The organism is Alkaliphilus hydrothermalis (assembly GCF_016908555.1).
Classification (GTDB): Bacteria; Bacillota; Clostridia; order Peptostreptococcales; family Natronincolaceae; genus Alkaliphilus; species Alkaliphilus hydrothermalis.
Map to the genome: position 1 here is coordinate 57672 of NZ_JAFBEE010000007.1, position 57671 is coordinate 115342.

53 protein-coding genes, 2 tRNA genes and 1 riboswitch (2 of these 56 cut by a window edge) are annotated in these 57671 nt (G+C 37.1%); of the genes, 19 read left to right on the forward strand and 36 right to left on the reverse strand.

The annotated features are described in order from the left end of the window. The 3 genes from JOC73_RS06770 to JOC73_RS06780 form a co-directional block, all read right to left on the reverse strand. A protein-coding gene (locus JOC73_RS06770; protein ID WP_204401464.1) for a hypothetical protein crosses the window boundary here: on the reverse strand, window positions 1-51 show its 5' portion. Its footprint begins 141 nt before the window's first position; the window shows 51 of its 192 coding nt (coding positions 1-51); its start codon is at window positions 49-51; the stop codon falls past the left edge of the window. A gap of 69 nt (window positions 52-120) precedes the next feature. Then, window positions 121-1875 carry an aldehyde ferredoxin oxidoreductase N-terminal domain-containing protein gene (locus tag JOC73_RS06775; RefSeq protein WP_204401467.1) on the reverse strand — a complete coding sequence of 585 codons (1755 nt, stop codon included), beginning with the start codon at window positions 1873-1875 and terminating at the stop codon, window positions 121-123. Then, entirely contained in the window at window positions 1859-2302 is a 444-nt protein-coding gene (locus JOC73_RS06780) for a 4Fe-4S dicluster domain-containing protein (protein ID WP_204401469.1), read from the reverse strand. The genes JOC73_RS06775 and JOC73_RS06780 overlap by 17 nt, the downstream gene beginning before the upstream one ends. A gap of 180 nt (window positions 2303-2482) precedes the next feature. On the opposite strand from JOC73_RS06780, the gene JOC73_RS06785 reads away from it, so the two are divergent. From JOC73_RS06785 to JOC73_RS06805, 5 genes are all read left to right on the forward strand, one after another. Further along, window positions 2483-4234 carry an ABC transporter ATP-binding protein gene (locus JOC73_RS06785; protein ID WP_204401471.1) on the forward strand — a complete coding sequence of 584 codons (1752 nt, stop codon included), beginning with the start codon at window positions 2483-2485 and terminating at the stop codon, window positions 4232-4234. A gap of 13 nt (window positions 4235-4247) precedes the next feature. After that, complete coding sequence (locus tag JOC73_RS06790) at window positions 4248-6317, forward strand: ABC transporter ATP-binding protein (RefSeq protein ID WP_204401473.1); 2070 nt, start codon at window positions 4248-4250, stop codon at window positions 6315-6317. A gap of 597 nt (window positions 6318-6914) precedes the next feature. Then, window positions 6915-8135 (forward strand): FprA family A-type flavoprotein, encoded by a 1221-nt coding sequence (locus JOC73_RS06795; RefSeq protein ID WP_204401475.1) that lies wholly within the window; start codon window positions 6915-6917, stop codon window positions 8133-8135. A 28-nt stretch (window positions 8136-8163) separates the two neighbouring features. Continuing rightward, window positions 8164-9381 (forward strand): arginine deiminase, encoded by a 1218-nt coding sequence (gene arcA, locus JOC73_RS06800; RefSeq protein WP_204401477.1) that lies wholly within the window; start codon window positions 8164-8166, stop codon window positions 9379-9381. Window positions 9382-9469: 88 nt separating this feature from the next. Further along, window positions 9470-10279 (forward strand): histidinol-phosphatase HisJ family protein, encoded by an 810-nt coding sequence (locus tag JOC73_RS06805; protein ID WP_204401479.1) that lies wholly within the window; start codon window positions 9470-9472, stop codon window positions 10277-10279. Between the two features lie 81 nt (window positions 10280-10360). On the opposite strand, the gene JOC73_RS06810 is transcribed toward JOC73_RS06805, so the two are convergent. The 3 genes from JOC73_RS06810 to JOC73_RS06820 all read right to left on the reverse strand — a co-directional run bounded on the left by JOC73_RS06810 (window position 10361) and on the right by JOC73_RS06820 (window position 12295). Beyond that, window positions 10361-10603: a hypothetical protein gene (locus tag JOC73_RS06810; protein ID WP_204401481.1), complete on the reverse strand. Its 243-nt coding sequence runs from the start codon at window positions 10601-10603 to the stop codon at window positions 10361-10363. Window positions 10604-10614: 11 nt separating this feature from the next. Then, window positions 10615-10800 (reverse strand): type Z 30S ribosomal protein S14, encoded by a 186-nt coding sequence (locus tag JOC73_RS06815; RefSeq protein WP_204401483.1) that lies wholly within the window; start codon window positions 10798-10800, stop codon window positions 10615-10617. Window positions 10801-10927: 127 nt separating this feature from the next. Then, window positions 10928-12295 (reverse strand): aminotransferase-like domain-containing protein, encoded by a 1368-nt coding sequence (locus JOC73_RS06820; protein ID WP_204401485.1) that lies wholly within the window; start codon window positions 12293-12295, stop codon window positions 10928-10930. Window positions 12296-12413: 118 nt separating this feature from the next. Here JOC73_RS06820 and JOC73_RS06825 point away from each other — a divergent pair, with 118 nt between their 5' ends. Together JOC73_RS06825 and JOC73_RS06830 are read left to right on the forward strand one after the other, a co-directional pair. Beyond that, window positions 12414-13619, forward strand: a complete 1206-nt coding sequence (locus JOC73_RS06825; RefSeq protein WP_204401487.1) for an aminotransferase class III-fold pyridoxal phosphate-dependent enzyme — start codon at window positions 12414-12416, stop codon at window positions 13617-13619. Between the two features lie 62 nt (window positions 13620-13681). After that, window positions 13682-14098 (forward strand): GNAT family N-acetyltransferase, encoded by a 417-nt coding sequence (locus tag JOC73_RS06830; protein WP_204401490.1) that lies wholly within the window; start codon window positions 13682-13684, stop codon window positions 14096-14098. An 80-nt stretch (window positions 14099-14178) separates the two neighbouring features. Here JOC73_RS06830 and JOC73_RS06835 read toward each other — a convergent pair whose 3' ends face one another. Together JOC73_RS06835 and JOC73_RS06840 are read right to left on the reverse strand one after the other, a co-directional pair. Beyond that, complete coding sequence (locus JOC73_RS06835; protein WP_204401492.1) at window positions 14179-14655, reverse strand: peroxiredoxin; 477 nt, start codon at window positions 14653-14655, stop codon at window positions 14179-14181. 66 nt (window positions 14656-14721) lie between these two features. Continuing rightward, window positions 14722-15348, reverse strand: a complete 627-nt coding sequence (locus JOC73_RS06840) for a GGDEF domain-containing protein (protein WP_204401494.1) — start codon at window positions 15346-15348, stop codon at window positions 14722-14724. Between the two features lie 217 nt (window positions 15349-15565). On the opposite strand from JOC73_RS06840, the gene JOC73_RS06845 reads away from it, so the two are divergent. Continuing rightward, window positions 15566-17107 (forward strand): putative polysaccharide biosynthesis protein, encoded by a 1542-nt coding sequence (locus JOC73_RS06845; RefSeq protein ID WP_243427880.1) that lies wholly within the window; start codon window positions 15566-15568, stop codon window positions 17105-17107. Between the two features lie 143 nt (window positions 17108-17250). Here JOC73_RS06845 and polX read toward each other — a convergent pair whose 3' ends face one another. The 9 genes from polX to JOC73_RS06890 form a co-directional block, all read right to left on the reverse strand. Further along, window positions 17251-19011, reverse strand: a complete 1761-nt coding sequence (gene polX / locus JOC73_RS06850) for a DNA polymerase/3'-5' exonuclease PolX (protein WP_204401496.1) — start codon at window positions 19009-19011, stop codon at window positions 17251-17253. A gap of 122 nt (window positions 19012-19133) precedes the next feature. Then, entirely contained in the window at window positions 19134-20360 is a 1227-nt protein-coding gene (locus JOC73_RS06855; RefSeq protein WP_204401497.1) for an EAL domain-containing protein, read from the reverse strand. Between the two features lie 160 nt (window positions 20361-20520). Beyond that, entirely contained in the window at window positions 20521-20955 is a 435-nt protein-coding gene (locus tag JOC73_RS06860; protein ID WP_204401499.1) for an MOSC domain-containing protein, read from the reverse strand. A 13-nt stretch (window positions 20956-20968) separates the two neighbouring features. Further along, entirely contained in the window at window positions 20969-22888 is a 1920-nt protein-coding gene (locus tag JOC73_RS06865; RefSeq protein WP_204401501.1) for a molybdopterin biosynthesis protein, read from the reverse strand. A gap of 51 nt (window positions 22889-22939) precedes the next feature. Further along, window positions 22940-24166 (reverse strand): molybdopterin molybdotransferase MoeA, encoded by a 1227-nt coding sequence (locus JOC73_RS06870; RefSeq protein WP_204401503.1) that lies wholly within the window; start codon window positions 24164-24166, stop codon window positions 22940-22942. 267 nt (window positions 24167-24433) lie between these two features. Then, entirely contained in the window at window positions 24434-26023 is a 1590-nt protein-coding gene (gene pckA / locus JOC73_RS06875; protein WP_207755066.1) for a phosphoenolpyruvate carboxykinase (ATP), read from the reverse strand. 353 nt (window positions 26024-26376) lie between these two features. Continuing rightward, entirely contained in the window at window positions 26377-28173 is a 1797-nt protein-coding gene (locus JOC73_RS06880) for an ATP-dependent metallopeptidase FtsH/Yme1/Tma family protein (protein ID WP_204401505.1), read from the reverse strand. Between the two features lie 119 nt (window positions 28174-28292). Next, window positions 28293-28463 carry a hypothetical protein gene (locus JOC73_RS06885; RefSeq protein WP_204401507.1) on the reverse strand — a complete coding sequence of 57 codons (171 nt, stop codon included), beginning with the start codon at window positions 28461-28463 and terminating at the stop codon, window positions 28293-28295. Between the two features lie 266 nt (window positions 28464-28729). Then, window positions 28730-30100 (reverse strand): MATE family efflux transporter, encoded by a 1371-nt coding sequence (locus JOC73_RS06890; protein WP_204401509.1) that lies wholly within the window; start codon window positions 30098-30100, stop codon window positions 28730-28732. A gap of 169 nt (window positions 30101-30269) precedes the next feature. On the opposite strand from JOC73_RS06890, the gene JOC73_RS06895 reads away from it, so the two are divergent. Further along, a tRNA-Ala gene (locus JOC73_RS06895) sits at window positions 30270-30345 on the forward strand. A gap of 106 nt (window positions 30346-30451) precedes the next feature. On the opposite strand, the gene JOC73_RS06900 is transcribed toward JOC73_RS06895, so the two are convergent. Beyond that, complete coding sequence (locus JOC73_RS06900; RefSeq protein ID WP_204401511.1) at window positions 30452-30844, reverse strand: VOC family protein; 393 nt, start codon at window positions 30842-30844, stop codon at window positions 30452-30454. A 235-nt stretch (window positions 30845-31079) separates the two neighbouring features. Here JOC73_RS06900 and JOC73_RS06905 point away from each other — a divergent pair, with 235 nt between their 5' ends. Next, window positions 31080-31994: an AEC family transporter gene (locus JOC73_RS06905; RefSeq protein ID WP_243427881.1), complete on the forward strand. Its 915-nt coding sequence runs from the start codon at window positions 31080-31082 to the stop codon at window positions 31992-31994. Window positions 31995-32214: 220 nt separating this feature from the next. On the opposite strand, the gene JOC73_RS06910 is transcribed toward JOC73_RS06905, so the two are convergent. From JOC73_RS06910 to JOC73_RS06925, 4 genes are all read right to left on the reverse strand, one after another. Continuing rightward, window positions 32215-32661 (reverse strand): GNAT family N-acetyltransferase, encoded by a 447-nt coding sequence (locus JOC73_RS06910; protein ID WP_204401515.1) that lies wholly within the window; start codon window positions 32659-32661, stop codon window positions 32215-32217. Window positions 32662-32741: 80 nt separating this feature from the next. Further along, the gene (locus JOC73_RS06915) at window positions 32742-33206 is read right to left on the reverse strand and encodes a GNAT family N-acetyltransferase (RefSeq protein WP_204401517.1); all 465 of its coding nucleotides are present in this window, start codon (window positions 33204-33206) and stop codon (window positions 32742-32744) included. Between the two features lie 159 nt (window positions 33207-33365). Next, window positions 33366-33644: a CD3324 family protein gene (locus JOC73_RS06920; RefSeq protein ID WP_204401519.1), complete on the reverse strand. Its 279-nt coding sequence runs from the start codon at window positions 33642-33644 to the stop codon at window positions 33366-33368. Window positions 33645-34162: 518 nt separating this feature from the next. Continuing rightward, complete coding sequence (locus tag JOC73_RS06925) at window positions 34163-35098, reverse strand: RluA family pseudouridine synthase (RefSeq protein WP_204401521.1); 936 nt, start codon at window positions 35096-35098, stop codon at window positions 34163-34165. Window positions 35099-35362: 264 nt separating this feature from the next. Here JOC73_RS06925 and JOC73_RS06930 point away from each other — a divergent pair, with 264 nt between their 5' ends. Continuing rightward, entirely contained in the window at window positions 35363-36175 is an 813-nt protein-coding gene (locus tag JOC73_RS06930) for an NAD(+)/NADH kinase (protein WP_204401523.1), read from the forward strand. A 149-nt stretch (window positions 36176-36324) separates the two neighbouring features. Here the strand turns inward: JOC73_RS06930 and JOC73_RS06935 are convergent, their stop codons facing one another. Continuing rightward, window positions 36325-36963, reverse strand: coding sequence for a hypothetical protein (locus JOC73_RS06935; RefSeq protein ID WP_204401525.1), 639 nt, complete (start codon window positions 36961-36963; stop codon window positions 36325-36327). Between the two features lie 225 nt (window positions 36964-37188). Between JOC73_RS06935 and JOC73_RS06940 the strand changes: the two genes are divergently transcribed. Beyond that, window positions 37189-37665 (forward strand): NUDIX domain-containing protein, encoded by a 477-nt coding sequence (locus tag JOC73_RS06940; RefSeq protein ID WP_204401527.1) that lies wholly within the window; start codon window positions 37189-37191, stop codon window positions 37663-37665. Window positions 37666-38024: 359 nt separating this feature from the next. On the opposite strand, the gene JOC73_RS06945 is transcribed toward JOC73_RS06940, so the two are convergent. Further along, window positions 38025-39173 carry a dicarboxylate/amino acid:cation symporter gene (locus JOC73_RS06945; protein WP_204401529.1) on the reverse strand — a complete coding sequence of 383 codons (1149 nt, stop codon included), beginning with the start codon at window positions 39171-39173 and terminating at the stop codon, window positions 38025-38027. A gap of 358 nt (window positions 39174-39531) precedes the next feature. Here JOC73_RS06945 and JOC73_RS06950 point away from each other — a divergent pair, with 358 nt between their 5' ends. Next, window positions 39532-40794 carry a [Fe-Fe] hydrogenase large subunit C-terminal domain-containing protein gene (locus JOC73_RS06950; RefSeq protein ID WP_204401531.1) on the forward strand — a complete coding sequence of 421 codons (1263 nt, stop codon included), beginning with the start codon at window positions 39532-39534 and terminating at the stop codon, window positions 40792-40794. A 104-nt stretch (window positions 40795-40898) separates the two neighbouring features. Here JOC73_RS06950 and JOC73_RS06955 read toward each other — a convergent pair. Further along, window positions 40899-40974: transfer RNA gene (locus tag JOC73_RS06955), tRNA-Val, on the reverse strand. Window positions 40975-41226: 252 nt separating this feature from the next. On the opposite strand from JOC73_RS06955, the gene JOC73_RS06960 reads away from it, so the two are divergent. The 5 genes from JOC73_RS06960 to JOC73_RS06980 are packed head-to-tail and all read left to right on the forward strand — an operon-like array spanning window position 41227 to window position 45127. After that, window positions 41227-42171, forward strand: coding sequence for an RnfABCDGE type electron transport complex subunit D (locus JOC73_RS06960; RefSeq protein WP_204401533.1), 945 nt, complete (start codon window positions 41227-41229; stop codon window positions 42169-42171). After that, the gene (locus JOC73_RS06965; RefSeq protein WP_204401535.1) at window positions 42168-42779 is read left to right on the forward strand and encodes an FMN-binding protein; all 612 of its coding nucleotides are present in this window, start codon (window positions 42168-42170) and stop codon (window positions 42777-42779) included. Before JOC73_RS06960 ends, JOC73_RS06965 begins: the two co-directional genes overlap by 4 nt. Next, entirely contained in the window at window positions 42776-43408 is a 633-nt protein-coding gene (locus tag JOC73_RS06970) for an NADH:ubiquinone reductase (Na(+)-transporting) subunit D (RefSeq protein WP_204401537.1), read from the forward strand. Before JOC73_RS06965 ends, JOC73_RS06970 begins: the two co-directional genes overlap by 4 nt. Continuing rightward, the gene (locus JOC73_RS06975; RefSeq protein ID WP_204401539.1) at window positions 43408-43998 is read left to right on the forward strand and encodes an NADH:ubiquinone reductase (Na(+)-transporting) subunit E; all 591 of its coding nucleotides are present in this window, start codon (window positions 43408-43410) and stop codon (window positions 43996-43998) included. The genes JOC73_RS06970 and JOC73_RS06975 overlap by 1 nt, the downstream gene beginning before the upstream one ends. A 19-nt stretch (window positions 43999-44017) precedes the next feature. Beyond that, entirely contained in the window at window positions 44018-45127 is a 1110-nt protein-coding gene (locus JOC73_RS06980) for an NADH:ubiquinone reductase (Na(+)-transporting) subunit F (RefSeq protein WP_204401541.1), read from the forward strand. A gap of 108 nt (window positions 45128-45235) precedes the next feature. On the opposite strand, the gene JOC73_RS06985 is transcribed toward JOC73_RS06980, so the two are convergent. From JOC73_RS06985 to JOC73_RS07020, 8 genes are all read right to left on the reverse strand, one after another. Then, the gene (locus tag JOC73_RS06985) at window positions 45236-46120 is read right to left on the reverse strand and encodes a YitT family protein (RefSeq protein WP_204401542.1); all 885 of its coding nucleotides are present in this window, start codon (window positions 46118-46120) and stop codon (window positions 45236-45238) included. Window positions 46121-46514: 394 nt separating this feature from the next. Then, entirely contained in the window at window positions 46515-47183 is a 669-nt protein-coding gene (locus JOC73_RS06990) for a hydrolase (protein WP_204401545.1), read from the reverse strand. Between the two features lie 205 nt (window positions 47184-47388). Further along, entirely contained in the window at window positions 47389-48570 is a 1182-nt protein-coding gene (locus JOC73_RS06995) for an aspartate aminotransferase family protein (protein WP_204401547.1), read from the reverse strand. A gap of 2 nt (window positions 48571-48572) precedes the next feature. After that, window positions 48573-49787 (reverse strand): aspartate kinase, encoded by a 1215-nt coding sequence (locus JOC73_RS07000; RefSeq protein WP_204401549.1) that lies wholly within the window; start codon window positions 49785-49787, stop codon window positions 48573-48575. A 4-nt stretch (window positions 49788-49791) separates the two neighbouring features. Next, window positions 49792-50505, reverse strand: a complete 714-nt coding sequence (dapD, locus tag JOC73_RS07005) for a 2,3,4,5-tetrahydropyridine-2,6-dicarboxylate N-acetyltransferase (RefSeq protein ID WP_204401551.1) — start codon at window positions 50503-50505, stop codon at window positions 49792-49794. A 45-nt stretch (window positions 50506-50550) separates the two neighbouring features. Beyond that, entirely contained in the window at window positions 50551-51270 is a 720-nt protein-coding gene (dapB, locus tag JOC73_RS07010; protein WP_204401552.1) for a 4-hydroxy-tetrahydrodipicolinate reductase, read from the reverse strand. Window positions 51271-51282: 12 nt separating this feature from the next. Next, window positions 51283-52155 (reverse strand): 4-hydroxy-tetrahydrodipicolinate synthase, encoded by an 873-nt coding sequence (gene dapA, locus JOC73_RS07015; protein WP_204401554.1) that lies wholly within the window; start codon window positions 52153-52155, stop codon window positions 51283-51285. A 19-nt stretch (window positions 52156-52174) separates the two neighbouring features. After that, the gene (locus JOC73_RS07020; protein ID WP_204401556.1) at window positions 52175-53170 is read right to left on the reverse strand and encodes an aspartate-semialdehyde dehydrogenase; all 996 of its coding nucleotides are present in this window, start codon (window positions 53168-53170) and stop codon (window positions 52175-52177) included. Window positions 53171-53546: 376 nt separating this feature from the next. Beyond that, a riboswitch (Lysine riboswitch) is annotated at window positions 53547-53735 on the reverse strand. Window positions 53736-53914: 179 nt separating this feature from the next. Between JOC73_RS07020 and JOC73_RS07025 the strand changes: the two genes are divergently transcribed. Further along, a complete protein-coding gene (locus JOC73_RS07025; RefSeq protein WP_204401558.1) occupies window positions 53915-55240 on the forward strand; it encodes a bifunctional folylpolyglutamate synthase/dihydrofolate synthase in 1326 nt (441 codons plus the stop codon). A 155-nt stretch (window positions 55241-55395) separates the two neighbouring features. Here the strand turns inward: JOC73_RS07025 and JOC73_RS07030 are convergent, their stop codons facing one another. The 3 genes from JOC73_RS07030 to JOC73_RS07040 all read right to left on the reverse strand — a co-directional run. After that, on the reverse strand, window positions 55396-56304 hold the full coding sequence (locus JOC73_RS07030) for a cell wall hydrolase (RefSeq protein WP_204401560.1): 909 nt from the start codon (window positions 56302-56304) through the stop codon (window positions 55396-55398). 230 nt (window positions 56305-56534) lie between these two features. Further along, on the reverse strand, window positions 56535-57551 hold the full coding sequence (locus tag JOC73_RS07035) for an alpha-hydroxy-acid oxidizing protein (protein ID WP_204401562.1): 1017 nt from the start codon (window positions 57549-57551) through the stop codon (window positions 56535-56537). An 80-nt stretch (window positions 57552-57631) separates the two neighbouring features. After that, window positions 57632-57671 carry the end of a carbon-nitrogen hydrolase family protein gene (locus JOC73_RS07040; RefSeq protein WP_204401564.1) on the reverse strand. 788 nt of this gene lie beyond the right edge of the window, so the window shows 40 of its 828 coding nt (coding positions 789-828); its start codon lies beyond the right edge, outside the window — the gene reads right to left on this strand; it ends in the stop codon at window positions 57632-57634.

The window sequence follows — 57671 nt, forward strand, 5'->3', positions numbered from 1 at the left end:
TTGTGCATCTAAAAGCTTCTTTGTAATCATATCTCTTGGGGTTAAATTCATAAGTATCCCACCTCCTTTAATTATATTTTTCCTAAAGGAGTTGCAATTATGTATTCCCTTTTTTTCATTTTAGCTTGTATGGAGGCTTGATTCCTTCAAGTCTTGTATTTTACTAATATATAAGGCTAACAAATCCTTCATTTCATCCATTTGTAGTTTCTTTCCAGATGCTTTTGTATCAAAGAATCTTTTTGGAAAATAGCTATCTGCATAGGAATAACCCATTTCCTCTTTTAGTTTTACTTTTTCAATAAATATTTTTTTAGCCAAAGATTTCAATTGCTCCTCCGTCACTTCATATCCAATGGCTTTAAGTGCATCTATTACTGTGACTTCATCATACACCTTGCGGGCAAAAAGACATATCACTAAACTATTCAATAGATTGCGGTCAATTTCCTCTTGGAGTAGCTGATTCACTAATTTCTCCTTATCCAGTTCCTCCATGGATTGGTCAAAGGAGTATCCTCCATTATCTAAATGGGAATGTCTGGCTCCTACTGTATGTCCTAAAATATTACCGTAACCTGTATGATATCCTGCGATTTCATTTTTTCCTAAGACCATTGCAAAATCCCGCCCCCCATACTTTTTAGCTAAAGCATCGGTACCCTTTGCGGCTACCCTATAAAAATCATTGGGCTGTTCAACAATGTATTTCATCATCCTACAATAGTCATCGACATTGCCAAATTTAGGTCTACATAGGGTTTCCTCTTCTTTAATAATATCTTTATCAAAGGCCTCCGTTACCCATGCCAACAAAACACCCATCGTAATGGCATCCACTCCTATTAGCTCCACCATCTCTATTAACTGTAATAATTTTTGAGGATCACCTACCCCCAGCATCGTTCCCAAAGAATAAATTAACTCATAATCGTAGGCTAGGGCTGAGGATTCATATTCATGGGATTCGCCAAATTTTTTCCTCAATAGTGCAATATGGATGCATCCAATGGTACAACCGCTACAGGCTACTTTTTTGATTAAATGCTTTTCAGCAAAGTTTTCACCACTGATTTCATTTGCCAACTCAAAATGATTATCTTGAAAATTTCTGGTTGGTAGGCCCTTCAAGTCATTGAGGGAGTTAACGTTAATAGAAGTTCCAATACCATGATATTTTTCCATTAAATCCGTGTTATTAACCTTCTCATAAATATCTTTGTAGACCCTTCTGTACTCCTTTGGGTTTGGAATCGGTTGCGAAGTATCTCCCTCAACAACAATCGCCTTTACCTTCTTACTACCCATTACTGCCCCTAGACCTAAGCGTCCAAAGTGTCGATAAGTATCCACCGTCACACAGGAGTAGGCAACCTCTTTTTCTCCTGCCTCTCCGATTACTAGAATCGACCTAAGTCCTCTCCTACCAGTATCATCATGTAATAGTCTTGTTGTCTCATCCGTATCAAGTCCCCATAGGGGATTTGCATTTTTAAACTCCACATGTTCATTATTAATATGAAGTGCAACTGGCCCCTTCGCTTTTCCTTTAATGACAATACCGTCAAGCCCTGCCATTCCCATTGCCATTGATAGCCTTGCACCAGCATAGCTTTCCCCAAGTTCACCCGTCAAAGGAGATTTAAAGAGGCTACAGGTCTTCGTCACCACTGGATAAATGGTATTCATAGGCCCTTTAGAGAAAATCATCGGTTGTTCCTCTGAAAGTGGTTCTCCTTTAGGATTTCCATACTCCTTTAATAACTGTACACCTATTCCCACACCCCCTATATAAGGCGCTAAATCTTCTCTTTCTATTACTTCTGTCCTTTTATCAGTTAAGTCCAACACCATGATTTTAGGACTCTTTCCCATAGGAACTCACCTCCATCTCTAAAACATTGTGGGGACAAACCTTAACGCAGCTTCCACACTGAATACAGACAATTGGTTTTTTTTCTTCTTTATCAAATTTTATTGCTTTGGCTATACAGGCCATGATACATTTTCCACACCCTGTACATTGTTGTGGGTGAAACTGTATGCCACCACCAGCCCTAGGAGTCAAGGCCCCAAATCCACACTCCGATACACAGGCAGGCTCTATACAGCCTCGACATATATTAACCACCATTCTACCCTGATATCCCCCACTGGTTTTGATGGCTATTGCACTCTTTGTCAAAGAAAAATCCTTATGAACAATAGACCCACAGGCCAACATGCACGAATAGCACCCAATACACTGTCCTAAATCCCTTACCTTTAGAATAGTTGGCTGCTTTACCTGCTGAGTTTTCATGAAATTAAACCTCCTGACACGTAACATTTTCCCTTAATCCTTTAACATTAGGAATCTGCTGTATTATTTTCCTTATATGGTGATATTATACCTAGGAAGATATTTAATGGATTTTGAAGGAATGTTGATTTTAATATAGAATATTTAGGGTAACAAAAGAAAAAAGTTTGGAGGGTTTTTATGGGTCACTTTGCATCATTAAAATATTTTTTTAAGAAAAATAAGTGGTATTACTTTTGGGGGATTTTTTGGCTTATCCTAGTGGACTTAGCCCAGCTACTAGTACCCGAAGTCCTTAGAAGATTCACAGATCAACTACAAGCCAAAACCTTAACCACCAGAGATATTTATCTCTACGGAATCTATATTCTACTAATTGGGTTTGCCATCTTCCTGTTCAGATTTCTTTGGAGGATATTCATTATGGGAGCCTCTAGAAGACTAGAGTATGAGCTTAGAAATAAGCTATTTTCCCATTTGCTAAAGCTATCGACAAATTATTATACCCACCATAAGACGGGGGATTTAATGGCCCATGCAACGAATGATATTAATGCAGTTCGGATGGCTTTAGGTATGGGGATCGTTATGTTGACGGATGCCACCTTCATCACTGTAGTGGCTATTACTATGATGGCCCGCACCACCGACTATAGACTTACCCTATTGGCATTACTTCCCCTCCCTGTACTAGCATTAGCCATTGGTCGTTTTGGCAAGGTCATTCATAAAAGATTTAAAGATGTACAAGAGGCCTTTGCCTCCATGACCGACACAGTTCAAGAAAATTTTTCAGGTATTCGAGTTGTAAAGTCCTTCGTTCAAGAAGAAGAGGAAATCAGTAAGTTCGATGCTAAGAATGAGAATTTATTTGAAAAAAATATGAAACTAGTTAAGCTCTACGGCCTTTTTCACCCATTTATTCAATATGTATCGGCCCTCAGCTTTATTATTGTCATCGGTTACGGGGGAATGTTGGTCATTTATGGAGATATTTCACTGGGGGATTTCATCGCCTTCAACTCCTATCTATCACTATTAGTATGGCCAATCATGGCAGTGGGGTGGTTAATTAATGTGATGCAACGGGGAACCGCCTCTATGGCACGTCTTAACAAAATTTTCGACGAAGCACCAGAAATTACCGAGGCAGATGCCCCCATAAAATTAGATTATTTCCAAGGAAATATTGAGTTTCAACAAATTTCCTTTAAATACCCCAACAGCTCCGTCAATGCTTTAGAAGATTTTTCTGTAAAAATTTCAGCAGGAAAAAGTCTTGGAGTAATCGGAAAAACAGGAAGTGGAAAAACCACCATTGCCACCCTATTGCTCCGTTTATATGATGTAGACACAGGACAAATACTATTGGATGGGAAACCAATTAAGAACTTAGAATTGGAAGACCTTCGGAGAAATATTGGTTATGTTGACCAAGATAGTTTCTTATTTTCCACCACCCTTGCCGAAAATATTGCCTTTGGCGTCGACAGCTTCCAACAGTGGGAAGTTGAAAGGGTGGCTAAAATGGCAGAGGTTCATGACAATATTATGAGTTTCCCCGAACAATACAAAACCTTTGTGGGGGAACGGGGGGTTACCCTATCTGGGGGACAAAAACAAAGAACCTCCATTGCCAGAGCAATAATGAAGAACCCTCAAGTCCTTATATTGGACGATTCCCTATCGGCTGTAGATACTGATACGGAGGAACGAATCCTTAACAATCTTAAGACTGAAATGAAGGGTAAAACCAGCATCATCATAGCCCACAGGATTTCCACCATCAAGGAATGTGATGAGATTATTGTATTAGAGAATGGTCAAATAATTGAACAGGGTACCCACGATGCCCTACTACAAAATCAAAAGAGCTATTATGAGCTGTATCAAAAACAGCTACTGGAAGATAAAATAGCCAATGAAGAATAGGGGGAACACATGGATGAGTAATTTACATCAAGAAGAAACTTTGGGTAAGGCCTACGATTCGAAACTAATGGGTCGTCTCCTACAGTATGCAAAGCCCTATTGGAAATGGCTAACCCTTTGTATATTTTTATTAATCATCATCTCAGTAATCGATTTAGCACAACCCTATATAATAAAGATCGCTATCGATGATTACATAAATGTTTATGAGGAACCCATTTACTACTATCAAGAAGCACCTTCCTCCAATAAAGCTTTTTCCTTCGAAGGCAGGTATTATTTAAAAGAAAAGCACCTTAGTGACGACTCCAACTACGAGGGATTTATTCAACTGATTCAAGATGAGGGTAATGTTTATCTAGTGGGAGGAAATCAATTATTAAAGAATGAAGATTATGAGGTTATAGACGATGGACAGAGGGCTAATGTAAAGATAAATAATCAAATCTATTCCGCAAGGCTATTGACCAAGGAAGAAGTCAAAAATTTTAGACAAAATGATATTACTTCTTTAAGAAACCTAAGTCTCGTTTTTTTCCTAATTATATCCTTTGGCCTGGTCCTCAACTTTATTCAGGTTTATATTTTAAACTATGCTGGTAACACAATCGTCTACCAGATTCGACATCAACTCTTCAGTCATCTACAGGGAATGTCCCTCAGTTTTTTCGACAACAATCCAGTTGGTCGTCTAGTAACAAGGGTAACCAATGATACTGAAACCCTCTACGAGATGTACACCAGTGTCGTGGTCAATCTTTTTAAGGATGTATTTTTATTATTAGGAATCATTGTGATTATGCTAAGATTAAACGTCAAACTAGCTCTAATCTCTCTTTTAGTCCTGCCTCTCATTTTAATATCAGCTGCCATTTTTAGAAGATATATTCGAGAAGCCTATCGGGAGGTTCGGGTAAAGCTAGCTAGTATCAACTCTTTCCTCAACGAAAACTTTACGGGTATGAAAACAATCCATACCTTTAAACGTGAAAAACAGCAATTTGAAAAGTTTGATCAAAGCAACAATGAGCTATTGAAGGCAAATCAAAGGGAAATTTTAGTTTTTGCCATTTTCCGTCCCTTTATGGAGGTATTAAGATCCCTAGGTATCAGTTTAATTATTTGGTATGGTGGTGGTCAAGTGCTTCAACAGACCATTGAATTTGGGGTTCTATTCGCTTTTATCAACTACATCAAGCAATTCTTCCAGCCTATCAATAACTTGACGGAAAAGTATAACATCCTTCAATCAGCAATGGCATCCTCTGAAAGAATTTTTGCCCTATTGGACAAGGAAACTTCCATAGTTGATCCTGAAGAACCCATTGTTCCAAAGGAATTTAAAGGAGAAATTGAATTCAAAAATGTTTGGTTCGCCTATAATGATGAAGATTGGGTGTTAAAAGATATCAGCTTTAAGATTAACCCCGGTGAATCCATCGCCTTTGTTGGGGCAACCGGTGCTGGAAAGTCCTCCATCATCAATCTAATTGGTCGATTTTATGATATTCAAAGGGGGGAGATTTTGATAGATGGTGTCAATATCAAAGACCTCCCTATGAAAGAACTCCGTAATAGTATTGGTATTGTTCTTCAAGATGTATTTATGTTCTCCGGTACTATAAAGGAAAATATTCTTTTGAATAATCGCCACGTGTCCGATGAAAAGATTAGAGAGATTACCGAATATGTAAATCTCCACTCCTTCATCGAAAAACTCCCAAACCAATATGATGAGGTGGTCATGGAGCGGGGTGCAAATTTCTCTACAGGTCAAAGACAGCTTTTGGCCTTTGCTAGAGCTCTATTGTTTGACCCGAATGTACTTATCCTCGATGAGGCAACCTCCAACATCGATACAGAAACGGAGACCCTTATTCAAGATGCCATTGTTAAATTAATTAAAGGCAGAACATCTATTGCCATCGCCCACCGTCTTTCTACCATTCAGAACTGTGATAAAATCATCGTTCTTCACAGGGGCGAACTAAGAGAAATGGGTAATCACCAGGAGTTGTTAAAGATGGAAGGAATCTATTATAAACTATATCAGCTTCAATACAAGGAAAGTTTGTCAAATTAAATAGAATAAACGATATTTTTGCAAGATGAAGGATTTGTTCCTTCATCTTTTTATCTTTTTTTATAACGAATAGGAAAGTTCTCCATTAATTTAATATAAAAGAGAACTTTTTCATAAATGAATTTCAACATAAAAAAATCCCCCTATGTTTCAAGGAAGATTTTCACTTTAACATTTGAATCTTATAATTAACCCTCTTGCATATATTTCCTTTCAAACATCTCGCAGTCATCTAAGGAACATGTATTGATAACAAGATGAATACATGTGCAAACTCCGCATTCTCTAACCTCTTTAACTTTATCTAACTCTTTGCTGTTTTTTACCATAACACGATCCCCTTTCGTCGTAATTTGTAATTTAATTATATCGCAAATTCATTTATCTGTCAATTGCAATTTAATTATTTATATTATTCATTTTATTCATGTCCACGGTTTTTTATTCCATATTTTATTTTTTTCTTTTAATAATTGTCTCTACATGGATTAAGAGCATTTTTTTTAGCCATAATATTATTGAAACAGATGGTTACAAAATAGATTGCTTGATTATTCAACTGCTACATATAGATAGCCTTAGAAAGGACGTGTTTAAATGCCCACAGTACCAATTAAAATTAAGGAAGATCTACATTGGATTGGCATGATTGATAAAGACTTAAGAATCTTTGATGTTATTATGAAAACTGAATATGGTACAGGCTATAATTCTTACCTTCTCAAAGGTAGTGAGAAGGTAGCTATTTTTGAAAATGTTAAATATAAGTATTTCTCTGATTATCTATCAATGATTAAAACCCTAACACCTATAGAAAAAATTGATTATGTAGTGGTTAACCATACAGAGCCAGACCACTCTGGGTCATTACAAGAATTATTAAAATTAAACCCTAATATTACTGTAGTTGGGACTAAACCTGCTTTAAGGTTCTTACATCAGATTATCAACTTCCCTTTTAGGGAAATGGAGGTTAAGGAGGGAGATTCCATCTCTTTAGGTAACAAGACCGTTAGATTTATCGAGGCTCCCTTCCTCCACTGGCCTGACTCCATGTATTCCTATGTAGAGGAGGACAATACTCTGATTAGCTGTGATTCCTTTGGGTGCCACTATGCCAGCCATGAAATATTTAATGACCAACTGGAAAAGGATCCATTAAAGTATGCTGACCTACAGAGTGCCTATGAATACTATTATGAAATGATTATGGGTCCCTTTAGACCATATGTGCTTAAAGCCCTTGACAAGATTGAACCCCTAAAAATAGATGTTGTATGCCCTGGTCACGGTCCAATTCTAAGGGAAAACATTGATTATTACTTGAATTTATACCGTCAATGGAGTAGAGCTACAAAGATTGAGGATGGATTAAAGCGAGTTACCATTTCCTATGTATCCGCCTATGGTTATACACAGCAGATTGCAGAGGAAATTGAAAAGGGAATAAAGTCTTTAGGTGACTTTGAAGTATACATATACGATATCCTGCATTCTAGAGACGAAGATATCTTGGGAAAAATCTTCTATTCCGATGGACTGTTGTTTGGCTCCCCCACCATCGCTGCCGACGCCCTAAAACCAGTTTACGATATTCTTAGTCAAGTTAATCCCCTAGTACATGGTGGCAAAACCGCCGCTGCCTTTGGTAGCTATGGTTGGAGTGGTGAAGCTACTAAAAATATTGAAGGACGTCTCCAACAATTAAGGATGAAGATTGAACCTGCTCTAAAAATTAATTTTAAGCCCTCCGATGGCCAATTAGCCGAAGCTTATCAATATGGTGTTGAATTTGGCAAGAAGCTTCTTCAAAACTAGTCACAGGGGGTAAGGAAGGAGTCATATTATGAAGAACGGCATACAAATATATAGCGAAATTGGTCAATTAAAAAGCGTTTTACTCCATAGCCCTGGTGAGGAAGTGGAAAACATTGTCCCCGACTATTTGACTAGACTACTCTTTGATGAAATTGTTTTTATGCAACAGGCAAGAAAAGAACATCAGCAGTTTGCTGATTTGCTGACTAATGAGGGGGTTGAAGTATTATATTTAGTAGATTTAATGGCAGATATCCTTCAAGACCCTAATGTCCGCCATCAGTTTTTAGAGGACTTCATGGCGGAGGCTAAGATTGTCACCGAAGGTCTACGGGAGAGTTTAAGGGAATTTTTTGCTCCTATGACCCCTTTAGAGATGATTAGAAAATGTATCGCTGGAGTAAGGACAAGCGAGATCAATGAAATTAAGAAAAAAAGACTTGCAGATATGGTTAAAAATCCGTACCCCTTCTATCTAGATCCTATTCCTAATATGTATTTCCAAAGAGACCCCTTTGCTTCTATAGGAAAAGGAGCCACCATCAACGTCATGGCCTCCGTCACTAGAAATAGAGAAACCTTGTTTGCCAAGTATCTATTTGACCATCATCCTCGATTCAAAAATGTACCCCGATGGTACAATCGAGATAAAGCACACCCTCTCGAGGGTGGAGATGAGCTGATTCTCTCTGATAAGGTAATCGCTATCGGAATCAGTAATCGCACAAGTGCCAGCTCTATCGAAAACATGGCAGGAAATATCTTTTCCTCTGATGAATCCTTTGACACAGTATTAGCCTTTGATATTCCAAAAGCTAGGGCCTTTATGCATTTGGATACTGTTTTTACGATGGTGGACTACGACCAATTTACCATTTATCCCGGCATTGAGATGCCTTTAGATGTCTACAGTATCAACAAAGGCAATGGTAAGAACTTAAATGTTTCCTACGAAGCCAGCAGGCTCTCTGATATTTTAAAGAGATATTTGCGCCTTCCATCAGTCAATTTGATTCGTTGTGGTGATGGGGACAGCATTGCTGCAGGTAGAGAGCAATGGAGCGATGGTAGCAATACTTTAGCTGTCTCCCCAGGGAAGGTCATCTGCTATAATCGAAACTATATCACAAATGATGCCCTTCGTCGAAACAAGATAGAGGTACTGGAGTTTGAGTCCTATGAGCTTTCCCGTGGTAGAGGTGGTCCCCGTTGTATGAGCATGCCCTTAATTAGAGATCTATTATAGTTTCCTATGGCTTTGACTTTTTATGAAAACAATTATATGATATCCCTAGTTAGGTAAGCCAAAGGAAAGATTAGGAGGTTCTCAATAGATGTTTGATTATCATGTTCATACCACATTTTCACCTGATGCCAAATCTCCAATGGAGGAGGTTATTAAATCTGGGATAGAAAAAAATCTAAAGGAAATCTGCTTTACAGATCATATTGACTACGATTGGGACGGCAAAGGTAATGACATTCGTTTTGATTTTGATTCATATTTTAAAACAATTGATGGATTCAAGGAAAAATATAAAGATCGTATCTCCATCAAGCAAGGGGTAGAGTTTGGTCTACAGCCCCATTTGATAGAAAAATATCAGGCCGTGTCTAGAAAATATGATTTTGATTTTATCCTTTGCTCTGTTCATTCTTTACGAAAGGAAGACCTATATCAAGGTGTTTTTTTTGAGGGACGTCCTCAGCAGGAAGCCTACAACATCTACTTTGAAGAATTGGCTCAAGTGGTGGATGCCTATGAGGATTATTCCGTACTGGGACATTTAGATGTGATCAAGCGCTATGGTGGATATGATGTAATACTGCCATTAGAACATTATCACGACTTCCTAGTACCTCTTTTGAAGAAAATTATTCATTTAGGTAAAGGACTGGAATTAAACACTTCTGGCATACGATACAACCTAGGGGATTTTCACCCTTCCTTAGATATTCTTAAAATTTATAGAAATTTAGGTGGCGAAATTGTTACAACGGGAGCTGACTCCCACCAAGCCCACCAAGTGGCTTATGATTTCCCCCATGCCCTCGAGGCCCTATCCTCCATCGGTTTTAAGTATGTTTGTACCTTTGACAAAATGAAGCCAGCGTTCCATTCAATCGAAAAGTTGTTAAGGTAAAAAAGGGAAAAAACAGGTGCGGTCACACCTGTTTTTTTTGCTTACTTAAGAGCCGTAACTAGTATAATATATTTAGTTCTGCTACATCAAAATTGTATTAATCGGCACCCTCCGATCAGCTCCACATTTTTCACAATAAAAAATATGTAGACACTGATGGGCAGGTACCCCATCCACCTGTTGAGTAATCCCTTGGTCTAAATAGGGACTATAATCATCAAAGTAATCCTGTATTGGCCCCCTTGCCATCATTGCCTCCTGACAGTGGGGACATCGGACCATATAACTGGATAAGCCATTACAAATAGGACAAACTTCTTCCATTCATATTCCTCCTACCAACTAGCTTTTCTAACACCTGGTATCTGCCCTTTGTATGCTAATTCCCTAAAGCAAATTCTACATATTCCAAACCTTCTTAAAACACTATGGGGTCTTCCACAGATATTACAACGAGTATATTCACGGGTTTTATATTTTTGCTTTCTTCTTTGCTTAACAATCAATGATTTTTTAGCCATAAAAAACCTCCTTAAGCTTATTCTACTTTTATTATTAGCCAATAGGAGGCTTTCAATCCCTTTTCATTAATAATTGAAGCATAAAAATAAGTATTAAACTCCTCTATCAAGATAGGTCTTATTATATTTATTTTTTATAAACATTATTCTCAAGTAATCCTCTTAATATCTTAATCAATGTGGTTAAAGACTCTATCTGTTCATCTAAAACGCCAGAGATACATAACCTAATGCAGCTTACATCACTCCGATAATTTTCTTTAGTATATTTTTGAGGAAAGAATTCTGTTGCATTCTTTATTAAAATACCATGACCCTTAAGCTTATTTTCTAACACCAGCATGTCTATACTATTAGGAAGCTCTATCCAGATAAATATACCATGACTCGGGACATGCCAACTAATAGCACTCGGGCTTAAAGCGTTAAACATTTCTGCTGCTCTCTTTAGTTTGTTTTCATAGGATTTCTTAACTTTTTTAATATGCTTTTCATACATACCTGATTTAATAAATGAGTTTAGAGCTGACTGTGGAATTTTTGATGTGTTTAGATCACTTAGATGCTTTAAACTCAATACATCTCCCACCATAACTTCAGGGACTACAACTGCTCCCATTCTTATCCCCGGCATAAAGGTTTTCGAAAAACTTCTAATATAAACAGTACACTTGCTTACATCATAGTAATGTATTGGCATACAACTTTTTTTTGAACCAATATCTGCTAAGTAATCATCTTCAATGATAAGTACATTATACATACTGGAAAGCTCTGCTATTCTTCTTTTTTCTTTTTCCTTTAGAGAGTACCCAGTAGGATTATGATGTCTCGGTATAACATAAAATGCTCTAATTTCACCAGAGCTAAATATTTTTTCCATTTCTTTATAGTTAAATCCATCTTTTTTCCTCTCAATTCCAATTACATCTATCCCCATATGTTCCGCCAGCTTTAGAACAAGGCTATAGGTAGGGGCTTCAACCAGTAATTTTCCCTTTTCTTTCTTAAATACAGTTTGGAGAATTAGTACTATTGCTTGTTGAGCTCCATGGGTAATGACTAAGTTCTCTGTAGAAGTGTAGACACCATCCTTTTCAAATTCAATCTTCAATGTTTCTTTCAAAGAAGCTAGTCCACCAGTTGCCTCATAACCGAATAGACTGTTTTTGTACATATCTATAGCTTTATTCATGGCATGTGTAAATTCTCTATATGGAATTAGTTTTTCATCAGGTTTAACCGACTGAAAATCTACCTCTTTCAGAGCTATTTTTGTGCTCTCCTCAGAATCCACCAAATAGAATCCTCCCCGGGGGATACTATAAACTTTGTGCTCTTTTTCTAACTCATTATAGGCCTTATTAACTGTTATTTTATTTATACTAAGTTGAGCGGCCATCTCTCTACAGCTTGGAAGACGCTGCCCCTTTTTAATTCTTCCCACCTTAATTTCATTAGATATATAGTTTTTCACAATGTCGGTTTTATTCATATTTTATTTTCACCTCAAGTTATTTGTAGTAGTACAGATTAAAATCTACACAATTGAACTATCTTATTTTCAATTATATACTTAATTTGTAATAAAACAAGAGCAAGGAGGTGTCTCAATGAAAGAAGTAAGCGCTGATAGTCAAATAAAACTGTTTTCTGGCCCAGAAATCTCCCTTACGGCTATCCAAGCTTCAGGTACACGAATTCGAACAAAAGAATATGGCGAACTCATTGATTTTGAATCAGGCTGCTGGGCTAACGTTTTAGGCCATAGTCGAAAGGAGATTGTCCAGACTATATCTGAGAATGCAGGCTTATTATTTCACACTCATCATTACTTTAGTACAGAACACCCTGGTACACTGGTCACAGAGTTAGTTAAAGCAGCAGGGCTTAGAGGTAGCTATAAAGGTAACTTTATATCTTCAGGAAGCGAGGCGGTTTCATTAGCAGTGTCACTAGCAGAGTATATCACTAAACGAGAAAAGAAGTTATCACTATCAATCTCATATCATGGTACATCATCTGAACTAAAGATTCCAAGGAACTCTACTCAATGGATAGATCTAGATGTATCTAATTGTTTTAGTTGCCAAAAATCATCAAGTTGTAGTGAATGTGGGAACTACTCTTCCATAGACTTTTCAAGTATAGCGGCCTTTGTGTTTGAGCCAGGAAATTCAGGAGGGATTGTTCTCTGTCCACCGAAAAAGTTAATTTCATTTTTAGTTGAAAACACAAAGGCTTCTGGAGGATTTGTCATTCTCAATGAAGTTACAACCGGTTTTGGTAGAACCGGTAGATGGTTTGGTTTTCAGCACTATGATGTATTTAATTCTGAGTCACACTTACCTGATCTTATTGCCTTAGGAAAAGGTCTTGGTAATGGATATCCTATAAGTGGTGTTTTAATTAAGTCTAATTTAGCTAGGGTTATAGAAGGATCAAACTTCAGATATGTTCAGTCTCATTTAGATGATCCCCTTGGTTGTATAGTTGCCAGAAAAGTAGTTGAAGTGATTTCAAATGAAGAGCTTATTGAAATTGGTAATAAAATGGGTCAATATCTTCGTCAGAGTTTAAATGAGATAAGAGAAGAGACTAAAAAAATAATAGAAGTACGCGGGAGAGGTTTGATGAATGTTATCGCTCTTGATCAAAGTCATCATTCACTAGAAGTATTCAAAAAGCTACTTGAGAGAGGTTTTTTCACTGGATATTCAGAACTTCATAATCTGATACGCCTCTATCCACCCCTGACAATCAAAACTGAAGAGATTGATAGGCTATGTCGTTCTTTAAAAGAAATATTAATTAATTAGTTTGCTATGTTCCTCATTAAAAAATCATAAGATTATATTTTAATCGTTTGGAGGATGAAGAAATGAAAAATTTAATTTTTGATTGCTATGTATCGTCAGATAAATCTAAATTAGATATTGATAAAATTATGTCTTTGATGAAACAATCCTATTGGGCTATGGATCGAAGTGAAGAAACCCTTAAAAAATCAATTGAAAATTCCATCTGCTATGGTATGTACCACGATAATAATTTAGTAGGATTCGGTAGAGTTGTTACTGATTATTCAACAGTTTATTGGATTTGCGACGTAATTATTGATGTCAATTGTCAAGGTAATGGCTTAGGAAAACAGTTAATGCAATCAATTATGTCTACTCAAGAACTGGATGGATTGTTAGGTATTTTAGCAACTAAGGATGCCCATGGCTTATATGAGCAATATGGTTTCATTAAGGAACCTCATAAGTTTATGATGAAAAAAAGAACTAAATTATAAAGTATTCTTCTGATCTAAGTTACATGTGTAAAATAAAACTACAAAAGAATCCCTCAAAATTTCCGAGGGATTCTACTATCTTAAACTTTATCTTCTTTTTTTAGATAATCCAGTACTTCTTCCACATGGCCTTTAGTCTTTACATTTCTAAATTCCTGTATCAAAATCCCCTCTTCATCAATGACAAAGGTTGATCTAACAGTGCCAATTACTTCTTTGCCGAACATTTTCTTAGGCTTTAACACCCCATACATCCCATGAATTTCCCTGGCTTCATCACTTAGTAAATCAAAGGGGAAATTTAGCTTTTCCTTGAATTTTTGATGATTCTTGATGCTATCTTTACTCATCCCCAGTACTTCTGTATTTAAAGCTTTAAATTCTTCATACCGATCTCTGAACTCAGAGGCTTCATTGGCTCAACCAGGGGTGTTGTCCTTTGGATAAAAGAATAGCACAACTTTTTTCTTGTTCTTGAAATCTGATATAGCTACATCTGCTCCGCTGGTGGAGGGGGCAGTAAAATCAGGAGCTTTTTTTCCAACTAAGTTTATCATCTTATCACCTCATACTGTTTTGCTAGTATTTTACCCTATGTTCTCCCTTCCAAAACACATAGAGTACTATTTGCTATATTTCTCAAACAAGTCGTCTAAGGCTTCCCTCAATAAAAAAGCCTCTGTTTTCTCCGTTTTCTTTGACAAGTCCGCCAGTCGGTCCAGCTGGGTCTTGGTGTAGTGGTTGGATTTCAACATCATATTTTCACTCTCTGCTATACATACACGATTTTTACCCTCCCGTTTCGCCCGAAAAAGAGCGCTATCTGCCCCTCTAAATAACTCTACTGAGTTTTTCGCATCCCTTGGATAGTTTGCAATCCCTGCACTAATCTTAACGGAGATTTCTTTTTTCCGATCCCCCATCTGAAAAGTATTAATATCAAAGTATCTGCGTATTTCCTCCATAATGATGTAGCCAGTATCGGAGGTTGTATTACTAAATAAAAGATTAAATTCATCCTTATTACTTCTACATAGAAAATCATTTGATTTCATGTTTTGCTTAAGAACAGAAGAAATTTTCTTAATAACTTGGTCCCCTACTACTTCACCATAGTAACTATTAACCGTCTGAAAATTATCTATATCTATTGTTGCCAGTGTAAAGGTTTCGGAGCCATTATCTACTTTTTCTTCTACAATTTTTAAAAATGCCTCTTTATCTAATATTCCAGAAATCTTATGTATCAATATAACCCACCTCCGCAATATATATCCTTCGCCGTTGACCTATTTATATGTATCCATTAGTATTAATTATTCACGGCAAAATTCTAAAATCCTTCCTCGATTATAGAGTCTGAGGAAAAATAAGAATTTAGTATCACCAGTAATAAAGCATATTTACTAGGAATATTTATGTGTATAGTCCTTTTTTTATAAAGTACAAAAACATTGGGGTGATAACTTGAAAAAAACATCATTCATTATGGGAACAATCCTCTTAGCCTCCATCAATTTCATTGTTAGGTCCCTTGGTTTTGTTTATCGAATCATCTTATCAAGAATGATTGGGTCTCAAGCCATCGGATTGTATCAAATGGTATTTCCTTTCCTGATGGTGCTGATTGCCATACCTACTTCTGGAATCCCTATAGCCGTCTCGAAACTGGTGGCGAAGGAAAATTCATTAAATAATCGACGGGGAATCTATCGACTCCTTACCCTTACCTTAGGATTAGGAGGCGCTATTGCCCTATTTTTGACAGTGGTCACTTCATTGAATATAGAGTTTATCGTTACTAAACTTTTGAAGAATGAAGATTTGTACTACCCCGTCTTATGGTCAATACCAGCCATAAGCGTCATTACCTTTTCCAGTATCCTTAGGGGTTTTTTCTATGGATTAAAGGATATGAAGCCACCTGCCTCTGCACAAATTATAGAACAGCTGGCTAGAATCTTGTTTGTCTTGGCTTATCTATACTACGAAAAGCCTACCCATCCAGTAACGGCAGCCACTATTGCAATTATTGGAGTAACCATTGGCGAGATTTTCGGATTATTTTATCTAGTCTTAAGATTTAATTTGAAGAGGCTGTTGGAAATAAAAACCTTTATACCACCCACTGACAGTAAAATTTTCAATGTATTAAAGGAAGTTCTGTATATTTCAGTCCCCCTTACCATCAGTCGTTTACTTTCAGTTTTTATGCAGACAATCAACTCGATTCTAATACCACAACGTCTTGAGGCGGCAGGTTATTCTGCAGTTGCTGCCATCGAAACCTTTGGAAAAATTACTGGTATGGCTATGCCCCTATTATTTTTACCCTTTACAGTGACCACAGCCCTTGTACTCAATATCATCCCTAATATTTCAGAGGAAATAGCAGTAAATAACATGAAGGAGGTCTCCTATAAGTCCAGTTTGGCTATTAAAATTACGCTACTGATTGCCATTCCCCTCACCGGAATCTATGTCATTTTTGGACAGCAATTGGCTGAGTTGATATATCATGAAAAAGAAGTAGGTAGATATCTTTCTCTGATTAGCTATGCAACCCTCTTCCTCTGTATGCAACATACCCTTTCTGGTATACTTCATGGAATGGGTAAACAGGTGATTACCACCATCAACTATCTATTGGGAATGTTGGTACAGCTCTATTGTACCTATTACTTAGTTCCAAATCCCAAGTATGGGATAAATGGTTTCTTCATTGGCTTTATTATGTCTTCCTTTTTAATCTTTATCTTAAATTTAATCACCCTTAGCAAATATGTCAAGCTAAATTTACCATTTATGCAATCCATATTAAAACCAACCCTTTGTTCTCTAATCACTTTTTTAGTAATGATTATCCTATATCAAACCCTGGGTGGTTACTTATCTTCAGGTCTGACTTCAATTGTGTCTCTTGGTTTTGGCGGATTGTTCTATTGTGGTCTTTTGGTTATCACAAAAACCCTAGACTTAAATCAATTTATTAATAGTCTTAGGAGTTAAGGGGCAAAGTTGAGTCAATTCAGAGTTAATGACAAACACAATGTTTTAAAGTAAACAGATTTAAGAGTAAGAATCATATATTTATCAAGGATAGTCCTAGTACGACTATCCTTTTTTACGTACTTTTTTACATGTTTTTTTCTTTACATTTTTTGATTTTCCCACTTCATTTCTTTCTGTTCTTGAGTCTCTTTCTTAAACCGCTCTAGAACTTCCTCAATCTCCATTGTATTGATGACATCCTCCGACTCCAACCATCCCTTCCTTGCAATCCCAACTCCGTACATAACATCATCTAGTCCCTCTATTCTGTGGGCATCTGGCTCGATCACCAGCTTTACTCCCTTTTCCTTGGCATATCTACAAAGTCTCCAATCTAAATCTAGTCTATGGGGGTTACTATTAATTTCGATTGCCACATGATTGTCAGCACAGGCTTGTATAATCTCCTCGATATCCAACTGATACCCCTTACGGGATAGGAGTAATCTCCCAGTTACATGTCCTAGAATAGTGGTGTATTTATTCTGAACTGCCTTTAAGATTCTATTTGTCATGGTTTCTTCGTCTAAGTTAAAGTTTGAATGAATAGATCCAATGACATAATCAAAGGAAGCCAAGACTTCATCCTCATAATCTAAAGAACCATCCACAAGAATATCCGATTCGATCCCCTTTAAAATAGTTATCTGTGGATATTTTTCCCTTAAATCCTCAATCTCCCTATGTTGCTTCTTTACATCTTCTTCCCTCAGACCACCTGCATAGGCGGCACTCTTACTATGGTCTGATATTCCGATATATCTAAAGCCCCTCTCTATAGCCGCCTTTACCAACTCTTCTATGGTGTTCCTTCCATCACTATATTGACTATGAACATGAAAAATCCCTTTGACATCCTTATGCTCCACCAAATTGGGCAGTTGATTCTTCTCGGCCATTTCTATTTCCCCCTGCCCCTCCCGGAGCTCTGGTGGGATGTAGTCCAGCTCTAAAAGTCCATATAGTTCTTCCTCCGTATCCGCAGGAAGTCTTTCTTCTTCCCTAAATATCCCGTACTCATTTACCTTTAATCCCATTTTTTTAGCCCTTCCCCTTAGGAGGGTGTTGTGTTCTTTGCTTCCAGTAAAATGTAGTAGGGCATAGGCAAATTCCCCTTCCTCTACTAGTCTTAGGTCTACATTCATTCCAATATTTAGTACAACACTACTTTTCGTATCCCCTTTAGCAATGACCTTCCCCACCCCTTCAATCGTGGTGAAAAAATCCATTACCTTGTCCCGATCATTTTTGCCACAACTGACGATAATGTCTATATCCTTGATAATCTCCTTTCGCCTACGGATACTACCCGCTAGACTAACCTGACTAAGCTCTGGTAGTTCCTTAAGTTGAGTCACTAGGTATGTTCCATATTTTAGCCCTGTGGATATTAAAAATTTCCCTTGATACTTCTTGATCTGCTCTATTCCTTCAAGAATTTTTATTTGGGTCTTTTCCCCAAAGCCCTTTAAATCCACCAAGCGATTTTCCAAACAAGCATACTCCAATTCACCGATAGAAGTAATCTCCAGCTTGTCATAGAGTTCTCGAATTTTTTTAGGACCCACCCCTGGGATTTTCAGCATCTCCATGACACCCTCTGGAATTTCTTCCTTTAATTTATCATAGAACTCTAGTTTTCCCGTTTCTACTAATTCAATGATTTTACCCTCTAGCGCCTTTCCGATCCCCTTGATGGTGTTTAATCGATTTTCCTCCACCAACACTTTTATGTCTTCCTCCATCAGCTCTACTGTCCTGGCACCATTGTAATATGCCCGTATTTTAAAGGGATTCTCCCCCTTAAGCTCCATCATCATACCGATTTCCTCAAAGATTTTGCTGATTTCATATTTATCCATTTTCTCCCTCCTATCTTTTTCCTATTAAACATTATACCCTTATCTATCCAAAAACAAAATTAAAGTAGCTGAATTATTATTTCAGCTACTTTACATTATTAGTATAGTAAATTAACCCACCATTACTCAACTTCAATATTATTCAAAGTATCCAATAAGTAAGCCACGGAAGTCACAGCCTTGTATCGATTATTTTCAGCCACTACAATATAATCATAGACACTATTTTCTTCCCTTGCGATAGCCCTTCTAGATACTTCTTGTATATTACTGTCCTGATCCACCACCAACGGATAGGGATCCATGGCACTGGTAATGGGCTCGTTTAAAAATTCAGCCCCATCTGTTCTTTTGAGCATTTGAAGATAAAACTTATTCCTCATGACTAGCCCTACAATCTCTTCTTGTTTGACCACCACAATTCCTTGAAGGTTGTATTTCTCACTGAATAGCTGATGGGCTTCATTACAGTGACAGGAGTATTCCATAGGTGCATCTAGCCTTGAAATATCTCCAACTCGAATATATTCTTTTGCTTCTTTATTGGCCCTTATGATATCATTAATACTATGTAAAACGTTCAAAACCTTTAAATCTAAGGGAACCATATTTGGCTGAGGTCTTTGAAAGAAATACCCTTGCCCGTACTCTATTCCAATTTCCATCAGGGTCTTTAGTTCATCATAGGTTTCAATTCCTTCACCAATTAGTTTGATTCCAGTTGTTTTTGAAAACTGTTGGAAGCTTTTTAACAGCTCTCTTTTTAACATGTCTTTATCTATATCTCGAATTAACCCCATATCTATTTTAATGAAATTAGGCCTGATTTCTGCCAACATCCGCAACCCAGCATAGCCCTCACCAGCATCATCTACAGCTACTCGATAGCCTTGCCCTCGATAATTTTCCAATATTTCCTTAAAACTCTTATAGTCAGCTATAGCCGTATGCTCTGTTATTTCAAAAATAATATGCTTAGGCTCTAAACCCCACTGGGCTAAATATTCCTTTGTAAAACCCTGCTTAAAGTCAGGGTCCTTTACAATAGCAGAATCTATATTAATAAAAAGATATTTCTCTCCGATTATTTCCTTTGCCTTCTCAATAGCCGTTAGTCTACATAACAAGTCTAATTCCCATACCTTATTGAGTTTCTTTGCATAGCCAAATAATTCATTGGGATAATGCAGCGGACTATAATTAGGACCTCTACTGAGGGCTTCATAGCCTATGATTTCAGCATCCTTTAAGGAGACAATAGGTTGATAATATGTAACTACTTTACGATTCCTTAATATATCAAGGAATTCAGCCTTTAAGTCATGCTCTTTGATGTTATTAATCGCCATAAAAATCCCCCTCCACTTGTATAAGGTTATTATATTGGAAAAGCATAGGAGTTTTGTTATGACTTGGTTAAATATTGGGAAGTTCGTTGTAATTCGTCAAATTTCTACAAGGATGCTCTATGCTGGGTTTTTGAAGAGACGCTGAAGGTGGAGCTTTTCATCAGCCTAATATTTTAATTAAATCACCAATCTTAATCCTTCCCCCTTTAATCACCTTCGTAAAGATCCCTTCCTTAGGCATTACACAGTCCCCCACCGTATGATAGATGCCACAGCGACTATGACATTTTTTACCAATTTGAGTCACCTCTTGAAGGGTTTCTCCGATTAGCAATTTCATTCCTACTGGAAGTTCATGCAATATAATCCCCTCTGTTGTGATGTTTTCAGCAAATCTACCTGGGAACAGGTCTTTAATCCCCCTGGCTGCAATCTTATCTATACTTTCTTGAGCTAGGATACTGACTTGCCGATGCCAGTCCCCACCATGTGCATCCCCTTCTAAACCAAAGCTTTCAACAAAGATTCCTTCCTGTATAGGATCCTTTGACATTCCCTTTTCATCACTGATATTGATTGATATTACCTTTGCCACTGTCAATCCCCCTTTATATTAAAACTACTTTTCCTATACTCTCAGTATTATATCCCCCTAGTCTATTTACATGATTAACAAAGGCATCACTCTTCATCACTTCCAATAGCTGAAGTACCCTTGAGTCTTCAAGAAATGCTTGAGGAATCAATAAATCATAGTCCTCCCATGCAATGGGGATAAAATCTAATCCCATTGTGGTAGCCGCTGAATATACCCCCAAGCCACAGTCAGCAGTTCCACCAGAGACTGCCACCGCCACAGCCATATGGGTGGTCATTTCCCTTTCATAGCCCTGTACTGCATCAGGCTCTATTCCTAGATCGTTTAGATAGTAGTCCAACAGGATACGGGTACCGGCTCCCCTTTGGCGATTGACAAAATGAATCTCTTCCCTTGCTAAATCAGCAATTCCTTTGATCTTCTTAGGATTTCCCTTCTTCACCATGAGTCCTTGGCTTCTTCCAACGAACTTGATCAGAGCCATTGATTCACCCTTCGAATATTGTCGAACATAGGAAATATTGTACTCCCCAGTCTTGGTATCCATTAAATGAATCGGAGCTAAATGACATTCCTTTTTCTTCATAGCCATGATTCCCCCAAGACTCCCCACATGGGCAGAGGATAAAAACAACAGACTATTGGTTTCATGAATCTGATTTCCCAACAAATCTATTACCAAATCATGACTTCCTATAGATACAAGGGTTTCTTGAATTTCTTCCATTGGTTTCATCAGTTGAATATCCACCACTGTTCCCCCATCGTAGCCCTCCAATTGTTGAGGGATGATTAGAACTCCATCAGCCCTAACAAGGGACATGGCGACCCCTGCTCCCCGTTCCAGTGGTGTAGCAATCAGCTTGTTTCCCACTTTCCCCATCTTCATGCGGACGTATTCCTCATGCTTTAGGGACGAGACTATTCTTCTTGAAAGGGTTGCCTTAACTGTAGTTGGCGACGTCATCACCTGCTTATTGTATTTGGCAATTAAAGGCTTAATAAAAAATTCCATTGTAAAATACGCCGATACGGGATACCCTGGAATTCCCACCACAGGCTTACCTCGTACAATAGCAAGGATTACTGGTTTTCCTGGTTTGGTTGCGACTCCATGGATGATGACTTCTCCAATTTCTCTTAAAACATCCACTGTAAAGTCCCGCGACCCAGCCGAGGAACCTGCATTTATCACTACCACGTCATTTTCTTCTAGTGCCAGTAAAATCCCCTCTTTTATTTTCTCAAAGTCATCCTTCACTACAGGGTATCGTTTCGGTATCCCGTTGTATTCCTGCAACATGGCGGCAAACATACTGGTATTAGATTCAATGATTTTTCCATTTTCTAATTCATCAGATACATCTACAATCTCTGAGCCAGTGGGGATCAACCCTACCCTTGGCAATGGAAGCACTTTAACTTTTACTATTTTCCCCGCCAACAATGCTCCTATATCCACTGGTCGAATCCTGTGATTAGCCGATATAATTAATTCTCCAGCAACAATATCCTCCCCTATAGGGCGAATATGTTGCCAAGGTCTAGCTGCTTCATGGATTTTTACAGTTTCATCATCTAAAATCACAATATCTTCAATCATGATTACTGCATTAAAGGGTTCTTTAATACAACCACCAGTATTGATATAGACAAAATCATTTTCTTTTTTTAGCTCCACTGGCCGGGTTTCCGTTGCCCCATAGGTCTTCTCTGCAATTACTGCGATTCCATCCATTGCAGCCCCATTGTAATTAGGGGAGGATCTTTCCGCAAATACAGCCCCAACAGAGACTCTCCCCAAAGCTGAGACCACAGGAATTTCTTCAATGCTCTGATAAAAATTGGAGAACTCAATTCGATTGATATAGGTTTCTTGAGCTTCCTTTAGAGGAATATTGGTTAAGTATATGTTTCTTGTTTCCTTCATCCCAATCCCACCTTTTTACAAGTATATTTTTTAGAATAGATGTAGACTTAGTTAAAATAAATAAACCTTCACATTAGAGCCCTTTTCTAACCCTTCTTGGTTTTGTTCTATACAAATATACCCAATGGATTTAGCCATCATGGTCAACATTCCTGATTTTCCATAGACAGGAGACACCAGTGTTTTATTTTTCTCTTGGGTTAGATTTACCATTACATAGTGTTCTTTTCCCATGTTGGATGAAATATTCACCGTCAATTCCCCTAGTATATAGGGTTGAATCTTGTGAATCCCATAAAGGCTATGGATTAAATCCCGTACCAACACTTGATAGATCACCATGGCAGATACAGGTTGTCCCGGCAATCCATACACAGCCACGTTCCCTAGCTTACCCACAATCGTAGGCTTACCCGGTTTGACGGCAATCCCATGGATAAAGACCCCCGGTTCACCAACAAAATTGATTACATCCTTTGTAATATCCTTCGTCCCCATAGAGCTTCCCCCAGAGATTAAAACGATATCGCTATCTTCTATAGATTTCTCCAACATAGCCTTTAAATCATCAAAGTGGTCCTTTACAATGATTGCCCGAACAATCATCGCATGATCCTGTAGGGCTGCTGCTGACAAGCTATAGGTATTCATATCTCTTATTTTTCCCATTTGTAATTCTTCCTCTAATGACACCAATTCATTTCCAGTGGAAATGATGCTGATTCTTGGTTTTTGATAAACCTCAACCGTGGCAAATCCCATCCCTGCCAGTACCCCAATGTCATGACTTCTCAGCTGATGTCCCTTTTGAAATACCACCTGTCCCTCCTGTAGATCATCACCCTTTTGCAATGTATTTTCCAGTGGTGCTACAGGTCTTTGAATACACACTGTTTTTTCTTCCAACAGTTCTGTATATTCCACCATCACCACCCCATCGCTGCCTTTGGGTAACATTCCCCCTGTGGGAATATAGCAGGTATTGCCTGACTTTATTTCTAGATTTACCTCCTGTCCCATTTCAATTTCTCCAACTATATCTAAAAAGCTAGGTAATGATTCGCTGGCTCCATTGGTATCTTTTGATAGGACAGCATAGCCATCCACGGTAGATCTATGGAACTCTGGTACATTTATGGGGGAAATCACATCCACCGCCAGTACCCTATCTATCGCCTCCCAGATGGATACCTCCTCTGCCTTCAAAAATAAGTCTTGAAATATTCCTCGAACCTTCTCCTTGGCCTCCTTCATTGATAAGGTGCTTAGTAACTCCATAGACAACCTCCTTCTGGAAATTTTCAAATTAAAAAGCTAACCCCTTTGGATTAGCTTTATCATCATTCCTATGTAAAGCAAATATCACCACTAATATTTTAAATATATGGTAATACACTTATTTTGATGATTGAATTTTTTGTATACCCCAATTTAAAAAATCCGTATCATTCTCTAGAACATTACGGGTTTACTACAAATTTTCAATACTACTTCTCAATACCCTATATACAACTCCATAATATGAAATCCTACCTTATCAGTATGTTACAATATCTTCAATAACCTCTCTTGGTCCACCTTTTCAGCTTCCTCTGACACCGACTTAAACTGCTTAAAATTTTCATGAAAACTATAGGCCAATGCCGTAGCCTTTTCCTTGTATTCTCGGATATCTCCCCATGTATTGGAGGGATTCAATATATTACTGGGTACCTCTGGACAAACGATTGGAATCTGTAGCTTGAATATGGGGTCCGTAACATAGCTTATCTGATCCAGCCTTCCCTCTATGGCTGCCCTTACCATTGATCTAGTATATTTTAATTTCATACGGCTTCCTTTACCATAGGTGCCTCCAGTCCATCCAGTATTGACTAAAAATACATCTACATTATACTGCTCTATCTTTTCACCTAGAAGCTCTGCATAGACCTGTGGTTTGAGGATCATAAAGGGCCCCCCAAAACAGGTGGAGAAGGTGGCTGTGGGTTCTACGATACCCCTTTCTGTACCTGCCAACTTGCTGGTATAACCCGACATAAAGTGATACATTGCCTGTTCCTTTGTCAGCTTTGAGATGGGAGGCAATACCCCTGTAGCATCGGCAGTAAGAAAGATAATGGTCTTGGGGATTCCTCCCCTTCCCTCTAGGACTGCATTTTCAATATGCTCAACAGGAAAGGCAACGCGGGTATTTTCCGTATAGCAATCATCACTATAATCTGGTCTACCCTCTTCATCTATGACGACATTTTCCAAGATTGCTCCTTCTTTAATGGCATTCCAAATCTGCGGTTCCTGCTTTTGGGATAAATTGATACATTTAGCATAGCAGCCCCCTTCAAAATTAAACACACCATGATCAGTCCAGCCATGCTCATCATCTCCGATTAGCCTTCTATTGTCATCCGCCGACAAAGTTGTTTTCCCTGTTCCAGATAATCCGAAGAATAAAGTCACGTCCCCATCTTCCCCTACATTAGCGGAACAGTGCATTGGTAGTACCTTTTTAAATGGTAGCAGGTAATTCATCACCGTAAAGATGGATTTTTTAATCTCTCCAGAATACTTTGTACCCCCAATTAATACCAGCTTTTTCTCAAAACTTATGATAATGAACACTTCTGAATTTGTTCCATCCACCTCTGGTATTGCCTTGAAGTCTGGTAAAGCAACTACAGTAAATTCAGGAGCGAAATTTTCTAATTTTTCTTTTTGACCTTTGATAAACATCTGTTGGGCAAATAAATTCTGATAGGCAAACTCATTAATCACCCTTATGGGGATTCGATAATTTGCATCTGCTCCTACAAAACCATCAAACACATATAATTCTTTCATTTCCATATATTCCAGAGCTTTACGATAAAGCCCTTCAAAAGCCTCTTTTGAAATCGGCAGGTTTGTTTTATTCCAATTGATATATTTGTGTACTGAATCTTCATCTACTATAAAGCGGTCATTGGGTGATCTGCCCGTATATTTACCGGTGTTAATACAAAGAGCCCCATCAGTGGTAATTTTTCCACCTTCTTTTTTTACTGCAATATCCATTAGTTCTTTGATGGAAAGATTGTAATAAACCTTGCTAAGTTTTTGAACCTCTAAGATACTTGACTCCTTTGTATTGTACAAAATAATTACCCCCCAATAATTTTTTAATATTTTATTTGAGACTTCGTATATACTTGATAAAACTAAAATGCAAATATGAACAAACAATTGATGTCATATGCCTTTGTACTTTATTATTATGTACTAATAAATTGATTGGTGCTATTTTGTGTATCTTAATTCCTTATTTAGTATAGCACATATATATTATTAAGCAACACTTATCTATTGAATAAATTATTTTTTATATATGTGTTATGTTTTATGTAGTACTTAGAGATTATTACGTGTCATAAATGACACAAAACAATAAAAAAAGACCTAGACACATCTTTAATCGATGTCCAAGTCCTTTTCTATAATGAAACGAAACCTTAGTGCATTATACCTGCTTCTTCATTTTTATAGTTTTTGCATAATTCATCAATCTCATCTTCCTTTAATGTTTCTTTAGCCAATAGACCCTCTGCAATGGCCTCAACCAATGGTAGATTTTCTTGAATTATGGCCTTTGTCTCATCATAAAGTCTTTCCATCTCCTTATTAATGACTTCCACTAGGTTTTGATTTACCCCCTGTTGTCCTAATAGGATATCATAGTTAATCATTCCTAGCTTGTTGGACATACCGAAACGCTTAATCATTGATGATAGTATTTCAGTAGCCCTTTGAATGTCATTACTTGCACCAGTGGTGATATTATCCTCACCAAAGGTCACTTCCTCGGCGATTCTACCCGCCAATGCTATTTTAATATTGTTAAGCATGTCCCTTTTTGTGTGATACATCTTATCAGGAGGGATGTTCATACTAAAACCCCCTGCCCCCTTGGTACTTGGGATAATGGTTACCTTTGTCACACGGTTTTTTGGACATAATAGCTTTGTAATCGCAGCATGACCAGCCTCATGGTAGGCAGTGATTTTTCGATCTATTTGAGGAATATTACTTCTATCTTTCTTTTCCTCACCAGCTACAACTGTATAAAAGGCTCTATCCACATGTTTTTCAGTAATGGCTTCAGCATTTTCACGGGCAGCATAAATTGCCGCTTCATTCATCAGGTTTTCCAGCTTTGCACCACTGAAATATACCGTCTGTTGAGCTAAGGCAGCAATATTTAAATCCTCTGCGATTGGTCTATTTTGAGTATACAAGGATAAGATCTCCATTCTTGCCTTTACATCTGGTAAGCCTACCTCTATTTGTCTATCAAAACGTCCTGGTCTTAATAGGGCTTCATCTAAAGTATCAAGACGGTTGGTGGCAGCCAATACAACGATCCCTTCATTTCCTTTAAAACCTGACATTTCCGTCAGAAGGGCATTCAAAGTACGATCAGATTCGTCACTACCACCTAATCCTCCACGATCACGTTTTTTACCAATCGCATCAATCTCGTCAATAAATATGACGCACTTGCCCTTTTCAGCAGCACTCTTAAATAGACTTCTAATCCTAGCAGCACCCACACCTGCATAGATTTGAACGAAGTCCGAACCCGATACCGCCATGAAATCCACCCCTGCTTCGCTGGCTAGGGCTTTAGCCATCAACGTCTTGCCTGTCCCTGGAGGTCCATAAAGGATTACCCCCCTAGGCATTTTGGCTCCATATCGTGAATACTTGTCTGGGTTTTTCAAGAAATCCACCATTTCCATCAAGCTACCTTTAGCTTCTTCATTTCCTGCAACACTTCTAAAATTGATTTGGGATTTTTTCTCGGTGGCATAATCTACAGATGACATTTTGTCGTATTCTTTAGAGGCTTGTCTTGAGTTATTTTTAGACATGAAAATAGCAAAGCCAAAGAAGCCTACCATTACGACGATAAAAGTAATCAGTTGACCAATAGAAAATTGCTCATTGACCTCTACCACCTTCACCCCCTTCATTAGAAGCATTTCCTTCAAAGAATCCGTTCGGGGATTATCAGTAATAAAAGCTGCACCAGAGGTTAGTTTTCCCTTAAGTTCAGCTCCCTCCGATAAATACACTTCCTTTACTTCCCCTGCCTCCATCTTGGCAAGGAAGCTTTGGTAGCTTAATTCCCCTACCTCTTCTCTGTAGTATTCTTTATAAATCCCTAAGGAAACTGCTAATACCATAACAATAAGCAGTGTTCCCACTGCCAACATTCTGTGCTTTTTACTTTTAATTGATTTAAACATTTATTTTACCCTCCTGTTCTAATGAGGTCTAACCCACTATTAAAGTTTACATAATATATTAACATAAATCTGCAAAAAAAGAAAGCCCCTAAGGACTTATCATTTCTATCACTAATTTTCTAAGCTAAGAATTTTAATTTGTTTATAACTAGCTTTTGATATTCTTCTTCCTTTAGTTTTCCTAGGTGTTTTTGTTGGGATAATACCTGAATCATCATCTCCGTCAGGGCTCTTAATTCCCCTTCCATTTCATCGATATTATTTTTGGAAGTGTTCTGAAGATTGTTCATTTCCCTGATTCCCCCTATCTTTTTTTGTAGATTAGACTTTATTTGGCTTTATCAATTGATTGCTCATCACATGATAATTTTTTAGTTATAAATTATCACGTTTATAAATTTTATGCCCAATAAAGTGGGGATATGTCGAAATAATCAATTGAATAATAGCATAATCAACACGATATAATGAAATGGGCTTTTAATAGTTGTTATTCGCTATCAATTGAAAAATCCCTCCTAAATACCTAGAAATATTAACAATTTTTTTAAAAATTCTATATTTTTACATATTTCCATTTTCCAGTCCTAAATCTCATATAAAGTATGCAATATCTGATGACCTGATCGACACAGATGGCTAACCATGCACCAAATAGTCCCATTTTGAAAACTAATACAAATAGAATGCCTAAGGTGACACGAATCCCCCAGATCCCTGCCATGGTGGAAAGTAAAGGCCACTTGGTATCCCCTGCTCCCCTTAGTCCCCCTGCCAAAATTAGTTGGGAGGATTGGAAGGGCTGTATGATGGCGATCATTCTAAGGGCTATGGAGGCATTTTTAATTACCGCTGGATCACTGCTATAGAGTCCGATAATCTGTTCCGAAAAGATAAAGAATAAAACTCCTATTGTGGTGGCTACTACTGAACCTAAGAAACGAACTTCCTTACCATAGGCTTCTGCTAATTCTCTTTTTTCTGCCCCAAGACTTTGACCAATCAAAGCGGAGGCCGCCATAGCAAATGCCATACCCGTAGTAAAGGAAAGGGATAATATACTGATGGCTATTTGATGGGAAGCATAAATGACCGTCCCAAGTCCTGCAATGATTCTAACAAATGTTAGATTTCCCGTACGGAGAACCAACTGTTCTGCTGCTGAAGGTAATCCAATCTTAATCACTTTTTTCATCATTGATTGATCCCATGAAAAGAAGTTTTTAAATCTTAACCTAAGTACTGTTCTTCCAGAAGCCAATATTCCTATTAAGAAGATCATCCCCAACATTCTAGCCAGTAGGGTGGCTACCCCTGCACCTGTCACCCCTAGCTGAGGTGCCCCAAACATACCAAATATTAAAAGATAGTTCATAATGACATTGATAATATTTGCCCCTACGTTAATCATCATTGGGCTTTTAGTATCACCACTCCCCCTAAGGACCGCCGCTACAGCTAGGGAGATATTTTGAAATATGATTCCGATCAATGCAACTTTAAAATAGTTTAGTCCTATATCTATAACGTCTTGATCTGCCCCCATAAATTTATATATCTGGGTAACGTAGATCATGGCTGGTATGATGATTAGAACCGATAATATAGATGTGATGATAATAACATGTCTTGTGGCTTTGTTTGCTTCCCCTACATTACCAGCACCAATTTCCCTAGATACAATGGCTGTACCTCCTACATTTAGGGCTTGAAAAATCGCCATTATTAAAAAAATAGGTTGATTCGTTAAACCTATAGAGGCGATTGCCGCAGCTCCCAGCTTTCCCACCATAATCATATCGATTGCCCCAACAAGAGAGATCAGGATTAGCTCCGTCACCGCAGGCCACGCAATATTGATTACATTTCTCCTTAATACTTTTTTGTCACTTTCCTTTATATCCAATATCGCTGCAGCTGTACCCATCCATTTTGTCCCCCTTATATTTCGCATTACTAAATTCTTTTATATTACTATATTATCAGAAATTAATGATTTTTACAATTATTTAAAAATCCATTAAACATAAAAATTTATCATCCTATTGACTTAAATGACTTTTTCTAGTAGAATTTTACTAGATTAAAAACTTCATGGGGATATAGCTCAGCTGGGAGAGCGCTACACTGGCAGTGTAGAGGTCAGGGGTTCGAGCCCCCTTATCTCCACCAGGAAATGATAGGGATTGCTAAAGGAAAACCTCGGTATTTGTACCGAGGTTTTATTGTTTTAAGATACATCTATTTTCCAACTTATGCTGTAAATTTCTTGTCATATTTACAATTTCTTATTAAAATCATCTATTTCTTTTTTAACCATGTTTTTGTAGTTATCATCATTGGGTTCCCATAGCTCTACGATATTTCCAAGTATATCTTCAATTTGAGCAAACTTTCCATATTCATAGGCCTTTATATCTTGAATAATTTTAACATTCTTGTTTTTTAATGATTGTAAGAACTCCTCAAGATTATTAACTGTAAAATTAAGTACAGTTTCACTTGATTCCTTATTATCAAACGTGATTAGAGTGCACTTATTTGGTGAAAGAAAATTAATACCATATTCAGTAATATCCAAACCTAAAACTTCATGATACCAATTTAGTAATTTTTTCGTATCACCACTAATATTCAGAAACACTCCACCAATACCTGTTATTTTTGACATATAATCTCCCCCATATATGTATATATGAATCAATTCTCTTTTCTACATCAATCTCGCTCCTTAAAAGTCTCAATAATCTTATCCTGCTTTCGCTCCTTTTATTAAGTCTTACTTAGGTATTCCCCATTATTGTAATTTTTCCTTTATTTTGATGTCAAAAGGTTTCCTTAACATAATCTTACTTCCTGCATAAAATAGTTAATACTTAAATCCAAAAGGGGGGCTTCACTTGGAAATGTCAGTGATTATAGAAAGTGTTACTTCATTATTTATTATCATTTTAGTGGGGGTCTATGGAAGCAAGAGAAATATTATTACACCCGAAGTAAACAAAGCATTGATCGCTATACTCATCCAAATTGCTTTGCCCTTCATGATTCTTTCATCATTTACATTTACATATAGTGATACAGTTAAGTCTAATGTCATAAATACATTTTATTATTCTATCATAGGGTACATTCTCATAATAGCTGTTTCTCATTTGATGTTATTGCCTATCAAAAATGATAAAAAAACAATACTACATTTCGCTAATGTCTTTACAAATACAGGGTATGTAGGTTTTCCTATATTAAATTCAATTTATGGCCCAGAGGGAATCATCTATGGTTCTATATTTAATATGTTCTTTGTAATACTTTTATGGACATATGGCCTTATGCTATTTAGAGGTGATTCTGAAAAAAATGACTTCAGAAATGAACTGAAAAAAATCCTTACAAATCCCTCCATTATAGCAGTTTGTATCGGTATTATCATTATGGTATCGAATATTAAACCCCCTAGAGCAATTTTGTCTAGTATTAATAGTATAGGAAGTATTACTGGTCCCTTGTCCATGATCATAATCGGAGTTATACTCTCAAACACTAAAATTCAAAAGTATTTGAAGGACTGGACATTGTATTATGGCGTCATTACTAAGCTGATTATCATACCTGGTATCCTTTACTTCTTATCATTATTAGTAGGGACATCCAAAGCTATCAATACAGTAATTATTATGAGTGCTATGCCAGCTGCTGCCATGACTGCAATTCTAGCAGAAAATTTTGATACAGAAAAAGAATATGCAGCCGTTATTGTATCTGTAACCACACTGCTGTCTTTAATTACAGTTACTTTACTATTGAGGATCATCCTTTAGTTTTCAAAGTAAAACAAAGGACTGTGCCTCTTCCTCGAACCTACAAAAGGGCCAGTTACTCTTATAGTATCACTAATATTAAAAAATAATTATTAATTAGAATTAAGCTTAAGATAATCCCCTTAGGTAAAATTCCCTCAAACCGTAGCTTGAGGGAACATAAGTACACTTTAATATTTACTTAAAACTTTCAACACCTTTAAATCAAGTTGCATGAGTCTCATTTATTATTAATGCTAACTCTTCTGAAGACCATCTCGTCGTCATCATATTCACCTCGGAACTCAAATCCGAATTTACCAAGTAGATTGTGCATCTTTTTATTCTCTGGATGAACACTTGCTGCTAATTTATTATAACCCTTTTCACTGGCCTCATTGATAATTAATTGGAGAGTTTCACTAGCAAAGCCATTATTCCTATAATCTAAACCAATCATGAGTCTATCGATATGAAACATATCATGCTCATCTTCATCCTCTCCATGCAAGGTATAACCAACCATTGTCTGGTCATTGTATATGGCTCTTGAGATTGCTTTTGGATAAAACTGCGCCTGTGCTATAGAAAAAAGATTTGAAGCAATAAATTTCCTTGCATTTTCCTCTTCCTTTAAACCAATACATTCTATCCAGTTTTCTTCCGTTATCTCCTCTAAGCGAATCATAAAATCCTCCTTCTCTTCCTTAGGCAATCTAAACAAAGCCCCAATTTAATTTACTATTAAATCTAGAGTCAACCTGATCTCTAATAGCTTTTCCTCATGGCAATAAATTCTGTGTCCTGATTATTTACAAACCATGTAAGTTCATCTATCTTTTCAAAACCTAGTTTTTCATAGACTCGTATAGCCCTTTTATTGAACTTTGCAACTAGTAACTCTAATTTGTCAAACTTATATTTTTCTCTGCCAAAATCCAGTACAGCACTAATAATTTCTGTCCCCATTCCCCTTCCAGTAAGACTAGGTCTCATTTGTACGCCAAACATAAATACATCTTTTTCATCATCGTAATCAAAACTAAAGTTGCCCATTAATTCTTGTTCATCATTATATAAAACAAATGCATTTTCCTCTGTATGTATATTTCTTGCCCATTGTTGCTTAACCTCAGTTTTGTCGTTATTATAAAAGGAGTATTCTCCTTCATATTTCCATGTAGCTATATCAATAGCATCAGTTTCTGTCGGATTCTTAAATTCTATTCTCATTTTAATTCCCCCCATGTTAAATATTATAAGACTACTTACTTTATTCTATCAAATATAAATTGATCTAGTAATCTCATAAACAGTACTTAATCAAACTTGAGCTTTTTAATAAGTAAATGGACATTTATTATTAATCTGATTAATAAATGTCCATTTATATTATAATTTCCTTCTCTTTTCTTTACTTAGAATTCTTCTTATGCTCTTTTCCGAAAGATAGTATACTTCTGCCAACTCGACTACAGTAGTCCCTTGGGTATATTTATTAAAAATTTCTTTATCTCTATTCTTAAAATTATTTTTCGTACCATTTTTTTCACCCCAGGATTTTTTATTCTCAATTTTTCTTGGAATATATAAGTATTCACCGTCAATATATTGTTGAATCAGCTCTACTACTTCCTCTGGTAATACACTTTGTGCACTAATATGACCCATCGCTTTGCCCTCCTTATGAAATATGGATCAGAGCAAAGACTACCTACAAGACACTTTAATGCCCTATTGCTTTAGTTTTCTCATAGCAGTCTTTGCTATGAGTTTAAGAACACCTTTAAAGATGGATATTTCACTGACTTCACTTCCCTTCATATCTCCAGTTCAGCTATAGATAAAAAAACATATGGATATTATTAACATCCATTTATGTAATTCTATGTCACCAGTATAATTTTATAGAATTTTTTATGTTTTGTCAATTTTCAAACAGTTAACTGTTTTATATTAATTCATTAAAATGACTTTATGTATTTGAACAGTCTCTATAAAATAAAACCATCCAAATTTCTTTATGGATTGCTTATTACCTATGTCTATATACACTTTCTGTAGTGCTAGTACTGATTCCATATTCTTTACCTAGTCTCATAATTGTCCCTCTAGGGGTATACAGAAGCGACCCCTTCCTTAGTGTCAGTGTCACACCTACAGAATGAGTCGCCTAATCATTTAAATATTTATCTCTTATCTTCTACTTTTTCCTTCTTCAACCGCTCCCTCAACTCCGCCAAATCATCAGGTAGAGGCGCTTTCACCACAATTTCATTCTTAAATCTTGGTTGATAAAACTTCAAATAAGCTGCATGGAGGGCCTGTCTACCTATTAGTTTGCCGTCTGGGTTCCCGTAAAGGGTATCTCCTATGATGGAATGTCCTAAATGGTTCATATGTACCCTTATTTGATGGGTACGACCTGTTAGGAGCTCCACCTCTAGCATTGTGGCGTTTTCGTATCTTTCCAGTACCTTATATCTCGTGATGGAAGCCTGTCCTGCTTCATCCACTACCCTTTTAATACTATCCTCTGTAGGCCGATGGATGGGGGCATCAATTGTCCCTGCATCTGCTTCTACAATCCCCTCTACAAAGGTAATATATCTTTTTTCCACTAAATCTGCCTGCATCTGCTCCGACAAAACATGGTGGGCATAGGGATTCTTTGCGATCACCAAAAGTCCAGAGGTGTCCATGTCCAATCTATTTACAAATCTAATTCTGTATTCAAACCCCTTTTTTTGCAGATAATAAGAAGCAGCATTAGCAATCGTATAGATAGGATGACTTTTAGTAGGATGGGATACGATTCCCGGCTGTTTATTAATCACAATGACATCTACATCTTCATATATTACATGGAATGGAATGTCTTGAGGTGTAAATTGGTTAGGTTCTTCCTCCATCAAAATCTTTATGTAGTCCCCTTCCTTTACCTCCTCATGATATTTTACATATTCATCATTAAGAAAAACCGATTTGTCCTTCTTTAATTTAGTAAGCAGTCGACTTGAAAAATCAAGCCTGGTCTTCAATACCTGCTTGATGGTTTTAAAATGATCCTCCGCCTCTACTTGATACACCATCATTTGCTCTGTTTGCTGGTCTGATATCAGCATTTTTTCACCTTCTTTCATTCGCATGGCTATTATATTATGAAAATAATCCTATATCAATATGTTTTTTCTACTTGTTAAAGATTTTTCAATCCCTATAAAAGGATTTTTCCTTCTCATATAGAATTACTAAATTAATAACATTTATACGGATAAACGCTATTTAAGGAATATATTACATTATAAATGATTATTCTGATAACATATGGAAATACACAAACTAAGACATAGATACAATCTCTAAATTATTTTTAAAGGAGAATGCTTATGAATACCAATGGTAATAAGGTCATTAATATTATACATAATAATGCTAAGTTTTCTATAGATACTGCCAGTTATGTAAAAAAGAAATTCATCCAAATGGGCTACGAGGTTACTGATGTGTTTGATTTCACGGCTGATTTAGTTGTCTGTATCGGTGGGGATGGTTCCCTCTTAAGAATGCTCCACACCTATCAATTCCCTGATATCCCTGTTGTGGGGATTAACACTGGCCATTTAGGATTCTTAGTAGAAATCAATCCCGATGAAATAGACGATTTTCTAGACAGATATCATGCTGGGGAATATTTCATAGAAGAAATTAATCCAATAGAGGCAGTAATCTGTACCCGAACAGATTGTATCAATGCCTTTGCCCTCAACGAAATTGTCATCAAGGGGGATTTATCCAGGACGGTTCATTTGGACCTTTCAGTAAACGATCAATTAATCCAACGTTTCAGCGGTGATGGAATACTTTGTGCCACCTCTACCGGTAGTACTGCCTACAATTATTCTATAGGTGGTTCTATTGTAGACCCTAGTCTACAGGTGATACAAGTCAGTCCTCTGGCTCCTATTAATACCAATGCATACCGTTCCTTTACCTCCAGCGTTATCCTTCCCTCCAATGCAACTATTAAGGTAAACCCTGAGTATCGTTTTGAGGACTCCATCGTAATTGTCAGCGATGGTATGGAGCATAGACATAACGGTATTGTTGAAGTATCCTTAAAACTCTCAAGTCTTAATATTAAAATGCTTAGACTTAAAGGATTTGAATTCTGGAGTAAAGTAAAGGAAAAGTTCCTATAGATAAATCCAAATACTGTAAAATCAAAATTCCCTACAAATGAATCCTATTAAACTTAAGGAAGTCATTGTGGGGAATTTTCAAGTTTCATTTTGAAATACATTCAACTTGTATACTTACTTGTACTTACATCTGTTTTATGATGAGGCTTTTAATACTTACTTAATTCATTATATATGAAATTTGCATTGCCCTCTGCCCATACCCTATGTTGCTTTTCATTCTTATAAAAAACTAAAGCTTGAGTTTCTGGGATCACACGCCATACACAGTTGAATTTCTCATATTTATTGTGAATCAATAATTCTTCTAGAATCATCATGTTTTCATAAAAATCCTCTTCATAAATAGCCCTCAGCTTTTTCTCGGGAGTTATATGCTGATAAGAGTCCACCGCCATTGCCTTCAGCACCCATTCAAGTTCCTTTAGCTTTCCAATCATTTTTAACATAAAGTATTTTTTTTCAACAAAAATATAAGTCTTAATATCGTCAGTAACGTTAAATCCTCCCTCTAACTTCTCAAAGAGGTATTGATTCACCAACATATAGTCCTTTTCATTCATTTTGGTTGCTACTATATTAATAAACTCTGCTTCTGAAAGTCCCCTTATAGCCTCCATCAGTTCTTCGTCATCATCATATGAGTCGTAGTCTGTTATATTCATAATCAAGTCTGGAAAAATCTCTGCGTTCAACCAAACCCACTGTTCCTTTTTTAAGTCTACTCCAAATAAAGTTTCTAAATCACAGTCCTTAATTGCTTCCACTAAATTAAATTTGATTTTCATCACCCTCTTTATATTTGGTATCATTATACTTTATAAAGCCAACATAAAACAAGTTAAACGATAAAGTACGCCGATCTTTTATAATAATATTTGTATGTGGTAACCTTAATCATAATACTACTATATTGATTAGAATGTGTAGTCCTTCAAAAAATATTATATAATTAAACTGTCAAAGTCTTTTTAAACATTAAAACAATACTAACTAAGATAGGAGCAATTCAAATGAGAGAACATAATTTTATTGGTGTGGGGGGTCTCCTATATCATCAAAGCAAGTATTTATTAGTCAGACATTCCTATGGTGAATACAATGAACAATGGATTATCCCTGGAGGATTTGTTAAGGATGGAGAACACCCCAGTGCCGCAGTCGAAAGAGAAGTTTTTGAAGAGACATCAATTAAAGCTAAATCAAAAGAGCTAGTGGCGGTACGTACCCGACAAAGAAGTGAAAAATGTTTGGATTGTTATCTTGTTTTTACTATGGATTATCTAAAGGGAGAGGCTATATCCGATGGAAAGGAAAATTCTGCTGCTGGTTTTTTCAATTATGAAGAAGTGTTGAATCTAAAAAATGTTATTCCCTTATCCAAAATCATCATTGAAAAACACCACAATGGAGCTTTGAGATCACTAGAACTAGTGAAGGATATTGATCCCTACACCCCTGACAATCAATTCCTTCACCTATATATTTAATTGAGCAAAAAACAGAGCTCCATTACTATGGATCTTCTTTGTTTTATCTAATTAGGTTTCCTCTCCTGTTGGACGAATAACCTTTGATATTTAGAAGCAAAAGGAGTTCAGTTTAAAATAAACTAAACTCCTTCGACTATTTTAAGTACATCTTTTAAAAGTATAGATAAAAAAACAATTAAAAAGAAAAAAACTGATATAATGTATAAAACTAATACATTAAGACCTTAAAACCATAAATACCAAGTGTATACATTTTTTTCTGTAAATAATAACAAATAAAAATTAATTATCATTATAATATTTACTATGAATTCTAACATATTTTTGATTTGTATGATAATTTTCCCTATTAACTGCTATTTATTTTTTGCAAATCTATCTACGATCATGGCAATCGCTCCATCACCAGTAACGTTGGCAGCAGTTCCAAAGCTATCCTGAGCTATATAGATTGCCATCATTAAGGCTAATTGAGCCTCACCAAATCCCAGCATAGTTTCTAGTAGACCAAGGGCCGCCATAATCGCTCCACCAGGCACACCAGGAGCTGCTACCATTGTGACTCCCAACATTAAAATAAAAGGCAGTACTTGCCCGAAGCTAAGGGTATTACCAGCTAAGAGCATTACAGCTATAGCGCAGGTAGTCAGGGTAATTGTACTACCTGCTAAATGTATCGTTGCACATAAGGGTACTGCAAATTCTGCTACTTCTTCTGAAACATCGTTGGCCTTAGTCTGTCTTACTGTAACAGGGATTGTCGCTGCTGAGGACTGAGTCCCAATAGCAGTAAAATAAGCTGGTAGCATATTTTTTAATGCCCTGATTGGGTTCTTACCAGTAATCCCACCAGCAAGTATGTACTGGAGTATAATATAGGATATATGAACAATTAATACTAACACAACAACTCTTCCAAATACTGATAAAGTGCTGGCAACTTCGCCTGTATAAGCCATCTTAGCAAATACTCCCGCAATATATACAGGTAATAATGGAATAATGATCGTGGTAATTACTTTATTAATAATCTCCTGAAATTCATTCATAAAGTTAAACATTGTCTTTCCTTTAATAGCCGCCATACCTAACCCGAGTAAGAAAGCTGTCACTAAAGCTGTCATAACACCCATAATGGCTGGCATCTCAATCGTAAAGAAGGGAGTGATGGTTACACCTGTTCCTGTGACTTCTGCACCCGTTGTGATAATCATAGGTAAAACAATAGAAGCTGCTAAAAAAGCTAAAATTCCTGCAGTGATGGTTGATAGATAGGCTAGCCCTGCAGTAATTCCTAGAAGTTTTCCAGCTTTACCACCAAGTTCTGCAATTCCAGGGGCTACGAAGCCAACGATCAGAAGTGGAATAATAAATCCTAAAAAATTACCAAAGATACCAGAAAAGGTTATCAATAGTCTTGTTAATGCCTCAATTCCTGTTGAACCAATAATAATACCAAACACAATACCAATTACTAATTTCGGTAATAAACCAATTTTTTTCATTTGATGTCCTCCGTTCATAGAATTTTATCATTTTATTTTCACTTAAACGCTACAATAAACAATTGAATCATTAAATGTTCATTGTATCTAATAAGCCTTCTATACTATTATTTAACTTAGTAGAAATACCTATGCGTTCAAAATTTATGCAATTGTTAGATTGTAAATCTAGTTCATATGTTAGTTATTTATTTAACCAAGATTCTTTAATAAAGTGGATATATGTTTTTTATATGTATGATATAATAGTTATATAAATAATTAAAATATTAAAATAATTTGAGTTTTGTTTACTTCTTGTTCATTGTATAATACTATTATATATTTTTATTTATATTAGAAATTAGGAGGAATCCTCATGCATTCAAAAATCCACGCAATCGCTTTAGATCCTTCTAAATGTGTTGGATGTACAAATTGTCTTAAAAGATGCCCAACAGAAGCAATTCGGATCAAAGCAGGTCATTCTAAAATTGTTAAAGAAAGATGTATTAATTGCGGACAGTGTATTCAGGCTTGTCCTCGTCGCGCCCGCTATGGTCTAACTGATAATCTCCAGTCAATTACAGAATTTAAATATAAAATCGCCCTTGTGGATCCCGTTTTATATGGACAGTTCCACGATATTTATCAGCCATCACAAATCCTCAGCGCTATTCTTGCTCAGGGATTTGATGACTTTTTTGAAATTTCAAGAGGTGCAGATTTAATTACAGAGTTTACACAAGACTATATTGCTAAAAATCCTGAATTTCCAATAATTTCTTCTTCCTGCCCCACTATTGTTCGATTGATTCAATTACGGTTTCCTAGTTTAATTAATCATATTTTACCTATTGATTCACCAGTTGAAATTTCAGCCCATTTAGCCCGTAAAAAAGCGATGGAACAACTGGGACTTACAGAAGAAGAAGTAGGCGTATTCTTTATTTCGCCATGTCCTGCAAGAATTTTTAGTTTTCAAAAGCCAGTGGGAATTAAAAAATCACGAATAAGTGGGACTTTCTCTATCAAATCTATTTTCCTTGATATTAGTAAAAGCATAAGTAAATCAACACCAGAACACGAGAACTTCTATCCCTCCTACAAAGGAATCGGATGGGCCAAATCAGGTGGTCAAAGTAAAGCCCTAGGGATTAAGGATTTCCTATCTGTTGATGGTATCCAAAATGTCATCAGTGTACTGGAGGAAATAGAATATCATAAGATAAATGATGTAGCATATATAGAATGCCATGCCTGTACAAATGGATGTCTAGGTGGTAGTCTTAATATAGAAAACTCCTTTGTGGCAAGAAATAGGATTCGTAAACTGGTAGATGAATATCAACATACACAAATCAATGTTCCGCCCTTTAATCCCAATGAGTATATCCTTACAGAACCACTCCAGCCACTTCAAGTGACTAGGTTGGATGATGATATTGCAGTTGCGATAGCTAAAATGGAGCATCTTGAAAAGGTCTTAAAGACTCTACCAAACATCGATTGTGGTGCCTGCGGGTCCCCCTCATGTCGTGCTTTAGCGGAAGATATCGTTCAGGGTTACGGAGAACTAGGAGACTGTATCGTAATGCAAAATCGTCTAAAAATATCAGAGAAAACAGAAGATGTAGATTAGACTATGTCTTCTTTTTTATTGCCACCGCAGCGTATAAAAATATGTAAGGGTGCTAAAAAAAGAACTACCCTATCAATTTCTTGACAAGGCAGTTCTTCTTTTATTGGTGGGCAATAAGGGACTCGAACCCCTGACTTCCTCCACGTCAAGGAGACACTCTACCAGCTGAGTTAATTGCCCAAATTAAGTTTTAAAATAAATTAATGACGTAAGTTAATATTAGCATCTTCCCTAGTAAATATCAAGAAAAAATTTTTCCTATATCAAGATTTTAATTACATTTTGCTGATTTCCAGCCATATGTATATAAAATATAGTTATTTTGGGGGTCTTAAATACTTCTCTTAATATTTTGTCCTATCAATCTCTGTTTTAGAAGAACTATGGTGGGTAAATATAGACAAATTGTTGCCATAAAGGAGGTCAGTAAAAATGGAAATAAAAACGAAAGATTTTTTTATGAAACAAAACCATATGAGGAAAATACTCATTAGCTTAATTCCTATCATACTAGGCGCTATCTATTTTTTTGGTTGGAGAACATTAGTCTTAATGTCAGTCGTTACCTCCTTCGGCATCCTGACAGAGTATGCCTTTAAAAGGAAACGAAACCAACCAGTATCGGAAGCCGTCATCGTCACCAGCATACTTTTTACCCTTACTTTACCTGTTTCAATTCCCTTTTGGGTGGCCATTGTTGGTATTATTTTTGGTGTCATCTTTGCCACAGAGGTCTTTGGAGGTTATGGTTTTAATGTATTTAACCCCGCCCTTGTAGCCCGTACTTTCCTTTATATTTGTTTTCCGCAATACATTACAGTTGCTTGGAATGCCCCATCTGCTGGATTTCCAGGGGGATTTGCCAGTTACATTACCCCAGCCATTGAAACAATTACTCAAGCTACACCACTAAAACAAACTGTACCAATCAGTCAGCTTTTCTGGGGCAATGTCAGTGGTTCTATGGGAGAAACCAGCGCATTTTTAATCATGATTGCTGCAATTATATTATTAGTTACCAAAGCAATTGACTGGCAGTTGTTGTTATCTCCACTTGTAGGGTTTATAGGTATGAGTGCTGTGTCTATCCTTATAGCACCAGCCAAAGCCCCCAGTATCCAATATGGACTTCTTTCCGGTGCTTTTCTAATGCTGGCGGTCTTCTTCGTCACCGATGGGAGTACTGCCCCCAAAACGGTTGAAGGTAAATGGATTTATGGAATCCTAATAGGTACTATCACAGTAATCATACGGGTATTTGGTATATTTGTCGGTGGCGCTATGTTTGCTGTATTAATTATGAATACCTTTGTCCCCATAATGGATGAAGGAATAAAATATCTTAAAGAGCAACAAAGAAAGCAGGTGTCATTATGAAGAAGATGAATACCACCTCAATCCTTTTCATGATTGTCATCACCGTCATATTTACTGGTGCATTAGCCTTTATCAATGAAGTAACAAAAGAGCAAATCGACCTTAATCAAGAGCTCAAAGAGCATAAATCAATGCTTTATGTCCTCAATATCCCCCTTGAGGATAAATCAGCTCTAGAGGTAAGTAACTTCCGTTCTGATTATATTAAAGAAGCAAATAAAAATGATCTATACTATTACGAAGCCTTCGAAAACCATCAGCTTACTGCCTATATATTTCCTTTTCAAGGGGAGGCCGTATGGGGGACTTTAAAGGGACTCATCAGTCTTACTCCTGACTTAAAAGAAGTACGGGGAATAGACTTCCTTTCCCACAGTGAAACCCCTGGTCTAGGAGGTAGGATTGACGAAAAACAATTTAAAGAACAATTCCGTGGCATTACCATTAATCCGCAACAACAAGATTCTAATTATATCAACTATCATCCACATCCAAATGCACAGATTGATGCCATCACTGGAGCTACAGGAACCTCCAATGCCGTAAAAAGAATTCTTAATAACAATCTTGAAATCATCATCAATGGAATGGAGGGTGAGCATCAATGATGAAGCTAAAGGACATCAAAAATATTTTCTCCACAGGCATCTTCAATGATAATCCTGTATATCGTCAACTTCTTGGGATTTGCTCTGCCCTAGCCGTAACTAATCTTATGTTGAATTCCCTCGTGATGGGGCTTGGACTGGTCTTTGTAACTGCCTTTTCCAGTATGACGGTATCCATCATTAGACAATACATCCCACGACATATCCGCATGATGGTCCAAACCCTAATTATATCAGCTTACGTAATCATCGTGGATATTGTTCTAAAGGCCTATTACCCTAGCATGAGTGAAGCCCTAGGCCCCTACGTAGGATTAATTATTACAAACTGTATCATCATGGGTCGTTGTGAATCCTTTGCTCAAAAGAATTCCCCTATCCCCTCCTTTATAGATGGAGTAGCCAATGGTCTCGGATATACCTTTGTGCTACTATCTGTAGCCTTTTTTAGGGAGCTATTGGGCTTTGGGTCACTGTTTGGCATCCCCGTCCTTGGGGATTGGTGGGTAAGGTGGATCTTTATGATTATGCCCCCAGGAGCCTTCTTCATGATGGCAATCCTCATCTGGGTAACAAATTCATTGTCTCCTGTCAAAGAAGAATCTACAGTTACTGGAGGTGGTCGTTAATGTCAGACATCAATCCATTTTTTATCTTTTTTGCTTCAATATTTACCAGTAATATGGTATTAGCCAACTTTCTAGGGATGTGTTCCTTTATCGCCGTCTCTAGAGAAGTTAAAACCTCTCTCGGTTTAGGGCAAGCAGTCACCTTTGTCTTGACGGGTACTACGATTATTAACTATCTTATCTATCATTATATTTTAGTTCCCTTTAGACTGGAATATCTACGATTTATTGTTTTTATCATCACCATAGCTGCCTTTGTTCAACTTGTAGAGATGGTGTTGGAACGATACGTCCCAACCCTATACTATTCATTGGGAATCTTTCTTCCCCTCATTACAGTTAACTGTGCCATCCTAGGGGTTTCCCTCTTTATGGTAATCAGAGACTATAATTTTATTCAGTCCGTTGCTTTTGGTGTAGGCTCCGGCCTTGGATGGGCATTGGCAATCCTAGCAATGGCAGGAATCAGACAAAAATTGCAGGATGCCCCAGTTCCAAAAGGTCTTGAGGGACCGGGAATTACTTTAATTATTACTGGATTGATGGCCCTTGCCTTTATTGGCTTCTCGGGCATCGTAAAAATCCAATAACATTAGGAGGTGTGGCTAAATGAGTACTATTTTAATTACGATCGGAGTTATTACTGGAATAACAACACTGCTTGCCCTCCTATTGACCTTTGCTGATGCCTTTATTGCTGACTATGGAATAAAGAAGATTTTAATTAATAAAAACAAAGAGTTGGAGATAGAAGGAGGCAATACCCTCTTATCCACTTTAGTCAACGAGAAAATTTTTATCCCCTCTGCCTGTGGCGGTAAGGGTAGTTGTGGCTATTGCAAATGTAAAGTAAATAGTGGTGGAGGACCTGTATTAGCTACTGAACTTCCCTATTTATCTAAAGGGGACAAAGAGAATAATATCCGTCTATCCTGCCAAATCAAGGTGAAGGAGGACATGGAGATTGAAATACCAGAGGAGCTATTTAACGTAAAGGCATATAAGGGAGTCGTTGAGGAAATTGTAGATATCACCGACAAGATTAAATTTGTAAGGTTTAAAATTACCAGCAATGACCCCTCCACTATAGATTTCAATGCTGGTCAATATATTCAATTAACAGCTCCCCCTTACCCTAGTAGCCCAGAAGAAGTCTATCGAGCCTACTCAATTGCTTCAGCTACAAAAGATAAAAATCATATAAACCTTTTAATCGGATATGTGGAGGATGGACTTTTAACCACTTATGTTCATCAACATTTAAATCAAGGGAGTTCTGTCAACTTCACTGGTCCCTATGGTGATTTTTATTTGCAGGATACAGATGCCGAGATTGTCCTAGTGGCAGTAGGAACGGGTATGGCACCAATTCTAAGTATTCTCTATGAATTAATAGATCAAAAAAGCCAAAGAAAAGCTACCTTTTTCTTTGGGGCTAGGACGAAGTCCGATTTATTTATGTTGGAGGAAATGGATATATTTGAAAGAGAATTACCTAATTTTAAATTTATCCCCACCCTCTCAAGACCTAATGCTGAAGAAGAATGGACTGGTGAAGTAGGTAGAGTAAATAATTCGATTGAAAAGATATTAGAATATAGTGATGCTCCTAGGGAAGCTTATCTCTGTGGTAGTGCCCCCATGATTGATTCTACTGTTGATAGTCTATTGGCAAAGGGGATTAGGGAAGATAAGATATATTTTGATAAGTTTGATTAAATTAAAGAACCCGTACATTAGAATGCATCTAAGGTACGGGTTTTTTGCTAGCTGGTTTTCCATTTACGAAAGATCCTAAACTGTAGGATCTATACTTGCGATCAATTTTTATGCTCCTTCTGTTTCAACAATACTCTGGAAGCCTAACCCCTTACCCCATACGGTCATTACTGGTAATAGGTCAACAAATGCATTTTCGTCAATTCTGGAAATATACATTTTGATGAGGATGGCCTCCCTTGGAGTACATATGGACACAATCTTTCGCTTAGTTTCATTTGTGTATCCACCTTTGATATCATACAAGCTAATCCCTCTACGGATTTCGTTTATGATATAGGCTACTACTTCTTCATGGGCAGATGTAATAATCTCAATTTTTACTGTCTTCGATCCAAGTCCAAACATGACTGTATCCAGGGATTTGATAAAGACAATTTGAGTTAGAATGGCATATAGGGCTACAGTTCTATCAAATAAAATTCCTGATGTAATGATAATTAAGGTGTCTACACCTAAGATTACCTGACTCATACTCATGGTGGGCAGGATTTTTTTATGGATTACCTTTGCTATGGTGTCGGTCCCCCCCATAGAGAACCCCCTCTTTAAAATCAAGCCACATCCACTACCTGCTATGATTCCATAATAGATTGTCGCTAAGAATGTATCATTTTCAATAAGGGGAGATGGATTCATCTCAAATAAAATTAATAATATCGGGAAAAGAATTGATAAAGTTATAATCTTATATGCTTCTCTCTTTCCAAATACCAAAAACGCCAAAAGTAATACCAATAGGGATAATCCATAATATAGATAACTATAGTTTATCTTTAGCAACTGTTCTAATATAATAGATGTACCTGTAATCCCACCCGTCATTAATCCATTGGGCTTCAAGATAGATGTAATGGCAAAGGCCAATAACATGCAACCGATGGTAACAAATACGATATCTAATAACATTTTCTGCGTTTTATTTTCTGACATTTCAGTTAACCTCCTTTTTCTGTATCTCCTTCTGCTGTAAACCCACCATACTATCCTACTCCTTTTCGCTTACCATTACAATTATGTTTCTGTAAAAAAAGTTATTACTTTTCGTTAATATTGCTGATAATTTTGATTTCTTGTGGATGTATGGTTTTATGGATATTATTGGTAAATTAACTGTAAAAAAAGTAGCTGATGTAAGCCGATAGCTACTTTAGTTATTAGAATATTTAATTTTCCTATGCTTAATTTGTTTTAGTTATATATAAGGTGGTAATTATAAAGATTCTATAAAGATTATAAAGTGACCTTAATATAACACTTTTTATAGGATTTTTAGACGGATTAAATTTCGATTAGTTTGAATATAGCTCCTAAATCTAAAATTTGATTAATATTCATTCCGATACATACTCATCCTACTTCTAAAGATTTCTAAAGTAGAAGGAGGGTTATAAATGATGGCATTTGCTCCAGCTTCAATTGTCTCTAGGATCACCTCATCCGTATGTCCACCTGTTGCAAAAAGGGGTACATTTGGATAGTGCTTCCGGATTTCTCTAACTACCGCTGATGTATTGCTCCCCGCTGCAACACTCAATATATCTGCCCCAGCAGCCAATCGATCTTCTATTTTATCCATTTTAGCCGATACCACTGTGATGACTACAGGTATATCAATAGATTGTTTCATCAGCATCACCGTGTCATTGGAGGTGGGGGCATTTAATACTACCCCAATAGCTCCTTGAAATTCTGCATGGAGGGCAAGATTTGTAGAGCGTTGTCCATTGGTCACTCCCCCCCCTACGCCACAAAAGACAGGTACATCTGCACAGGTCATGATGGCATGGGTGATGGTGGGCTGGGGAGTGAAGGGGTAGACTGCCCATATGGCATCTGCATTGATATTCTCAATGATGGCAATATCCGTTGTAAAAGCAAGAGATTTTATTTTTCTCCCAAAAACCTCAACTCCCGATGCTTGTCTAATCACTTCTGGAACTTTAATCATATAGCTTCTTAAATTGCCAGTAATCCGTGGTATATTCGGCTTCATAGGAACTTTACCCCCTTGATTTTAATATGTTTTCAATATTTGTGTCAATTATATCCTTTTAAAAATTGAATGTAAAGTCAATTAAGTCGATGATTTTCGACTATTTCTGTTAAACTATAGAAAAACTCTATAAAAAAGGGATAACTGCCAAAAAACAGCTACCCCCTTTGTATTTTCTTTATTTCTTTATCTAAACCTTACGCTTTTACCATTGTCTTAATATTTCCATAAAAGCATTAGCAAATTCATCTATGTGCTTTTCTTCAATAATTAACGAAGGTAAAAGTCTTAAAATATTGCCATTGGTGACATTGACTAAAATATTTTTTTCCATAAATTGATTCCTAAGTACTGTATGATTTTTAAGAACTTCGATCCCCAACATCATACCTTTTCCTCGAATTTCTCCAATGAATTCTGGGAATTGCTTTCTAATTCCCTCTATTTTATTTAAAAGATAGGCTTCCTTCGTCGCTACTTCCGTCAACAATCCGTCCTCTAAAATCTCCAGGGTTCTCCTTCCTAGACTGGCACTTATAGGGCTGGGTGCAAAGGTAGTTCCATGATCCCCAGGTTTGAAATAATGGGAGATTCCTTCCCTCACCAACATACCCCCTAAAGGAAGTCCTCCCCCTACACCCTTTGCGAATAATAGGATATCGGGTTTAACATTAGTATGTTGGTAGGCAAAGAGCTTTCCTGTCCTTCCCATTCCTGTTTGTATCTCATCGACACAGTAAAGTACTCCGTTGGCATGGCATAACTCCGCAGCCTTCTCCATAAATTCTTTTGATATCACCTTAATTCCACCAGAACCAGAAATCGGCTCAAACAACAGAGCAGAAGGTTTATGGTCTATAATCATTTTCTCCAGCTCCTGTATATTTTCATCCTCTAATTCGTATACTGGAAAATCAACTGTGGGGAAATCCTGCTGAATACTTGCCATTCTTGTAAGCTGTAAAGCCCCCAAAGTTCTACCGTGGAAGCTATTTTTAAATACCACAATACCTTTTAACCCCTGATCAACACCATATTTATGAATGTATTTAACCCCTGCCTCGGTGCTCTCGGCCCCCGAGTTGGTGAAGAATATTTTCCCGTCGAAGGTATTCTTAACAATTTTTTCAGCCAATCTGATGGCTGGTTGATTATAAAAGAAATTGGAGATATGAGAAAATCGTTGGCTCTGTTCCACCATTTCTTGATTGAGCTCGTCATGACAATGACCTAAAATATTTACTGCCAAGCCAGAAAAAAGGTCTAGATAAGTTTTTCCTTGAACATCTGTGATATACATCCCTTCTGCCTTATCCACCACCACAGGCATCCTACCGTAGGTAGGTAAAATATATTGTTGATCTAACTCCATCCAATTATTTTCCATCATTACACCACCAATCCAAAGGCATTTCCTATTAAATCTATCACTTTTTCTTCATGGACTCGATCTACTGCAAAGGTGATTTTAATTTCAGAAGTCGTAACAATTTTAATAGCAATATTGTTTTCTGCCATCAGTTTAAATACCTTTGCCGCCACCCCAGAGTGGGTCCTCATTCCGAGTCCTACTACTGATATCTTTGCAATTTCCGTATTAACCTCCCAACTAATTTCAGGGGCTTCCTCCTGCCATTGCTGTAGAATACCCTCTACAATCGATAGCTCTTCTATAGGGGCAGTGAAGCTGACATACATCTTTCCATCCTCAGTGATCATTTGGGAGATCATATCAACATTGACTCCCTTTTCTCCCATCCTTCCAAATAGGCGATATAGCCCAGATACGGAGGAGGGTAAATTTAACACTGTCACCTGCATATCCTCAAGACTTGAGGCCATTCCTGTTATTACTGTTTCTTCCATTTCTGCTGCTCCTCCATCCTGAATCATTGTTCCTTGACTATCTGAAAAAGTTGATCCCACATACAAAGGGAGCTTATATTTATTGGCTAATTCTACAGCTCGATAGTGCATGACTCCAGCCCCAAGGCTGGCCATTTCCATCATTTCCTCGTAGCTGATACAATTAATTTTTCTAGCATTCCTTAGTTTCCTAGGGTCCATGGTATAGATGCCATCTACGTCTGTGTAAATTTCACAATTCCCCCCCAGCTTGGCAGCTAAAGCAACCGCAGAGGTATCACTGCCGCCCCTACCAAGGGTGGTGTATTCATTATTTTCCGTCACCCCTTGAAACCCTGCCACCACAACGATTTTATTCTGTTCCAATGCTTCCATAATTTTAGACACATCAATGTCCTTTATTCTTGCTTTTTGATGAAGGTCTGTGGTTTTGATATTAAGCTGAGGTCCTGTATAGGATATTGCTGGTAATCCCTTTGAGATCAAAGCCATAGATAGGAGGGAAATGGAGATTTGCTCCCCTGTAGTCAGAAGCATGTCCATCTCCCTAGGCTCTGGGTTGTCGGTGACAGCCTTTGCTAGAGATACCAATTCGTCGGTGGTTTTTCCCATAGCCGATACAATCACCACAACCGAGTAGCCTTCTTTTTTCTTTTGAATTATTTTATCGGCAACTGCCCTTATTTTCTCAACAGAGCCTACAGAGGTTCCTCCATATTTCTGTACGACAATCTTCATATCACTATGCTTCCAACAGGTTACGAAGTTCTTGAACAATCTCAGTTTTAGACTTTGTTTTGTCGTCTATTGCCTTGATGATTCTGGCTGGAGTACCTGCTACTACAACATTTGGTGGCACATCTTCTGTTACTACAGCTCCTGCCGCTACTACAGACCCTTGACCTACTCGAACACCCTCAAGGATGACAGCATTTGCTCCTACTACTACATCATCTTCAATAACTACTGGTGTTGCTGATGGAGGCTCGATTACCCCTGCCACTACTGTACCTGCTCCGACATGGCAGTTCTTTCCAATGATTCCTCTACCTCCAACAACAACATTCATATCAACCATTGTCCCTTCACCGATGACAGCTCCGATATTAATGCAGGCCCCCATCATGATGACAGCATTGTTACCAATTTCTACATTTTCACGGATAATGGCACCTGGCTCTATTCTAGCATGGATATTCTTCAAATCTAATAACGGAATTGCAGAGTTTCTTCTATCATTTTCAACTACAAAATCTTCGATTAAATTTTTGTGATCCTCTAAAAATTTACCCATTACCTTCCACTCGCCAAATAGGATTCCTGTGTCCCCTGTTATAAAGTTCTTAACATCGTATAGGCTCCAATCAATCTTGCTTAAATCTCCCTTGATGTATACCTTTACTGGTGTTTTCTTCACACTACTTCTGATGTATTCAATAATATAATTTGCATCCATTTAAATTTCCTCCTTAGTTTTCTACGTTGATACTGCATCTATTACTTAGTCTAGTCCCAGTACATTTTTCATATTGTATATTCCATCTTCTTTATCTACTATATATTTAGCTGCCTCCAGTGCACCTTGGGCAAAAACAGAACGGTCATGGGCTTCATGGATAATTTTAACTGTCTCAAGATCATTGATGAAATGGGCCTCATGTAGACCAACAATATTACCTCCACGGATGGCATGAACACCGATTTCTCCTTTTTCCCTTGGACATTGACCTTTTCTACCATGTTGATGCTTTACTACTTCTTCTAAACCCTTTTCAATTGATTCAATAATAGTAGTGGCACTACCAGATGGAGCATCTTTTTTTCGATTATGGTGAGCCTCTAATACTTCTATATCCACCTTATCCTTTAGCATTCTAGCCACCTTTTCCACCAAAGAAAACATGATATTCATTCCTAAGGACATATTGGTGGCTCGTAAAACTGGTATTTTTCTAGAAGTATCTTCTATCATTTTGATTTGTTCTGGTGTGAAGCCAGTTGTTCCTATAGCTAAAGGAACTTGATTTTCACTGCAATAGTTTAGCACATCCTCCAGTGATTCAGGATGAGAAAAATCAATCACTACATCGGGCTTTTGGATATCCTCCACCTTTTTGCTTCTATTCATCCCCTCTATTGATGTCCAGATAGGGTCTTTTTCAGCAGCTTCTTTGATTAGGGTTCCCATTCTACCACTGATCCCCCAGATTAACAGCTTCATGATAACCCTCCCCTAGATAATTTGTAGTTGCTTCATCTCAGCTTGTAACTTCGCTAAATTAGCATCCTCCATTGGTGTCAATGGAAGTCTTAACTCATTCTCCATATATCCCATTAGGCTAACAGCTGCCTTTACAGGGATTGGATTAACCTCTGAGAACAATAGGTCAATGAACAGCTTATATTTTAATTGTAACCGCAAGGCTTCCTTTACATTACCGTCTTCAAATGCTTTACACATTTGCTGCATTTCCTTTGGAATTACATTGGCAGATACAGAGATTACCCCATGACCTCCAGCTGAATAAACAGGAACTACTTGATCGTCATTTCCAGAGTAGATTTTGAACTCCTCTGGTACTAATCTCTTGATTTCTAATATTTGATTAGTATTTCCACTGGCTTCTTTAATTCCTATAACATTTTCAATTTTGGCCAACTCTGCTACAGTTGTTGGATTGATATTGACATTCGTTCTTCCTGGTACATTGTATAAAATATTTGGTAGCTTAGTGGCATTGGCTATAGCAGTAAAATGGGCAATCAAGCCATTTTGAGTTGCCTTGTTGTAATATGGCGTAACAACTAAAGCCCCATCTGCTCCCAATTCCTCTGCCTGCTTTGTATGCTTAACAGCCTTTGCAGTATCATTCCCTCCGGTTCCGATAATTACTGGAATCTTTTTGTTTACTCTTTCAACAGCAGCTTTAATTACTTGTTCTCTTTCCTCATCATTTTGAGTAGTCGCCTCTCCTGTCGTTCCCAACACGATTAATGCTTGAGTATTGTTTTGTAAATGAAAATCGATTAATTTATTGAAGGCTTCAAAATCCACCCTACCATTTTTAAATGGAGTAACTATTGCAACACCTGAACCATTGAACATAATATCCTCTCCCCTAAATTTATTTTTGACTTTCCATTGTTTCTAATATTTGAACTGCATTAGTAGCAGCACCTTTTCTTAGATTGTCGGCTACAACCCATAAAGAAATCGCCTTTGGATTGTATAGATCCTTTCTGATTCTTCCTACATAGGTATCGTCTGTATGGGCAACCTCCAGTGGTGTTGGGTATTGATTTTCTGCTGGATTATCAATTACCTTTACACCTGCTGCTGAATTAAGAATACGATAAACTTCTTCAAGATTTGGCTCTTCCTTAAATTCAACATAGATAGACTCACTATGACCATAAACAACAGGTATTCTTACAGCCGTTGGATTCACTTCGATGCTATTATCTTCTAGTATTTTATGGGTTTCATATACCATCTTCAATTCTTCCTTTGTAAAGCCATTATCATAGAATACGTCGATATGGGGTATACAGTTACCTACGATTTTTCTTGTATAAACTTTGTTAGGATAATTGCAATCCTTCATTTGGTTCTCTAGTTCATCAATTGCTTTTTGTCCGCTACCTGATACTGCTTGATAGGTAGACACAACGATTCTTTTAATGCCGTATTTTCTGTGGAGAGGTGCTAAAGCAACAATCATTTGTACTGTTGAACAATTGGGATTTGCAACGATTCCCTTATATCCCTTTAATACATGGGGATTTACCTCTGGTACAACTAGCGGAATCCCTTCTGTCATCCTCCAATGGGATGAGTTGTCAATAACAGTATTTTCTGCGTCTGCTGCTATTGGTGCATACTTTTCAGAAACACTACCACCTGCTGAAAATAATAGGTAGTCAAACTGATCCTTCATCACTTCCTCAGTCAATAACTCTACAGTTATTTCAGTACCTTTATACTCAACAGTTGTTCCTGCTGACTTTTCAGAGGCAAACAATCTTAATTTGTTAATTGCGATATTCCTTTCCTCAAGAGTCTCCACCATTTTTCTACCAACGGCACCTGTGGCCCCCACTACTCCAACTGTTAATCCCATAAAAAAATGCCTCCCTTATATTAATTTTGCTTTTCCTTAGATTTCTATTTCATTGAATTTATTCCTATAGTATTATAATATATTAAACATGGTAATTATACGACACAATACCATAAAACTATATATATTATTTTTCTTATGTATATTTCAAGATTGTATTTAGTGTTTGTTTTTTACCCATTAATAATTCCCCATACCCAACTAAAATCCTCCCTTGTATAATCAAAATTTGATTTAAAAGCTAATTTATGTATTAAAAAAAGCTCCAAGAAAAATTCCTAGAGCTTGCTATTGTCTAAATGTATAGGCGCAACCCTCAGTATCTGATCATATTTAAACAATTTAAATAGTCATACCTTGGTCTTTACCGTTACAATCAACAAATAGCTCTCCACAGCATTTTCCTCTGTGACAGTCGCCCAGCTCTTAACTGATACAACCAGCTATTAAATCGGAAGTCAATCTAACAGCTTCGGCACGTCAGCCTTTTTGTAATGGTCTTGAGTCTTTCTTCCCCTCTTATCACCCATTACATACTCTTCTTCAGTGCACCTCTACTTATTAATTCTCTTTAATTGTATAATTGGTAGTGTACCATAGTCTTGAAATCCTGTCAAAAGTTTTTTAAGGGATATGCATGTAAAATATTGCGATTTTTTATATGTTGCTTGTTTATATCTGCGGATAGTATAATTAATCATGCCCTTTCGAACTATTATACTTTACATTTAGGAGGAGTTTTAATTGAATTTTTTAGAAGCCATTAAATTTATCGAATTTTGCCATTCCCATGGCACACGATTAACCCACTGGGATATGCAACTGGTATTATCAAATTTAGGAAATCCCCATCAAACCCTGAACTTTATTCATGTGGCCGGTACCAATGGAAAAGGTTCTACTTCATCATTTATTCATAGTATGCTTATGGCAGAAGGTCATCAGGTTGGACTATTTACTTCTCCTCATCTCCATTGCTATACCGACAGATTAAGAATTAATGGCATTAATATTACTAAGGAGGAATTCGCTGAAAGCATGTCCCTCCTTCAAAGTCATCTAGAGCCTTTGATGGGAGAAACCATCCATTATCCTGCTATGTTTGATATGATGACTTTATTGGCCTTTGTTTATTATAGTAGAAAACAGGTGGATTATGTTGTATTAGAAGTAGGCCTAGGGGGCTTAAAGGATGCTACTAATGTTATCGAAAATTCTCTAGTGTCGGTCATCACCCCTATTGGTATAGATCATGTGGATGTTCTTGGTTCTGATTTAGAGCAAATTGCCTATCATAAGGCAGGAATCATCAAGGCTGGGGGAATCGTGGTTTCCCACTGCCAGGAGGAAATAGTAGAAAAAGTTATTCGAAGCGTTTCCCAAGGACAAGGGGCAGAACTTCGTTTCCTAGAAAAAGAAGATGTTTCTATCCTTCATCAAGACATTAGAGATCAATCCTTTGATCTAAATTATGCTACAGGTATTCTCTCTGATTTAAAAATAAAAATGCTTGGTGAGCATCAGATATATAATGCTGCTTTAGCCACCTTAACTTTAATTACTTTAAGGGAACACAATAAACTACAGATTTCTAATGAAGCCATCTACAAAGGGCTACTACAAAATAGTTGGGCAGGTCGACTAGAGCTGTTAATGGACAACCCACTAACCTTCATTGATGGTGCCCATAACCACCAAGGGGCCAGTGTTTTATCTTCAGCAATTAAAGCCTATTTCAAGGATAAAAAGATCAATCTAGTGATGGGAATGCTAAGTAATAAAGATGTATCAGGGGTATTGGAACAACTCGTTCCCCTAGGCAATAAAATTATCTTTACAACCCCAAGAAATCCAAAGGCCAAGGATCCCCACGAATTAGCAAATATGGTTAAGTCCTATAATAAAGAAATCCTAGTGGCTGAAACGATTAAGGATTCGATTGAATTAGCCCTAGAAATTACACAACCAGATGAAGTTATCATCTTTACAGGCTCCCTTTATTTAATCGGAGATGTCCGTAAAAACCTAGTTGTGACGGAGGAGGACAATGAGTACAAACAACTAGCCTAGCCAGTTCAAAATCCTATATCTTCTTCGTCACTTTAAAAGAGTTTCAAAGACCAACACTCTTGCGATTTATATGTAATTTAAAACCCAGTAGCCTAAAGTAGATGAACTACCTAGGTTCTGGGTTTTTTTTATAATTATTGATAAAATTTTAATAATTAATAATAAAAATCATGATCACCAATGGTTTTATAGAATACTCTGTTTTTAATTATCCAAAAGTTCTCTGCTTTTCTTGGGTTTAAGAAATATAAAGATTCCCCTACAGGACTTACCCCGTTTAAGGCATCCTTTGCTGCTTGAATACTATCAGCACCAGGATTGTTGTAGATACTACCATCTATCACAGGTGAAAACTGAGTGTAGCCGTGTTGTTTATCAAACACGACCCCTTCAATGGTGTTGGGAAATAGATTACTTTTTACCCTGTTAAGGATTACATTCCCTACAGCAACCTTACCCTCATAGGGCTCTCCTTGAGCTTCAGCATGGATAATTCTACTTAACCAATATAGGTCTTCTTCCCTTTCACCCCTTGAAGAAACCGCTGTATTACTCTTCTTGCTGGCTGTATCAATTGTAGATTTGATGGTCAATACTTGTCCTTTTAAAATTACGTCGCTACTGATGTTGTTTAATTGTCTTAGAGTATTAATAGATACATTTGATCTTTGGGAGATCAATGATAGGGTATCATTGGCCTTCACCACATACTGATTCGTTGTGATGGGTGACATGTCCACCTTTGCTACCTCCGAGGGAGCTTTTTCAACTACCTTCTTAGGTTCTTGCTTTGGCTCTGGCTTCCTTTCCTCTTTCGCTACTTCTTGCTTTTCTTGTAAGTCCTCATTCTTGTTCACATGTACTGAATCCTCTAATATGTCATTCTTCTCCTTGCGTACTTCTTCAGAAACAACAGCAAAATCATTCCTTACTTTTAAAGCCTCGTCGCTGGAATGATTGGATAAAAAATTATCTACAGTCGAACGAGCTACCATCACAGTACCTAAAACGACTACTGTCAAAGCATACATTAGATATTTCTTGTTTTTAGTGTCTTTATTCATTGAGTCACCCCTTCTAATCTTACACTTTAGATTTTATCATACCCTAAAGGGGTTTTTTATCTGTAAGTTTTTCCAAAAGACCTTCAGAATTGAGGATATAGTTAAGGGCAGTCCCTTAGGAACTGCCCCTTATTTATGAAACATTAGTCAAATTATGTCTACTTAACGTTTCACTTCACTGTATGCCCTCTAAACTCAAATTGCACTAGCAAATTAATTACAAGTTTATGCTATAAAGAAATATGCTTTTCACTAATATCCTCTAACCGATGACACCCTGTCATAATCATCGTCTCCAACAATTCTTGACCTAGCTTGTGGGTGTACTTTTCAACACCCTCAATTCCTCCACCATAGGCTACTGTCCCATAGGGTCTACCAATTAAAACTGCATCAGCCCCCAAAGCCCTAGCCTTGAAAAGATCAACCCCACTTCTAAAGCCTCCATCAACGAAAATCTTCATTTGACCTTTAATGGTCTTTGCTATATTAGGCAGTACCTCCACTGTAGCATAGGTATGATCTAATACACGACCTCCGTGGTTTGATACAACAATTCCATAAGCCCCTGCTTCTAGGGCTTTTTTAGCCCCATCTACAGTCATGACCCCCTTTAAAATAACAGGCAGTTTGGTTGAAGAAATAACTTCTTTTAAATCCTCTACAGATTTAGTGGAAACTGGTTTGCCCAACATTGCTAATAATACTAATCCAGCAGCATCTACGTCCATGGCAACGGCAATAGCACCCTTTTCCTCAGCCTTCTTAATCTTTCTGATGATTTCATCATTCTTCCAAGGCTTTATAGTAGGAATTCCCATCCCTTCGTTTTCCCCCACTACTTGAAGAGGTAAATCGTAAAATTCATCCTTTACCCCATCTCCTGTAAAACCGAGGGTCCCAGCATTTTTACAGCCTTCAACAATCGCCTTTGAATACTCATACTCATTCATGGCATCACTATAGTTCATCCCCACCGCCGCAATGGGTGCTGCAAATACTGGATACTTAAATCTTCTACCAAACAATTCTATAGAGGTATCAATTTCCCCCTCTGGTACAAGGGTGTCTAGATTGATTTTAATCTCATTTACTTTTTCTCTATTTCTTATAAAGGATGTCCCAGAGCCTTTACCTCCAACCCCTGGTATTTCCCCACGACAGGCTACCCCATTACAATCCTTACAGACTCTACACTTACTATGTATTAGATCTCTAGCTTTGCTTAATATCTCATTGTATTCCATTGGAAATTGTCCTCCTTTTAAATTTGCATCTACTTTTATTTTAGTGATTTTTGATGTTGATTTCAATCTTATAAATACTTCTATTTCTTTTTTAACTCATATCGATCAATTCTTCTATGC

What these genes read in the sequence shown, in the direction of transcription:
- JOC73_RS06775 (WP_204401467.1), bottom strand. Translation starts at nt 1,875, where the DNA reads ATGGGAAAGAGTCCTAAAATCATGGTGTTGGACTTAACTGATAAAAGG.
- JOC73_RS06780 (WP_204401469.1), bottom strand. Translation starts at nt 2,302, where the DNA reads ATGAAAACTCAGCAGGTAAAGCAGCCAACTATTCTAAAGGTAAGGGAT.
- JOC73_RS06785 (WP_204401471.1), top strand. Translation starts at nt 2,483, where the DNA reads ATGGGTCACTTTGCATCATTAAAATATTTTTTTAAGAAAAATAAGTGG.
- JOC73_RS06790 (WP_204401473.1), top strand. Translation starts at nt 4,248, where the DNA reads ATGAGTAATTTACATCAAGAAGAAACTTTGGGTAAGGCCTACGATTCG.
- JOC73_RS06795 (WP_204401475.1), top strand. Translation starts at nt 6,915, where the DNA reads ATGCCCACAGTACCAATTAAAATTAAGGAAGATCTACATTGGATTGGC.
- arcA (WP_204401477.1), top strand. Translation starts at nt 8,164, where the DNA reads ATGAAGAACGGCATACAAATATATAGCGAAATTGGTCAATTAAAAAGC.
- JOC73_RS06805 (WP_204401479.1), top strand. Translation starts at nt 9,470, where the DNA reads ATGTTTGATTATCATGTTCATACCACATTTTCACCTGATGCCAAATCT.
- JOC73_RS06810 (WP_204401481.1), bottom strand. Translation starts at nt 10,603, where the DNA reads ATGGAAGAAGTTTGTCCTATTTGTAATGGCTTATCCAGTTATATGGTC.
- JOC73_RS06815 (WP_204401483.1), bottom strand. Translation starts at nt 10,800, where the DNA reads ATGGCTAAAAAATCATTGATTGTTAAGCAAAGAAGAAAGCAAAAATAT.
- JOC73_RS06820 (WP_204401485.1), bottom strand. Translation starts at nt 12,295, where the DNA reads ATGAATAAAACCGACATTGTGAAAAACTATATATCTAATGAAATTAAG.
- JOC73_RS06825 (WP_204401487.1), top strand. Translation starts at nt 12,414, where the DNA reads ATGAAAGAAGTAAGCGCTGATAGTCAAATAAAACTGTTTTCTGGCCCA.
- JOC73_RS06830 (WP_204401490.1), top strand. Translation starts at nt 13,682, where the DNA reads ATGAAAAATTTAATTTTTGATTGCTATGTATCGTCAGATAAATCTAAA.
- polX (WP_204401496.1), bottom strand. Translation starts at nt 19,011, where the DNA reads ATGGATAAATATGAAATCAGCAAAATCTTTGAGGAAATCGGTATGATG.
- JOC73_RS06855 (WP_204401497.1), bottom strand. Translation starts at nt 20,360, where the DNA reads ATGGCGATTAATAACATCAAAGAGCATGACTTAAAGGCTGAATTCCTT.
- JOC73_RS06865 (WP_204401501.1), bottom strand. Translation starts at nt 22,888, where the DNA reads ATGAAGGAAACAAGAAACATATACTTAACCAATATTCCTCTAAAGGAA.
- JOC73_RS06870 (WP_204401503.1), bottom strand. Translation starts at nt 24,166, where the DNA reads ATGGAGTTACTAAGCACCTTATCAATGAAGGAGGCCAAGGAGAAGGTT.
- JOC73_RS06880 (WP_204401505.1), bottom strand. Translation starts at nt 28,173, where the DNA reads ATGTTTAAATCAATTAAAAGTAAAAAGCACAGAATGTTGGCAGTGGGA.
- JOC73_RS06885 (WP_204401507.1), bottom strand. Translation starts at nt 28,463, where the DNA reads ATGAACAATCTTCAGAACACTTCCAAAAATAATATCGATGAAATGGAA.
- JOC73_RS06890 (WP_204401509.1), bottom strand. Translation starts at nt 30,100, where the DNA reads ATGGGTACAGCTGCAGCGATATTGGATATAAAGGAAAGTGACAAAAAA.
- JOC73_RS06900 (WP_204401511.1), bottom strand. Translation starts at nt 30,844, where the DNA reads ATGTCAAAAATAACAGGTATTGGTGGAGTGTTTCTGAATATTAGTGGT.
- JOC73_RS06905 (WP_243427881.1), top strand. Translation starts at nt 31,080, where the DNA reads ATGTCAGTGATTATAGAAAGTGTTACTTCATTATTTATTATCATTTTA.
- JOC73_RS06910 (WP_204401515.1), bottom strand. Translation starts at nt 32,661, where the DNA reads ATGATTCGCTTAGAGGAGATAACGGAAGAAAACTGGATAGAATGTATT.
- JOC73_RS06915 (WP_204401517.1), bottom strand. Translation starts at nt 33,206, where the DNA reads ATGAGAATAGAATTTAAGAATCCGACAGAAACTGATGCTATTGATATA.
- JOC73_RS06920 (WP_204401519.1), bottom strand. Translation starts at nt 33,644, where the DNA reads ATGGGTCATATTAGTGCACAAAGTGTATTACCAGAGGAAGTAGTAGAG.
- JOC73_RS06925 (WP_204401521.1), bottom strand. Translation starts at nt 35,098, where the DNA reads ATGCTGATATCAGACCAGCAAACAGAGCAAATGATGGTGTATCAAGTA.
- JOC73_RS06930 (WP_204401523.1), top strand. Translation starts at nt 35,363, where the DNA reads ATGAATACCAATGGTAATAAGGTCATTAATATTATACATAATAATGCT.
- JOC73_RS06935 (WP_204401525.1), bottom strand. Translation starts at nt 36,963, where the DNA reads ATGAAAATCAAATTTAATTTAGTGGAAGCAATTAAGGACTGTGATTTA.
- JOC73_RS06940 (WP_204401527.1), top strand. Translation starts at nt 37,189, where the DNA reads ATGAGAGAACATAATTTTATTGGTGTGGGGGGTCTCCTATATCATCAA.
- JOC73_RS06945 (WP_204401529.1), bottom strand. Translation starts at nt 39,173, where the DNA reads ATGAAAAAAATTGGTTTATTACCGAAATTAGTAATTGGTATTGTGTTT.
- JOC73_RS06950 (WP_204401531.1), top strand. Translation starts at nt 39,532, where the DNA reads ATGCATTCAAAAATCCACGCAATCGCTTTAGATCCTTCTAAATGTGTT.
- JOC73_RS06960 (WP_204401533.1), top strand. Translation starts at nt 41,227, where the DNA reads ATGGAAATAAAAACGAAAGATTTTTTTATGAAACAAAACCATATGAGG.
- JOC73_RS06965 (WP_204401535.1), top strand. Translation starts at nt 42,168, where the DNA reads ATGAAGAAGATGAATACCACCTCAATCCTTTTCATGATTGTCATCACC.
- JOC73_RS06970 (WP_204401537.1), top strand. Translation starts at nt 42,776, where the DNA reads ATGATGAAGCTAAAGGACATCAAAAATATTTTCTCCACAGGCATCTTC.
- JOC73_RS06975 (WP_204401539.1), top strand. Translation starts at nt 43,408, where the DNA reads ATGTCAGACATCAATCCATTTTTTATCTTTTTTGCTTCAATATTTACC.
- JOC73_RS06980 (WP_204401541.1), top strand. Translation starts at nt 44,018, where the DNA reads ATGAGTACTATTTTAATTACGATCGGAGTTATTACTGGAATAACAACA.
- JOC73_RS06985 (WP_204401542.1), bottom strand. Translation starts at nt 46,120, where the DNA reads ATGTCAGAAAATAAAACGCAGAAAATGTTATTAGATATCGTATTTGTT.
- JOC73_RS06990 (WP_204401545.1), bottom strand. Translation starts at nt 47,183, where the DNA reads ATGAAGCCGAATATACCACGGATTACTGGCAATTTAAGAAGCTATATG.
- JOC73_RS06995 (WP_204401547.1), bottom strand. Translation starts at nt 48,570, where the DNA reads ATGGAAAATAATTGGATGGAGTTAGATCAACAATATATTTTACCTACC.
- JOC73_RS07000 (WP_204401549.1), bottom strand. Translation starts at nt 49,787, where the DNA reads ATGAAGATTGTCGTACAGAAATATGGAGGAACCTCTGTAGGCTCTGTT.
- dapD (WP_204401551.1), bottom strand. Translation starts at nt 50,505, where the DNA reads ATGGATGCAAATTATATTATTGAATACATCAGAAGTAGTGTGAAGAAA.
- dapB (WP_204401552.1), bottom strand. Translation starts at nt 51,270, where the DNA reads ATGAAGCTGTTAATCTGGGGGATCAGTGGTAGAATGGGAACCCTAATC.
- dapA (WP_204401554.1), bottom strand. Translation starts at nt 52,155, where the DNA reads ATGTTCAATGGTTCAGGTGTTGCAATAGTTACTCCATTTAAAAATGGT.
- JOC73_RS07020 (WP_204401556.1), bottom strand. Translation starts at nt 53,170, where the DNA reads ATGGGATTAACAGTTGGAGTAGTGGGGGCCACAGGTGCCGTTGGTAGA.
- JOC73_RS07030 (WP_204401560.1), bottom strand. Translation starts at nt 56,304, where the DNA reads ATGAATAAAGACACTAAAAACAAGAAATATCTAATGTATGCTTTGACA.
- JOC73_RS07035 (WP_204401562.1), bottom strand. Translation starts at nt 57,551, where the DNA reads ATGGAATACAATGAGATATTAAGCAAAGCTAGAGATCTAATACATAGT.